Below are 54,737 nucleotides of genomic sequence, written 5' to 3'. Positions count from 1 at the left end.
CGACCTGTTCGACGGCCAGTATGCCGCCGGGCAGGCGATGGATCCTGTCGTCATCCGGGTGGTCGTCTAGAAGAACCGCGGGTCTGGTGCCCCAGCCCCGTCAGTGTCTGGCCCAGGGTCTCGCCTGCACCTACGGCTTCAGGACAACCTTGATGCAGCCGTCTTCCTTTTTCTGGAACATTTCGTAGGCGGCCGCGGCGCCGTCGAGGGAGACCTCGTGCGTCTTCAGGTCCATGACGCCAAGCGGGTCGCTCGGGTCTTCCACCATTGGCAGCAACTCGTCGGTCCAGCGGCGGACGTTGCACTGCCCCATCCGGAACTGCAGCTGCTTGTCGAACATGGTGAGCAGCGGCATCGGACTGGCCGTGCCCCCGTAGACTCCGCTGAGCGACACGGTGCCGCCGCGGCGGACCGAATCGATGGCGGCGTACAGCACCGACATGCGGTCCACGCCGGCCGTCTCCATCACCTTCTTGGCCAGGGCGTCCGGAAGCAGGCCGACCGCGTTCTGGGCGAAAGCACCGACCGGGGAGCCGTGCGCTTCCATCCCCACCGCGTCAAGAACGGCGTCGGGACCCCGGCCTTCGGTCAGCTCCCGCAGCTGGTCACCGACGTCCTTGGTGAAGTCAATGGTCTCGATGCCGTGGCGCTGGGCCATCTTACGGCGTTCCGGCACGGGTTCGACAGCAATAACCCGGTGCCCCAGGTGGCGTCCGATCCGGCTGGCGAACTGGCCCACGGGGCCAAGACCGAAGACGGCGAGGGTGCCCCCGGCGGGGACGTCCGCGTAATTCACGCCCTGCCAAGCGGTGGGGAGGATGTCCGAGAGGTAGAGATAGCGCTCGTCAGGCAGTTCGTGGCCCACCTTGATCGGACCATAGTCGGCATGCGGAACCCGCAGGAATTCAGCCTGGCCGCCGGGCACTGAGCCGTAGAGCTCGGAGAAACCGAGCAGGCTGGCCCCGCTGTTGTGCGAATGCACCTGCGTCGTCTCGCACTGGGACTGGAGCCCCCGCTTGCACATCCAGCAGTGCCCGCAGGAGATGTTGAAGGGAATCACGACGCGGTCTCCGGGCTTGAGGTTCGTGACGTCGGCGCCAACCTCCTGCACAATGCCCATGGGCTCGTGGCCCAGGATGTCGCCCGCCTTCAAGTACGGCCCCAGCACCTCGTAAAGGTGGAGGTCCGAACCGCAGATCGCAGAGGAAGTGATCTTAACGATGGCGTCCGTCGACTCGCGGATGACCGGGTCCGGCACGTTCTCGACGCTGACTTTGCGTTTGCCCTGCCAGGTAAGTGCTCTCATCATGACTCCTTCGCGTTAAGCTGAATACTAAGCATGCTGAGTATTTAGCCTAACGCGGCAGGTCAGACGTAACAAGTACCGGGGAAAGCTGAAGCCCGACGCCGGCCCCGGTGGGGCGGCCGCCGGATTCCTAAACGTCGCCGCGGGCTTGCGGCACCGGGGCAGCGGAACCAAAAAGCCACCCGGAGACGTCGCTGCGCAAAACAAAGTGGGGTCCACCCGTGGCACTGACGCTGCCGGTGGAAACGTAGTACCCGCGGCCCGCTCCCGGACCGCCCGCCGCACGGTCGAGGGCATCGGTGAGCAGCCTCGGCAGGTGCCCTGCCGGGCCAAGGGCCCGGAGTCCGTCAAATTCCTCTGGCGTGAGCCTTCCGAGTACTGCGGCGATATCGGCCATCACGGCTCCCTTCTGGCGGACGGTGCTTGAAGAATCAGCCTAGGACCGCGGCATGAACGGCACGTGAAATCCGGACGACGATCATCGAACACCTGCAAGGCCCCGGCGGCGGCCACGCACCGGCGGGGTGATTGCCGGTGTTGTGAGTGTCACTGCACACAGTGCCCCTACACCAGGCAAATTAACGGATGGATGCTGTACCGTTCAATCCCGGGAAACCCAGAACAACGGAATCGAGAATTAACCAGGTGGCAACCGACTATGACGAAGTCCGATCCGACGTTGCGGAATCACGCAACGCCTCGCTGGAGGCCCTGCGCTCCGCGAACGCTCCGGACGCCCGCAGCGTAACCCGCGAGCTCGATGAGGCTGACACCTCCGAAGGTGTGGAACTGCCGGGCGCCGACCTGTCCGGCGAGGAACTGACGGTCACCGTCATTCCGCAGAAGGAAGACGAGTTCACGTGCTACTCCTGCTTCCTCGTCCGGCACCGCTCGCAACTCGCCCGCCAGAAGGCTGGGCATTCGTACTGCGCTGACTGCATGAGCTAACCGGCGACCCGCATAATCCAACGCCGCCGGGCGTGGCTGACTCCGCTGCGGATGGCCAGTTGGCCTCGACAGCTCCGGCACCGGCAAGACCGGTGCCGGAGCTCGTTCGTAGCGCGGCCAGTGCGGGTTGGGTCGGCTGCACAGGGGACAGCCTCAGCGGTCTCAGTCACGCGGGCGGAGCCGGGCGTTCGGGAGTGCAGGAGCCGGCAGCGGAGCGGGTTCACCCGCGGGGAAAGTGCCGAACCGCGGGTCCGCCGTTGCCATCCCGACGGCAGCGGGTGCGTCCTCGGCGCCGATTTCTGCTTGCCACTGCGCCCGGTACCCGATGATTTCTTCGTGGCTGCGTCCCACGAAGTTCCACCACATCACGATCTGCTCGCCCAGGGGCACGCCTCCGATCAGGAGAACGCGCAGCGGTTCGACGCCGGCCGCCAGGGTCAGGGAGGTGCGCCCGGCCGGCAGGTAGGCGAGGTGGTCCTTGGTGACGCGGTGGCCATCCACCGTGAGGGCTCCGGTGTCAACCAGCAGACCGTGTTCAAAGGACGGGTCCGTGTCCACGCTCAGGGTGGCCCCCGCATCCAGCAGGATCTCGGCGCCGAGCAGCGGCGTGTGGGTGGTGACCGGCGAGGTGGAACCGGCTATGGATCCCAGGAAGACCCGCAGAATCCAGCCGGTTCCGGACAGTGGTTCGGGGCGGTAGTGCTCAAAGGTGGGCTCCATCTGGCGGGCGCTGTCTGGCAGTGCCACCCACAGCTGCGCACCGTGCAGCACGTCGGTCCCGGCGGTGGAAAATTCGGAGTGGCTGATGCCTCCTCCGGCAGTCATCAGGTTGACCTCGCCGGGCCGCACCGCTGCATGGAAACCGGCCGAGTCGCGGTGCTCAATCTCACCGGTAAAGAGCCAGCTGACCGTCTGCAGGCCCGTGTGCGGGTGGCGCGGCACGTGCATGCCCCCGGACTCCCCGACCCGGTCCGGGCCGTAGTGGTCCAGGAAGCACCAGGCGCCGATGAGGCTCCGCCGGCGCTGCGGCAGCGTGCGTCTGACATCCATGGCCCGAGGCCCGCCCAGCGGGACCTGCCGGGGCAGGAGAATTTCCACGCCCACGCAGCTGTCGTCCGTTTCGCAAAGGATCTCCTGGGGTGCCACCTCGGTGTTGCTCATAACGACAGCCTAGCCATCGCAGGACGGTATCCGCGGCCTGCGCAGGCGTCATGATGGAGTTATGACCACCCCCGAGTTGCCCGTCACGATCAACGTGGGCGAATCCGCTGTTTCAGGCGTCTACGCCCGCCCCGGGACGCCGTCCGCCACCCTGGTCGTCGCCCACGGAGCGGGGGCCGGCATGGAGCACCCGTTCCTGGCCGGATTCACCCGCGCCCTGAACGGGCTGGGGATCGCCACGCTCCGCTTCAACTTCCCCTACCGGGAGGTGGGACGGAAATTCCCCGACAGGCCTCCGGCAGCGATTGCGGCCTGGCGCGCGGCCATGGCTGACGCCGCTGCCCGGTCAGCGGGCGAGCCGCTCTGGGCCGGGGGCAAGTCCTTCGGCGGACGGATGGCCTCGATGGCGGTTGCCGAGGGGATGCCATCGGCCGGACTCGTCTTCCTCGGCTACCCGCTCCATCCCCCGGGAAAGCCGGAAAAAATCCGTGATGAGCACCTTTACGGCCTGACCCTGCCGATGCTGTTCCTGCAGGGCACGCTCGACCCGTTTGCCACGCCCGAACTGCTGGAGGCTGTGGTGGCCCGGATCGGTCCGACAGCAACGCTGAAGTGGCGCGACGGCGGCGGCCACACTTTCGATGTCAAAGGGACCAAACGCAGCACGGAGGAGGTCGGGGCATCGCTGGCGGGATCCGCGGCGGACTTCATCGCTGCGCACCGCCACAGCTGAGGCATAGGCAGGGGCCGGATGGCCCTGCCGCGCTGGGGTTCCGGGGCCAACGCCTCTGGCGCTCCCCCGCGCAGGGCACCTACGGTCGTGGCATGACTGAAGCTCTTTCGTCTCTCGCGGAGACGTTCAAAAACGTGGGTGTGTCCATGGCCTATGGCCCGGTGGTGACCGTGGACGGTGCGGAACTGATCCCGGTGGCCCTGGTGTCCTTCGGCTTCGGCGGCGGAGGGAACTCCGGGTCCGTTGCCGAAGGCGAAGCTGCCGGTGGGGACGGCGGCGGCGCGGCTGCCGGAGGCGGCGGAGGCGGCTTTGCGCTCCCGCTGGGCGTGTACTGCCGGGGACGTGACGGGCAGGTGGCGTTCCGGCCCAACAGCATTGCCCTCCTTGCCGCGCTGGTTCCGCTCGTGTGCGCCCTCGGATTCGCGGTCCGCGGAGTGCTCCGCACCCTCCGCCGCCGCTGACTCCAGCGGGGTGCCCGCGCACTCCGGTGCGCCCCTGCGGCGACCCAGCGGCGCCTGCGCACGCTAGCGTGCGAGAGAGTTCTTCTGCCGCCGCGTGAGGCTGTTGACCGTTCCGCAGTGCGAGCATGTGATGCGGTAGGACCGCGAGGTGGTGAACACCGGGATGAAGAAGAGCGTGAACCGGGTGGAACGCTCTTCCAGCCTGTGGTGAACGAACTGCCCACAGCGCTGGCAACTGGCCGGACGGCCGGGCAGGGGGTGCTGGACAGTCTTGAGTCCGAAGAGAAGGAACATCGTGTCCTCAGTCTTTCTTGATCGGTGGCGCGGAATGGTGGGCCGCGAGCCCTGACAGCAGGATGGTTATTCCCTCATCCAGCTCCGCGGCACCGTCATAGGCGGCGAGCTGGGGAGCCAGGGCACGCAGCCGCGGGAACTCCTTCGGCGGGAGGCGGTGCAGGCCAAGACGCAGCAGGGCCTCATTCTCATCGGGGTCCACGACGAATTCCTGGAGTTCGTTGAGGATGTGGCCGTAGAGAAATCCGTAGTAGGCGCGATAGACGTGCAGGGCATCGGAAGCGCTAAAGCCGGCGCCGATCAGCAGACCCAGAATTTGCTCCAGCGGCCGGAGGGTGCCCAGCGGGCGGAGACCCAGCGGTGTCGAGAGCGGGCGGGTCACCAGGAGCGGAACCACATTGGGGTGGCGGAGCGCGAGCAGCCGGAGGTCGTGGGCGATGCGCCGCAACTGTCCCTGCCAGTCCGGGTCGTCCCCGAAGATGGCCAGCTCGTCCAGGACGAGCTCGGTGACGCCGTCCAGGAGGGCGGCCCGGTTGGCTGCGTAACGGTACAGACCCATCGGATCCCGGTGCAGGGCCTGACCCAGCCGGCGCATGGTCAACGCCTCCAGCCCCTCGTCGTCGACAAGTTTCAGGGCGGCGGCCAGAACGACCTCACGGCTGAGGCGGTTCTTCCGGGCGCCACTGCCGGCGTCATCGCCTGCTGGTTGCTGCGGGGATGTCATGGTGTGTGCAACTTCCTCAACGTTGGCCAAGGCGCCGCGACCGCTGCACCTCTTGCCTAATGCGTAGTCTACGCGTAAAATCTACAATGTAGACATTCCGCGATGGCGAGTTCCGGGATAGAGCTCCCCCGGCCCGCCCCACGGCCTGTCGGGACCGCCTGCTGACTGGCCCCCGGGAACTTCGGGCCAGCCCGGCCTGGTTTTCGGTCCCACCGCTTCGGCGCCTTGTGCGCGCCGCCGAAGGACACGCTGCTGTAGCCGAACGGCAGCATTCACTGCACAGTACGGAAGAGAGCCGACCATGGCCGCTTCACTGACTGCCTCTGCCCACATCGACCGCTTCCTCGCCGAGGCAACCATCGAAGGCGCCGACGACGGCAACGCGCTGAGGAAAGACCAGCTCTACGGTCTCTACATCAGCTGGTGCCTGTTGCACAACGCCGCACCGCACCCGGTCTCCGGCTTCTGGGCCGCCCTGAAGGCCCACCGCATCAAGCCCGGCCGCAGCGGGCTCCGCATGGCGGGACCAGCAGCCACCGATTACATCCTGGCGACGTATCCGGCACTGAACTGACCGGAGCCCGGGCCACACCCCTCCTTCGGCGCGTCAGCCCGGTGTACGGCACGGCGCGACACGCGGCGTGACAAGCTGTTGACGTGAACAACGCGATGAAAGAGCCCGTGGAGACGATGCGGGATGCTGACGTACCGCAGTGGTGGGATCGGCTCGGGCTTCCGGGCCTGATCGATATCCATACGCACTTCCTTCCGGAACGGATGCTGCGTCGGGTGTGGGCGCACTTCGATGAGGCCGGTCCCCTCATCGGCCGCCCCTGGCCCATCACCTACCGCACGGACGAGGCGAGCAGGCTGGCCCGGCTGCGCCAGCTGGGGCTGCGCCATTTCACCGCGCTGACCTATGCGCACCGCCCCGGCATGGCGGCGGACCTCACCGATTTTGCCCTCGAACTGGCCGCGGCGGAGCCCGACTGTGTCCCGAGCGCCACGTTTTTCCCCGAGGACGGCGTCCTGGACCAGGTGCGGTCGGCCCTGGAACGCGGCGCGCGGGTCTTCAAGATCCACGCACAGGTGGGCGGATTCGATCTGCGCGAGCCGGTCCTCGACCCGGTCTGGGGCCTGCTGGCCGAGACCGGTGTTCCGGTCGTTGTGCATGTGGGCAGCGGTCCGGTTCCGCGGCCCGGATTCACGGGCCCGGACAAGCTGGAAGGTGTTCTGCGCCGCCATCCCCAACTGACCGCCGTCGTCGCCCACCTGGGAGCCCCTGAGTACGGCGAGTTCCTGGACCTGGCGGAGGGCTACCCCCGCGTTCACCTGGACACCACCATGGTCTTTACGGACTTCTTCGAAGCCGCCGCACCCTTCCCGCCCCAGCTCCTGCCGCGGCTGGCCGCGATGCCGGAGCGGATTGTGCTCGGCAGCGACTTCCCGAACATCCCGTACCCCTATGCCCATCAGCTGGAAGCGCTGGAACGGCTCCGGGACAAGGAGCCCCGGCTCGACGACGACTGGCTGCGCGAGGTCTGCTGGTTCAACGGCCAGCGGCTGCTGGGCGTCTGAGCCCGCCCTACTCCTTGTTCCTGGCCCGGCTGGGCTGCACCCGCATCGGCTCGCCCGGCATTTTCGGGAAGTCCGGCGGGAACGGCAGCTCACCGAGCCCGGCCGCGAGGTCACGCTCCCACCACTGCAGCAGAACGTCGATGGTGCCCTGCTTCGCCTGCATCTGCGCCCAGGGGTCGCCGGTGGCCTTGAGCCGTTGCGGCACCGTAAGAATGGTGAAGTCCTTCGTGGTGATGTGCTCCAGCTCCTCCCAGCCGATCGGGCAGGAAACGGTGGCGGCGGGCAGGGCACGCGGACTGTAGGCCCCGGCCATCGTGCGGTCCCGGTTCGCCTGGTTAAAGTCGACGAAGATCCTCGCGCCCCGTTCTTCCTTCCACCAGGCAGTGGTGACCTTGTCGGGCATCCGCCGCTCAAGTTCGCGGGCGGCTGCGATGACGGCGTGCCGCACCTCAAGGAACTCATGACTGGGTTCGATCGGGGCGAACACATGCAGTCCCCGGTTGCCGGAGGTCTTGAGAAAGGACTCCAGCCCGGCCTCGGACAGAATGGAGCGCAGTTCCTGTGCGGCGGGCACGGCCTCCTCGAATCCGGTGCCCGGCTGCGGGTCGAGGTCAACCCGAAGCTGGTCCGGGTTGTCCGGATTGCCGGCCCGTGAGGCCCAGGGATGAAACACCACCGTGTTCATCTGCACCGCCCAGACAGCGGCGGCAATCTCGTCGATCACAAGCTGCGGATGCGAGCGTCCGCTGGGATACACCACCATCACCGAGCGCACAAAGCCAGGGGCGCCCCGTGGCGGATTCTTCGAGAAGAACTGCTCGCCGTCGATGGTGTCGCCGAACCGCTGGAGCGTCACGGGCCGGTTGCCGTTCGCCGCCAGGAAGGCGTCGCCGACGTCGACAATGTACCGGGCGAGGTCCAGCTTCGTCAGCCCGAGCTCCGGCCACAGGACCCTGCCGGGACTGGAAATCCGCAGGTCCCGCTGCCCGCTGGGGCTGTCGACCGCGATGGTTGCTTCTTCCTTGGCCATGGGGACAAAGTACTCCCAGACCAGGGACAACTGAATAGCCCGGCCACAATGGCAGCGAATCTATCGACAAGGCTCGATATACTGGACACGCATTCACCTGCACCTAGGCCAAGGAGAACCACATGCCTGCTATCCACATCTACGAATCCGCACTGTGCTGCGACACCGGCGTCTGCGGCCCCGACGTCGACCAGTCCCTCCTTGAGGTCACTGCCGACGTGCGCCACCTCCAGAGCCTCGGTGCTGACATCGCCCGCCACAACCTTGCGAGCGATCCCACCGCCTTTGCCGCCGACGAGTCCGTCCGCGGATTCCTGCACACCGTCGGCTCCAAGGGACTTCCCCTGACCATGGTCGACGGCGTCACGGTCGCCATCGGCAGCTACCCGAGCCGGGAGCAGCTGCTCAGCTTCGCGGGCCTCGCCGGCGGGGCTCCGGCAGAGGACCGGATCCGCCCCGACCTGGGCCTCAGCGAGAAGTCCGGCTGCTGCGGCGGCTCAACGAGCTGCTGCTAGACCGGCATGAAGTTCCTCCAGAACACGCCCCGTTTCCTGTTCTTCACCGGCAAGGGCGGCGTCGGCAAGACCTCCGTCGCCTGCGCCACCGCCCTGGGCCTGGCCCGGGCCGGCAAGCAGGTCCTCCTGGTCAGCACCGATCCCGCGTCCAACGTGGGGCAGGTGTTCGGCGTCACTGTCGGGAACACCATCACGCCCATTCCCGCGGCGCCCGGCCTTCTCGCGCTGGAAATTGATCCGGAACAGGCCGCCGCAGCGTACCGGGAACGGATCATCGCCCCCGTCCGGGGACTCCTGCCGGAGAGTGAACTGGCAAGCATCGCCGAGGGGCTCTCGGGCTCCTGCACGACGGAAGTTGCCTCGTTCGACGAGTTCACCAACCTGCTCGCCGACGACACGGCTTATAAGGCGTACGACCACATCGTTTTTGACACCGCACCCACCGGCCACACCATCCGGCTGCTGCAACTGCCCGGGTCGTGGACGGACTTCCTCGATGCGGGCAAGGGCGATCCGTCCTGCCTTGGCCCCCTGTCCGGGCTAGAGAAGCACAAACAGGTTTACGCCAGGGCCGTCCAGACCCTCACCGACCCCGCCCGAACGCGCCTCGTGCTGGTCGCACGGGCCCAGACCTCCTCACTGACGGAGATCGAGCGGACCTTCCTGGAACTCAACCAGATCGGTATTGCCGGCGGATTTGTTGTCATCAACGGTGTCCTGCCGCACAGCGTCGGGGACGAACCGCTGGCACAGGCCGTGCGGAGCCGCGAAACAGCGGCCATCGCCGCCATGTCCGGCAGTATTGCCGCACTCCCCCGCGACGTCCTGGAACTGAAAGCCGGCAACATGGTCGGCACTCCGGCGCTGGAAACCCTGTTCTCACCGGACAGATTCGCGGCCACCGCCACGGCTGCCCCGCCCGCGGCGGAACTCAAGGAGGCCGCCCTGGCGGACCTTGTCGATGAGATGGAACGCGACGGGCACGGACTCGTAATGTGCATGGGCAAGGGCGGTGTCGGCAAGACCACCGTCGCCGCGGCGCTCGCGGTTGCCCTGGCCAACCGCGGCCACGCCGTGCATCTCACCACCACCGATCCCGCCGCCCACCTCACCGAAACGCTGCACGGTTCCATCCCGGGCCTGACGGTCTCACGCATCGATCCCGTGACTGCGATCCAGGAGTACCGCGACCATGTGATGACCACCAAGGGGCACACCCTTGACGCCGACGGGCGTGCCGCCCTCGCCGAGGACCTGCTCTCCCCGTGCACCGAAGAGGTCGCCGTCTTCCGGCAGTTCTCCCAAGTGGTCCGGGAATCCCGCCGCAATTTCGTAGTGATGGACACCGCACCGACCGGACACACGCTCCTGCTCCTGGACGCCACCGGTTCGTACCACCGCGAGATCGCCCGGCAGGTCGGCAGCACCATGGGGTTCGTGACCCCGCTGATGCGGCTCCAGGATCCGGCCCAGACCAAGGTACTGCTCATCACTCTGGCGGAGACCACTCCGGTGCTGGAGGCCCAGGGACTGCAGGAGGACCTGGAACGGGCAGGTATCCATCCGTGGGCCTGGGTGATCAACAACTCCCTTGCCGCCTCCCGCCCGCAGACCCCCTTCCTGCAGGCCCGGGCCGCCGCCGAGATCCCGGAAATCACCAGGGTCCGCGCATTGGCCGACAGGATCGCGCTCGTGCCCCTGCTGGCCACCGAACCGATCGGCGAAGAAAAGCTCACGGCACTGACGTCCATTCCGCAGCCGGCCTGAGGATCCGGAGGTGTTTCCACAGTGTTCATCCTGCCCACCGCCGCACAGATTGACATTCATCGATGTGATTTGGAAGAGTTCATATCGACATTCATCAATTTAGCGTAATGCTGAGCAGCACAGGAGCCCCGTGAGCATCCAGACCAACCCGCCACCCACCCTTGATGGCGGGGCTGCCGTCGTCGGCAAGCTCTCCACGCTGGACCGTTTCCTGCCGGTGTGGATCGTTGCCGCCATGGTCCTGGGACTGCTCCTGGGCAGTTTCATCCCGGGGCTCAATACCGCGCTGGAGACCGTCAAGGTCGGCCAGGTGTCCCTGCCGATCGCGGTCGGGCTGCTGGTGATGATGTACCCGGTGCTGGCCAAGGTCCGCTACGACCAGGCCCACCGCGTGATCGGGGACCGCAAGCTCATGATCACCTCCCTGGTGCTGAACTGGGTGCTGGCGCCGGCGTTCATGTTTGCCCTGGCCTGGATCTTCATCCCGGACCTGCCTGAATACCGGACCGGCCTGATCATCGTGGGCCTGGCCCGCTGCATCGCCATGGTGATGATCTGGAACGACCTCGCGTGCGGGGACCGCGAAGCCGCTGCCGTCCTCGTGGCCATCAACTCCGTCTTCCAGGTCTTCGCGTTCGGCGCCCTGGGCTGGTTCTACCTCCAGGCGCTGCCCACCATGCTGGGCCTGCCGACCACCAGCGCTGACTTCTCGTTCTGGGCGATCACCGCATCGGTGCTCGTGTTCCTGGGGATCCCGCTGCTGGCCGGCTTCCTCACCCGCACGATCGGCGAAAAGGCCAAGGGCCGCGACTGGTACGAAACCACGTTCCTGCCCAGGCTCGGCCCGTGGGCGCTGTACGGCCTCCTCTTCACGATCACCCTGCTCTTCGCCCTGCAGGGCGGCACCATCACCTCCCGGCCGCTGGACGTCGTCCGGATCGCCCTGCCGCTGCTGGTCTACTTCCTCGTGGTCTTCGGCGCCGGCATGCTGATCGGCAAGTGGCTGGATCTGGGCTACGCCAAAACCACCACCCTGGCATTCACCGCCGCCGGCAACAACTTCGAACTCGCCATCGCCGTGGCCATCGGAACCTTCGGCGTCACCTCCGGCCAGGCCCTCGCCGGCGTCGTCGGGCCCTTGATCGAAGTCCCGGTTCTTGTTGCACTGGTCTATGTGGCCCTCTGGGCCCGCACCCGCTTCTTCACGCCCGCCGCCGTCGTGCGCTGAACTCCCACCCCGTCGAACCCCAGGAGACCCGAATGAGCCCCGAAACCGCCAAGAAGCCTTCCGTCCTGTTTGTCTGTGTCCACAACGCGGGCCGCTCCCAGATGGCCGCCGCGTTCCTCACCACCCTGGGCCGGGGCGCCATCGAGGTCCGTTCCGCCGGCTCCCAGCCCGCCGAGGCGGTCAACCCGGCCGCCGTCGAGGCCATGGCCGAACTCGGCATCGACATGTCCGCCGAGATCCCCAAGGTCCTCACCACCGAAGCCGTGAAGGAATCCGACGTCGTCATCACCATGGGCTGCGGCGACACCTGCCCGATCTTCCCGGGCAAGCGCTACGAGGACTGGGAACTCGAGGACCCGGCCGGCCAGGGCGTCGAGTCCGTCCGCCCGATCCGCGACGACATCAAGACCCGCATCGAGGACCTCATCGCCTCCCTCGTCCCCGCCGCCAAGTAACCGGCACCAAGACCAACCGATACCAAGACCACCCGGTACCAAGACCAACCGCCAAGGAGCACGACCATGAGCGCTGACACCGTAAACCCTGACACCGGTCCCGCTGAACAGCTGATCATCATCGGGTCCGGCCCTGCCGGCTACACCGCGGCGATCTACGCCGCCCGGGCCGGCCTGAAACCGCTGGTCATCGCCGGAGCGGTCACCGCGGGAGGCGCCCTGATGAACACCACCGAGGTGGAAAACTTCCCCGGCTTCCCCGGCGGCATCCAGGGCCCCGAGCTCATGGACGGGCTCCAGGCCCAGGCCGAGAAATTCGGCGCACAGGTGGTGTTCGACGACGTCACCGAAGTCCGGCTCACCGGCCACCTCAAGCGCGTGGTCACGGCAGCCGGGGAGGCGCACGAGGCGCCGGCCGTCATCCTCGCCACCGGCTCCGCTTACAAGGAACTCGGCCTGCCGGAGGAGAAGAAGTTCAGCGGGCACGGGCTCTCCTGGTGCGCGACCTGCGACGGGTTCTTCTTCCGGGACCAGGACATCATCGTCGTCGGCGGCGGGGACTCGGCCATGGAGGAAGCGACGTTCCTGACCCGCTTCGGGCGGTCCGTCACGGTCGTGGTCCGCAAGGGCGAGCTCCGGGCCTCCCGGATCATGGCCCAGCGCGCCAAGGACAACCCCAAGATCAGCTTCGCGTGGAACTCCGCCATCACCGCCATCCACGGCGACACCAAGGTCACCGGCGTCACCCTGACCGACACCCGCACCGGCGACACCCGGGAACAGGCCGCCACCGGCATCTTCGTCGCGATCGGGCATGTCCCGCGCACCGAACTGCTGCACGGCCAGGTGGAGCTCGACGCCGAGGGCTACATCACGGTCGACTCGCCCACCACGGTCACCAACCTCTCCGGCGTCTTCGCGTGCGGGGACGCCGTGGACCACCGCTACCGCCAGGCCATCACCGCTGCCGGCACCGGCTGCGCTGCGGCCCTGGACGCCGAACGGTACCTCGCCGCACTGGACGACGCCGACAGCATCGCCACCGCCCTCGTCGAGGAACCCACCCATTCCTGAGAACGGTACGAAGCCGGCCGTCCTGTCCGTCTGCAGCCGGAACGGCGGCGGTCCGTCGGCACCGGCGGCAGACGCTCCGGGCTGACCCCCGCCCGGGGAGGGCTAGGGTGAATCATGGACACCTCGCCGGCGTGGGACCGCCACAGTTCGTCCCTCTACACCGACCACTACGAACTGACCATGCTGCAGGCGGCAATGCACTCCGGGGCCGCGGAGCGCGGGACCGTGTTCGAGGCGTTCGCCCGCGGACTGCCGGAGGGGCGCCGGTACGGGATCGTGGCCGGAACCGGGCGCCTGCTTGAGGGCCTCGCCGGTTTCCGCTTCGGTCCCGCGGAGCTGGAGTTCCTGGACCGGACCGGCGTTGTCAATGCCGACACCCTGGCCCGCCTCGCGGACTTCCGGTTCTCCGGCGACATCTGGGGATACCCCGAGGGAGAGGCCTACTTCCCCTACTCCCCCGTCCTGATCGTGGAATCCACCTTCGCCGAGGCCTGCATCCTGGAGACGTTCGTACTGTCCGTTCTCAACCATGACAGTGCCATAGCCTCGGCGGCGTCCCGGATGGTGAGCGCGGCAGGCGGACGGCCCTGCATTGAAATGGGTTCGCGCAGGGCCCAGGAGGAAGCCGCCGCCGCGGCTGCCCGGGCCGCCGTCATTGCGGGCTTCGCCGGAACGTCGAACCTGGAAGCCGGCCGGCGCTTCGGCCTCCGGACCGTCGGCACAGCAGCGCATTCCTTCATCCTTTTGCACGACACCGAACGCGACGCGTTCCGGGCGCAGCTGGAATCGCTCGGACCCGGGACCACGCTGCTGGTGGACACCTTCGACGTCGAAGCGGCCGTCCGGACAGCCGTCGAACTCGCCGGCGACACGCTGGGGGCGGTGCGGCTCGATTCCGGCGACCTGATGGCGCAGGCCCGGTGGGTCCGTGAGCTGCTGGACAGCCTGGGCAACGTGCACACGAAAATCGTCGTCACGTCCGATCTCGACGAATATTCCGTTGCGGCGCTCCAGGCCGCACCGGCTGACTCGTACGGCATTGGTACGGCGCTGGTCACGGGTTCCGGCGCCCCCACCGCCGGCATGGTCTACAAGCTGGTCGGCCGCACCAACGACGCCGGGGAGTACATCGCGGTCGCTAAGAGTTCCAAGAACAAGATCAACGTTGGCGGACGGAAACATGCGGTGCGCCGGCTCGACGGCGAGGGCACGGCCACTCACGAAGTCCTCGGGGTTGGCCACCCGCCGGCGGAGGAACCGAACGGCAGGCCGCTGCTGCAGCAGTTCATCCGGGATGGAGAGCTCCTTCCCGGATGGACCGGACCGGAGGCCGTGGTGCGGGCCCGGCGCCGGCACGCCGAGACGATGGCAGAACTGCCCGCCGTCGTGAACCGGCTCCAGCGCGGCGAACCCGCGATTCCGACCATCTACGCGTGAGGGCGGCGCCGTGCGCGCCGGAATCCTTCCGGCAGTTCCGCGGGACCCGCGGAGTGGCCGTTGCGGCGGTCCAGCTCATCGGTGACCAGCCGCAACAGCGTTCCGGCGGACTCCGAGAGATCCCTGCCGTTCTCCGGCGCGGCCACCTCGACGCACTGAAGCAGCGCCGAGCGGAGGCGCACCAGCTGCGGGGACGGTACCCGGGGCCAGCGGCGGAAAGAATCGAACATCAGTTCCGCACCGTGGGCATGGGCGGTCGATCGGTGGCTGCCGGCCAGTTCCGGCCTCATGCTGCACGCTTCCGGCCGGCGGGGCCGGCTCCGAGCAGGCGGCGCCCCTGCCATCCCGAATCGCGGATCATCGCGACAGCTTCCGGGTCGGCGGCGGTGAGATTCCGCAGGTCCACGACAGAGTCGAGACCGGAACCAAACGAACCTGCCCGGCGGGCAACTGCAATAAGGCTTGCGACGTTCTGAACGGTGAGCTGGCCCACCGGTGATACGAGTGCGGATTCCGAACTGAGGTCAACAGCGACAGTGATGCCGAGTTTGCTGGTCATGATAAAAGATCCCCTGTGAAGCATGTACGGCCGACTGCATGACCACTCCTAGGATACCCAACCCACCGTGAGTCGCGTCACAATGACGTAACAGCCGCCCGTGCTTCAGTTCCGGTTCTTGGCCCGGGCGGTCGCCGGCGCCGTCCACGGATCCTCCGGCCACGGGTGCCGGGGGTATCGGCCACGCATCTCGGCACGGACCTGCGCGTAGGGTCCGGACCAGAACGAGGCCAGGTCGTCCGTCACGGCCAGGGGCCGCCGGGCCGGCGACAGCAGATGGAACAGAACCGGCACCCGGCCGCTTACGAGGCGCGGCGTCCGGTCCCAGCCGAAGCACTCCTGGAGCTTGACGGCAACCACCGGGCGGGCGCCGTCGTCGCCGACGTCGGGGTAGTCGATTTTGACCCAGGAACCGCTCGGCACCTCCAGCCGTTCCGGGACCAGCTCCCCGAGCCGGGCGGCGTCGGGCCAGGGCAGCAGTCGCCGCAGGGGATCGGCCAGGTCGATCCCGCTCGTGGCAGCCCCGCCGGCCAGCGCCTCAAGTTCCGGTGCGAGCCACTCACTCAGGCGGGCCAGCAACGCCGGCTCGGACACATCCGGCCATGGGTCCCCGAGTTCCCGGCGCAGCAGGGCAAGCCGGCGGCGCAAGGCGTCGGCCGCCGTCGACCATCCAATCGTTCCCAGCCCTTCCTTTTCCAGCGCCCGGGCTACTGCCGCCCGGCCGTCTGCGGCGGAGGGACGTACCGGCGTGGAGGAAAGGACGATCGCGCCCAGCCGGCGCACCTTCCGGGCAGTGACCCGGCCCTGGCTGAACATGGCCTCTACGGTCTCGCTCAGGAGGTGCCGGGCGGCGGCTTCGGCTGTGTCGGCCGTCAGCGGCGCTGCCGAACGGATGACAGCTCCCGTGCCGGCCGCATCGCGCCCCTGGGCCCGGGAGACTTCGGCGACGGCGAGCCATTCGTGTCCGGACAGGGAGCTTCCGGCCGGGAGCCCGGCCCGGGTCCCGGAGGTGAGCAGGTAGCGCTCCGGGCCGTCTCCGGGAACCCGGCGCGCCACACGGTCCGGGAAGGCGAGGGCAACGACGACCCCGACAGCCTCCCGGGGGGTGACTGCGGCCGCGATGGGCGGGGCTGCGACGCCGGCGCGCTCCTGCCGTGCGATGGTCTCCATCCGCCGGACGTCATCCGACCAGCGCCGGGACCCCGGATCCCTGCCCGTGCGCAGGGCCGCCAAAAGGCGGGAGAGATCGGCGCCGGGGGCGCGCTGGTCCCCCGCGACCAGCGCGACGGCTTCCGCGGCGGCGCGGTTCCCCACGGCGGCCGCCCCGTCCAGCAGGGCCCGGGCCAGCCGGGGATCGGCGGGTACCCTGGCCAGGGCCTTGCCGAGATCCGTGGCCAGGCCGTCCGGTGCCACCGCGCCGAGTTCCCGCAGCACCTCAACGGCTTCGTCCATCGCGGACGGCGGCGGGGCGTCCGGCAGTGACAGCCCGCGGCCGCCGGGCGATCCCCAGCACGCCAGGACCAGGGCGGCGCCGGTGAGGTCAGCGACGGCGATCTCCGGCGTCGGGTGGGCCGGCGCGGCGCCGTAGGTTTTTTGGTCGTAGCAGCGGACCACCCGTCCCGGTCCCTGGCGGGCTGCCCGCCCGGCGCGCTGCTCGGCGGAAGCGCGGGAGCAGGATACGGTCACCAGCCCGGACATTCCTCGGCCTGCGTCCCGCCGCGGCTCCCGGGACAGCCCGGAGTCGATGACCAGCCGGACTCCCGGGACTGTCAGCGAGGACTCGGCGAGCGACGTCGACACGATGATCCGTGCGCTGCCGCCGGGTTCCCGGCCGGACACGGCGCGGTCCTGCTCTGCCGGGCCGATCTGCCCATGCAGTTCCATAACCTCAGCGCGAGTGCGGCCGCGCAGCCGGGCCGCGACGTACGACGCTTCCCGCGCCCCCGGGACGAACACCAGTGCGTCAATGTCCGGGCCGGACGCGAGTACTTCAGCATGCGACGAGGCGGCGGTGTCGGCCACATGGTCCAGGAAGGCCCGGGTCACTCCGCGCTCATCCAGCCGGGGAACCGCGGCCGGTACCCAGTCCACCGCCAACGGGTGCAGCGCGGACGGACAGTTGACGACGGGCGCCGGGCGGCCGGCGTCGTGGTCCGCCGCCTCGTGATCCTCCGCGTCGCCGCCCGCTCCGATGAGGGCGGCGAAGCGCGGCGCGTCCAGCGTCGCGGACATGGCGACAAGAGCGAGGTCGCCCCGCAACTGGCGGACTTCGGTGAGCATGCCGAGGAGCAGGTCGGTTTCGAGGCCGCGTTCATGCACTTCATCGAGGATCACGGCGCTGGCGGTCTCCAGTCCCGGATCCGCGAGCAGGCGGTTCAACAGGATGCCCGGGGTGACAAATTCGATCAGGGCGCCCGGGCCGGTCTGGCGTTCGCCGCGGACCGTGTACCCGACCCGGTCCCCCAGCCGGCTGCCGTCCAGCGCAGCGAGCCGCCGGGCCGCAGAGCGCGCGGCGACCCGGCGCGGCTGGGTGACAATGATGCGTGCGTTGACCCTGTTTCCCCGCTGTCCTGCTGCACTTAAAGCGATGTTGGCCAGCAGCGGAGGGACCAGCGTTGTCTTGCCGGTGCCCGGCGGCGCCTGCACCACCGCGGTCGCACCCGGGCCGCCGGTCCGCAGTGCCTCGGTCAGTTCGCCGAGCGAGTGCCCGAAGGCCAGGCCGGACCCAATGACCTCCAGCTTGAACGGTGCGGGAGCAAGGGTCAGCGGAACAGCCGGAGTAGTCACACCTCCATTGTCCCCACAAAGCCGGGACACCGTTTTCCGCCCGGACCTGCTGTCCGGTCCACGGTCGTTCCTGCACCGAACGCGGCTTCGCGTCGATACCGGGACTTTCGACTCATGCGGCTCGATCTGCGGCGGGCCTAGTCTGGTCTATGACCGACACTGACATGCTCGAGGTAGAGCGAAAATACGACGTCGGCGAGGATGACGAACTGCCGTTTCTGGAGTCGCTGCCCGGGGTGGACCGGGTGGGGCCACCTGAGGACGAAGCCCTCGACGCCGTCTACTTCGATACAGCCGGCCTGGCGCTGGCGTCCCGCGGGATCACCCTGCGGCGGCGGACCGGTGGACATGACGACGGATGGCACTTGAAACTCCCTGTCGCGGTCGGGGAACGTCAGGAATTCACGGTGCAGTTCGGCAAGAATCCGGAGTCGGTGCCCCGGCGGCTGCGGCGGCTCGTTCAGGTCCATACGAGGGACCAGGACGTGATTCCGGTAGCACGGCTGAACACCCGGCGCACCACGCAGCGGCTCTTTGCGTCCGATGGTACCGCTCTGGCTGATTTCAGCGATGACCGGGTGGATGCACAGACCCTGCAGGAGCCGCAGGCACACTCCACCTGGCGGGAATGGGAAATCGAACTCATCGACGGCCCCAGGCGGCTGCTCAAAGGCGCCGACGCGTTGCTCGCTGAAACGGGCCGCCACAAGGCGGCGCTGCCATCCAAACTCGCCCGCGGCTTGGGCGAACGCTATCCCGCGGGCGACAAACCCGCACCCGCGCCGGAACCCAAGGGACCAGCTTCGGCAGTGCTCCTTTCCTATCTGGGCCAGCAGGTCGAGGCACTCAAAAAGCACGACCCCGGGATCCGGGAAAACAAGCCGGACGCCGTCCACCAGCTCCGGGTGGCCGCCCGCCGGATCCGGTCCGCGCTCGCAACCTTCCGGACACTTGCCGACCGCGACGTCACCGGATCGCTGCGCTCAGAGCTTCAATGGCTTGCCGGCAGCGTGGGTGAGGCCCGGGACAATGAGGTGATGCGGGCCCGGCTGCTGGACTTGATCGGCGCCGAGCCGCCGGACCTCCTGCTGGGTCCTGTTGCGCGGCAGATCGAAAAGCATTTCGATGCTGCGGCCCACAATGCCCGCGCGAAGGGCCTGGCCGCGTTGAAGAGTGCCCGCTACTTCCGGCTGCTCGATGCGCTGGATGCCTTCCTGGCGGAACCGCCGCTGACCGAAACCGCAGGAACGGAAGCTTTGCAGACGGTGGGCCGGCTCGTTGAGAAGCAGCGCAAGCGCCTAAAGAAAGAGGTCCGCGCCCTCGACCCCGATTCCGACAGTCCGGCCGCGGACGCTGCACTCCATGAAGTCCGGAAAAGCGCCAAGCGGCTGCGCTATGCGGCGGAAGCGGCCGCCCCGGTTTTCGGAAAACGGGCCACCACGGTTGCACGGGCTGCCGAAGAGATCCAGGAGATCCTGGGCGACCACCATGACAGTGCCGTCACCCGGGAGCTGCTGCAGGAGTTGGCCGCCAGCCACCGCGGAAAAAGTGCATTCACTTACGGGCGGCTGCACGCCCTGGAACAAGTGGCCGGTGAGGAATCCCGCGAGCGTTTCTTCCGCACGTGGACCTCGTCTCCGCCCGGGCCGCTCCGCTGGAAATAGGCGGCTGCTGGTCCCCCGGTGGCAACCGGACCTCCCGATCAGCGACCCGGCTGTGGAATGACCAGCACGGGCCCGGTTCAGACCGGCCACGTCCGCCCCGACCGATCCCGCCGGCATCCGCTCTGCATCACGCCGCCGTCGGCTGATCCATGGTTCATGGGGGAAGTGATCCGAAGCTCTGGGCTGTCAGTGCAGCGGGCATAGGATCCGCGGCGCTGGACGCCTATTCCATCGCCGGCGCCCTCCAGACTCTCGTGTGGAATCCGCTGGCCGCTGTCCCCGGCGCAACTCTTGGCGAAATCTACACAGCCATCGACGACGCCGGTGAATCCCTGGGCGCTCCACGCATGACCGACGTGACCGCCGGTTACCTGTCTTTGATCGTCCTCGCGGCACCGTCCCATTGGTTCGTTGCGTTTACCACCGCACTGTCCGGCCTCAGCAGCCCCCAATCGCCGTCGGGCGCGTTCTCGTTACGCTTCCGGCTCTGCGCGGCGCAAGCGGTCCGGCGCTGCGCGGATTCCCGCAGCGCCGGAGCGCATCCGTGTCATAGGACGATGTACGCAACGGAAACGGGGCGGCTCAGCTGCTCTGCAGGTCCGCGTGGTGCTCGGCGACGACGTTCGGGTGGGCCCGCAGCCGGTAGCGCAAGGCATTGTCCCCGTAGGTTTCAAGGATGGGGCTGTTCGTCGGATCAACGGACAGGCCGCGGGCCCTGGCCTGGAACTCCGGGCTGACCGCGAGCTGCGGCATCGTCGCGTCCAGTGCCGGATTGAAGAAGAACGGAAGCGATATGCGGTCGGTACCGCGCAGTGGCGAGATCACCCGGTGCAGGGTCGCCTTGAGGTACCCGTTGGTTGCCAGTTCGAGCATCTCACCGATATTGACGACGAACGTTCCCGGCACCTGGGGGGCGTCGATCCATTGCCCCTGGTACTCGACCTGCAACCCTCCCTTTTCTGGCTCCACGAGGAGCAGCGTCAGGACGCCGCCGTCGCGGTGGGAGCCCACGCCCTGCCTGGGCTCCGGGTTGGACTCCCCCGGATACCGCACAATTTTCAGCAGGGGAAAGGCCCGTGCGGCGAACGCTTCGTCGAACGTGTCTTCGGGCGCCCCGAGGGACAACGCCAGGGCACGCAGAAGGGTCAGCGAGATCTCACTCAGCCGCTCGGTCCACTCCAGGACAATGCCGCGCATTTCGGGGAGGGCATCGGGCCACAGGTTGGGGCCCTCGAGACGCCAGTAGTCCGCGACGCCCGGCTTCGGTTCCACCACAGCACGCTCGACGCCGATATCGATCTGCTCCCGCCAGTCGACGGCACCGTCCGTGAGCTCGCCGCCAACCCTGGTGTAACCACGGAACTGCGGGCTGTTGACGTTCTCGACCGCGAGTTTCTGCTCGTCGGGCAGCTCGAAAAAGCGTCGGGAGACCTCAAGTATGGAATCCGTCAGCTCCGGCGGGATCCCGTGCCCGGCCAGGTAGAGGAAGCCGACCTCGTGCATGGCGTCGCGCAGATCAGCACGGAACCGCGAGGCCTCCTCCGGGCCAGCACTCAAACGGGAAAGGTCCAGGACGGGCAATGATTCGAGGGTCACCTTGATAGTCCTTATCGATGAATTTGGCAAGCCGGAGGCACTACTTTCTTCAATGTTACGGAACTGTGGGCGGCGTGGGGCATTGGCATGTCGGATTAAGACATTCTCACTGTTCCGCTGGCTGGCATCCGCAGGACGACGTTGCCCCTTTTGCGCCCCGCGTCGACGAAGCGGTGCGCTTCGACGACGTCGGCAAGGTCGTAGGTGCGGTCCCTGACCGCCTGGTACTGCCCGCGTTCGGCAAGGCGGACGAGGAACGCGAGATCCTCGGCCGTGTACTTGACGCTGCCCGCGGTGACCAGCTTTCCGCTCGCCCGGCTGCGCCAGGGGGCCAGCACTATTCCTCGAAGGTCGGCCACGACGAGCAGAAGCGCCCCGCCGGGCTTGATCGATGCCGCAGCCCGCTCGAACGGTAGATTGCCGACACAGTCCATGACGACGTCGTACCTTTCGTCCCCCGTCGTGAAGTCGCCGGCCGAGTAGTCGAGCACCCGGTCCGCGCCCAGTGACGCCACCAAATGCGCGTTGACGGCGCTGCTCACGCCCGTGACCTGCGCACCCAGCTGCTTTGCGAGCTGCACGGCTGCGGTGCCCACTGCTCCGGAGGCTCCGTTGACCAGGACCCTGTCGCCCGGTGTGATTGTTGCGCGGCTGAAGAAGACCAGTGCGGTGAGACCACCGAAGACAAGTGTCACGGCCTCTTCGAACGTCATGTTCCGGGGTTTGGCTGTGATGGCGCCGCCCTCGGGCACACAGGCATATTCGGCGTGCCCGCCAAAGCTGGCGCCGAGCATCGCGATCACCGCGTCGCCGGGCCGGAACTTGGTGACGTTCGCACCGACAGCCTCGACGACGCCGGCGATGTCCATGCCCAGCACGGAATGCCGCGGCTTGAAGATGCCCAACGACAGCGCGGCCAGCATCCCCAGCCCGCGGGGAACATCGCGGCCCCGTGCGCGGTGGTCGGCGGCGCTCACCGTGCCCGCATGCACCTTGACCAGTACCTCGCCGCTGCCGGGCAGGGGCTTGGCCATCTCCTCGACCCGCACGGCCTCCGGCGGCCCGAACTGCCGGTAAACGGCGGCCTTCACCGCGCCACCCCCGCAGCGGTCCGGACGGAGCGGCCGGCGGGACGGTGCGTGCGTGCGGGACGGTGCGTGCGGACGAAGAATCGGGCGCGTCGCTGGATGACATACTCGGCCACGGCCAGGTTGATCACCCAGGCCGCCGTCATCAGCAGCGCCCGGGTCAGCTCGCCGGGCGTACCCACGAGCAGCAGCCAGGACAGAATCACCAGGGCCTGGGTTCCAGCCGCGACGCCAATTGCATAGCCGCGCGTCATCCACGCGCTGTGCCGGACAAAATCCCGGCGCCTGACCGCGATCACCCCAAGGACGAGGCTTAGCAGCATTGCCGAACCGAAGAGCAGCCGAACCGGGACATCGGTGTCGCCGTCCGGGAGAGGGTGGAAAGCCGACATCCACAGTCCGGAGAGGGCGGCGGACAGACCGGCCGGAATGAGGATGCCTCCGGCGATGCGGTGCCAGCCGCGCCTGCCCCGCAGCGCGGGAACGAACTGGAACGCACCGAGCAGGCTGTAGATGGTGACACTGACGATATGGACCACGACGGGGACCGGGGAGGCAAAGAACCTGGCGTTCTGTGGCGTGACGGTGGCGCCCCCGGCCAGCTCCGTCAGCCGCGCCACCCCGGCGATCACGGGGATGAGGCTCAACAGGATCAGGGCGGCAGGTACGGCCCACGAGGGTACGCGACGCCGCCCGGGGCGCTTGGTGGGCCCGGGGGCACTGCTGGGTTTTGGTGTCATGGCCTGGTCCTCAGTTCAGGTGGTGTACGGCGTACACCCGGTAGTCCAACGGTAAGTGTACGCTGTACACTTGTCAAGAGGGTGCCGCTAGGGAAAGGTTGTCGGGATGACCCAGCAGCTGGAGGCCACACGCCGCACGCCCCTGAACCGGGAGCGGGTACTGCAGGCCGCCGTCTCACTCGCTGATGCCGTGGGCCTCGAGTCGCTCAGCATGCGCCGGCTCGCCGAGGAGCTCGGGGTGGTGCCGATGGCGATCTACAAGCACGTCGCCAACAAGGACGAACTGCTCGACGGGATGGTCGCGAGCCTCATCGGCGAGATCGATCCCCCAGCGCCGGATCGGGACTGGAAGAGCGCCGTCCGCGTGCGGGTGCTTTCGGCGCGGCAGGCGCTGCAGCGGCACCCGTGGGCCCGCCAGGCCATCGAATCCCGGACCAACAAGACGCCCGCCGTCCTTGGCTACATGGACTCGTTCACCGGCATGTTCCTGGCCGGCGGCTTCTCCATTGACCTCACGCACCACGTGATGCATGCCATCGGGGGCCGCATGTGGGGCTTCACCCAGGAACTGTTCGACGCCCCGGCAGGCCCGACGGCGCCGTCCCCGGCAGGGAGTCCACCGGAAGCCCAGGCCGCCGTGCTCGAGCAGATGGCGGCCCGCTATCCGAACATCGCCGCGATCGCCACCTCGATGAACCACGATGAAGGGTCGGTGGTCGGGCACGGCTGCGACGACCAGTTCGAGTTCGAATTCGCCCTCGACCTCCTCCTCGATGGCTTCGAGCGGCTGCATGAGCAAGGCTGGTCATCGAGACAGGCGAAGCTGGACCGCACGTAGGCGGGCGCCCCCTCCACGTTTGCCCTTGCCGGATGAGGGACTTCGGAGGAGGATATCCGAACATTCCGGGAGGCCTTTGATGACCAAGCTTGGCAAGTTTGAGAAATACCTGATCGAGGAATTCTTCGACGATTACCGCGCGGGCGCCCTGAGTCAACGGACGTTCACGCGCCGGGTGGCGTTTATTACCGGAAGCATGGCCGCAGCCTCTGCGGCGATGCTGCTGGTGGGTTGCACGCCGGAGGAAGTCCCGCGCAACACCGACCCCATGCCGACGCCCAGCCCCTCGCCGTCGGGTACGGGGACCGGCACCGCGTCCCTCGGCCCCGTGCCGGGGGCCCAGAGCCCGCTCTCCGTTCCCGAGGGAGCGCCCGGCCCCGTGACGGAGACCGTACTGTTCCCTGCCGGGGGAACAGAGATCAGTGCCTACCTTGCCCGGCCGGAGGCGGGGGCAGCCGGGCCTGCCGTCCTGATCTGCCACGAAAACCGCGGGCTGACCCCGCACATTCAGGACGTGGCACGCCGTTTCGCCACGGCCGGGTACGCTGCCCTCGCATTGGACCTGCTAAGCAGGGAAGGTGGCACCGCGGTTATCGACCGCGATGCCGTCCCGGGAGCGCTCACGGCGGCCGGCGCCCAACGCCATGTCGCCGATTTCGCAGCGGCTTTTGATTACCTGCAGACAAAGGACTTCGTCGAAGAGGGGCGGATCGCCATGACCGGATACTGCTTCGGCGGGGGCATCACCTGGCAGGCGGCGACGGAACTTCCCGGGCTGAAAGCGACTGCGGCGTTTTATGGGCCGTCCCCCGATCTGGAGAAAGTCCAGGCCATCAAGCCGGCCGTCTTCGGCGTCTACGCCGAACTCGATCAGCGGATCACCGGCGCACTGCCGGCGCTGAGGGATGCCCTGGCCGCCACGGACGTCCGCCACCAACTCACCGTCTATCCCGGCGTCGACCACGCCTTCCACAATGACACCGGGCAGCGCTACGTCGAAGCGCAGGCCACCGCCGCCTGGAATGACACACTGGCCTGGTTCACCAAATACGTCTGAGCCGTTGCTGGATGGCTCTTACCCAGGGTTTGCGTGCCTTGTCCTGTGGGTCCCGGGAGGATGGCGATGGCCGGCAAATTTGAACTGTCAGTTGACCCGAGCCGAAGTTCCGATTCCGGTTCAAGGCACCGGACGAACCGTGATGGAAGTGTCTGCTGCGTTCCGCCGCAAAGCGGGCCGACGCTTTCGCACCCGCGCCCGGACCATTCGACGGGCAGCAACATTGCCCAGATTGACGGGCACAGCGTAGGCGCCGTTGACGTCCTGGCCCAAGCAGGCGCTGAAGCCACCGGCCATGGCGTTAATGCGGGGTTCGACGTCGCCGTCGGACCCCTCGTGCCCGCCGGAATTCCCCCTGGCCGTCCCCGCTGAGCAGAGCCAGCAACCGTGCGCCCGCCGCCGCTGCAGCGGATGTGCCAGCTGCTCTAGCCCTCGCAGTCCACGCAGTAGGCGTGGCCGTTCTTTTCACGCGCAATTTGGGACCGGTGCCGGACCAGGAAACAGGAATAACAGGTGAATTCGTCCTCCGCCTGAGGGATGACCTGGACAATGAGCTCCTCGGCGACAAATTCTCCGCCGGGGACGATCGAGTCGTCCAGCGAATCCGCCTCGTCCAGATCGCGAGCCACGCTGCGCGCGTCCGGGGCATTCGCAGATTGCAGTGCCTCCAGGGACCTGTCCTGCGATTCCTTGACGTCGGAACGTACTTCATCGTAATCGGTTGCCACTGATGTGATTCTCTCTTCTTCGGATTGGTTGTCGGATAGATGGTCAACAGACGGAACCGCTCCGGTATTCCCGCTCACGAGAAACTCCATACTTCACCACCCGGAAACGGTCCGCCTGGAACGGCTTTCCGATGCCAGAAGGCCATATTCCGGTGTGTTTCTGCGGGGGAATTATGAACGAGCGCAGAGGCGTTCCCACGTGGAGAGGCCTTGTCGCGGGTGCGGTTCGAGGGTCCCTGCCATGATGGTGGCGTGACTATCGCAAAATCGGTTGTGCTGTTCGTTCTCGCCGCCGCAGCGGAAATCGGCGGCGCCTGGCTGGTCTGGCAGTCGGTCCGCGAAGGCAAGGACTGGTGGTGGGCCGGGCTGGGCGTCCTCGCACTGGGCGTATACGGCTTCGTGGCGACCCTCCAGCCCGACGCACACTTCGGACGCATCCTCGCAGCCTATGGGGGCGTTTTTGTGGCCGGCTCGCTCGCGTGGGGCATGATTTTCGATGGATTCCGGCCCGACCGATGGGACATGATCGGTTCCGCGCTCTGCCTGTTCGGCGTGGCCGTGATCATGTTCGCGCCACGAAGCGCCGGCTAGACCGGAACGCGGACGCACTTTTCCACACCGCTTACTCGATCGGACCCGCCGCCTCCCGCGACCACGAAAGCTGTCCGTAGTGATGGCACAGACCACGACAAGACAACCCCAGTCCCCGGGCAACACTGCGGCTAATGCGCAACTGGTCCGCGAGGACAGCCACCGCCTCACCTCCCCAGCTGTCGAAAAGGCCCAATCGGCGAGGACGGCACGGCTCTGGGGGTCACCGGCACTCCCACCTTCTTCCTCAATGGCAAGAAACTGGTTCTGAACACGGAAGCGGAATTCCGGCGACTGCTCACCGACGCCGCCCGATAGAAGCGGTGCCGGCACGCCCCGGCCCCTCCGGCGCTATTGGAGGGACGCGGTCAGGCGGGCGAGGTTGTCGAACACTTTTTGGGCTACGGGCCGCCGGACCCAGTCATCGAGCTGGAGTTCACGGCTGTTCACCCGGTACCCGTCTTCAATCCCGCGGATTCCGTCCACAAACCCGCGCCCATGCGCCAGGACCGAAACCTCCATGTTGAGGCTGAACGAGCGGACATCCATGTTGCTGGACCCAATCACCGCAACCTCCTCGTCGATGGTGAAGTGCTTGGAATGCAATACCCTGGGGGCCCGGTAGAGGTAGATCCTGACGCCGGCGCGGAGCAGCGCCTCGTAGTACGAACGCTGAGCGTGGTAGACCATGGCCTGGTCTCCAACCTCGGACACGAAGAGTTCGACACTCAGTCCCCGGGCAGCCGCCGTGACGATGGCCATCATGATGGATTCGTCCGGCACGAAGTACGGGCTGGTGATACTGACGCGGCGCTCCGCTTTATGGATGAGGGCGGTATAGAGCTTCAAATTGTTGTCGTTGTCGAAGCTGGGGCCGCTGGGCAACACCTGTGCGTCGATGAGCCGGGATCCTGGCTCAAGGACCTGGGGCTGCGAATCCAGCGGCAGCAGCACCCCCGTTTCGCTGTACCAGTCTGTCGCGAAGACCGCATCCAGCTCGCGGACGACGGGCCCTTCGAGGCGCATCATCAACTCGTGCCATTTAAGCCCGCGTTTGAGGTTGCCTTTCCTGTTGTAACTGGCGTCGATGACATTTTGCGATCCGGTGAATCCGACGCGCCCATCGACGACGAGGATCTTGCGGTGATTGCGCAGATCCGGCCGCTGCCACTGGCCATGGAACGGGCGCAACGGCAGCATGGGGTGATATTCCGCCCCGGCGTCCCGTAGGTACTTTATGGTGTCCTTGCGGCCCGGGAACATCAGGCCCGCCAGATGATCGGAGAGCACCCTTACCGCGACGCCCCGCTCCCGTGCCCGGGCGAGCGCCTGAAAGAACGGTTCCGTGGTCGCGTCGAGGGCAAGGATGTAGAACTCCACGTGCACGTAGCTGACCGCCGACTCGATCTCAGCGATCAGGGCATCGAAGGTGCCGTTGTAGTCAGGCAGGAGCTCCGCGCTGTTGCCTTTGACCATGGGCAGCGCGCCCAGGTTACTGTTCAATGCCACCACCGAATGCAGCCACCGAATGCAGCCACCCGGGCCAGTCAGCACCACGGCTGACGAGCGGACTCCCCTCCGTCCGGGCCAGGACCAGGTCATTTACCTCCTGCTGTTTGTCGCGGCGGGGCTTGGGCAGCTTCGCGTATCCAACAAAGAGATACGCGATTGCTCCGAGCAGCGGTATGAAGATAATGGCAAGCACCCACGCAATCGCCGACGACGGGCGACGGTTCATCGATACAAGGACAGCCGCCACGGCCACCAGAAAAATGTGGGCCGCCAGCGCGAGCAATGCGATGGTTTCGGGGTCGCTCAGAAATTCGCGCACTGGCACTTACGGCCCTTCTGCCGGGGAAATGACGGCTGCCTTTCGGATAGGGAGGACCACAGACGATCTCAGACCAGGACCCTGCTCTGGAGCCTCGCGCACTCTTCCGGGCTGATGGTTCCAGCGTCCAGAAGAGCCTTGGCTTTGGCAATCTCGTCGGGGTTCGCGTCAGAGGCCCTGCGGATAAACGAATCAGCTTCTTCCTGGTCCCGCCGGGCGCGTTCGACCGACCGATCAGCCATGCGTCGCCGCGGGCGGGACAGGTAGGCAAAGAACACGAATGCGGTGAAGAACCACCAGAAAATATCCCAAAGGTTCTCCCAGAAACTCATTTGGCTTCCTGCTTTCAAGTATTGCGGCGTCAAAGGTGAACGCAGCGGTGGCTTCAATGTGAGGCTGGTGACCGATCCCGCCGAAACGGCCGGCCCTCAGCGCTGGGCGGCAGTCGCGAGGTCGCTGAGCGCCGCATTGACGGCGTCCACCCGGTCTTTCGCGACGGCTGCCGCAAGAGCGACCGGTCCCGCAAGGATTGGGTGGGGTGGTGACCAATGGAAGCTCCTCTCCGAGATGGGCTGTCCCTCGTCAGCCAGACCAATGCGCGGTATAACAAGTGTTGGCCCCTTGCCGGTGCGGGCCATCACCCCCGGGGGGTGACATTCTGTACCGGCCATCGGTACCGGACGGCTCAGATAATCCCGCGTTCGGCTGCGGTCTTCAGCGCATCGCGCCGCCCCGTTGCCCCTAGTTTGCGGTAGATGGACCGTTCGTGTGTCTTGACGGTGTTTACCGAGATGAAAAGCGCTTCGCCGATCTCGGCCGCAGTCATGACCGAGCGCATATAGGTCAGGACCTCGCGTTCCCGGTCGGTGAGGGTCCAGTATGACCGTGTCCGCAGGTGCGGGTGACCTTGCGCGTGGTGTGCCATCCGGGCCGCGATAAACGACTCATGAGTTGTGCCCCACACGGCGTGCCGTATCAATAACTCCGCGATATCGTCCCGTCGCTCGGTGAAAGGGCGAAGGACGGACTGGGGCTCGGCGCGATAGACCGCATGTTCTATCCGTTCGTGAGTCTTGGCTTCATCCTTGTTCCCGTTGGCCAGGAGCGCCTCGGTCAGGCTCATGCTGGTGTCGAGGTAGCGGTTGCGGTGTTGATGTGTCAGTTCCCCGGCGCAGCGCCGGGCGGCGCTGACCTCCCCGCTGCGACGCAGGAGTTCTGCGAGCAGCGTGTCCACCAAGGGCGCGTGCCCGCCGGCACCCATCGGCTCGACGATGGCCAACGCGCTGTCCAGGTCACCGTTGGCTTCAGCGAGCTTCGCCCTGGCAATAGTGTGAAAGTCATTCCACGAAACACCGTAAAGCCCCCGATCGTGGAGGGACTCCAGCAGGGCGCTGGAGTCAGCAAGATGCGATTCGTCGCCGGTGGCACAGTCAACCAGAACCTGGTAGACAGCGCCGAGCGCACCGAGCGCGGGCAGCCTGTTCCCGAGCCGCAGGGCCTTTACGAGATGGGCCCGCGCCCCTTTCAAGTCGTCCCGCCAGTAGTACGCGATGCCGCGTGCCAGCCAAGCGGCCGCCATCCGGTCCTGCGAACTCCAGCCCCGGGCATCCGCCCTCTCCAACGCTTGCGTCGCAAGTTCGTCAGCAGTCACGAGATCACCGGCGGCGGCGTACGCCAAAGCCATTTCCGCCGCGGCGAATATTTCCGCCTGCTCCATTGGCTGACCACTGCGGTCGGCGACGACCGATTCGAGCAAGACGGCTGCCTGGTGTCCGCCGCGGTGCAGCCTGAACTCTGCCTGGGCAAGCAGGAACATCCCTGTCGAAAAGGTGGCGTGCTGTCCTTCGGGCTGGAATTCGGGAAATGCCCGTCCACCGTCGGCCGGGAGGCGCACGTCCAACCGGCCGGTACCCGGCAACGGCTCAAAGAGGCCGCGGCAGCTGTCGAGCCTTCCGCGCCGGGCAGCATCCAATTCAGCCGTACGCGCCATCGCACGTTGACTGAGTTCGGAGGCCCCGCCCCTGTCACCCTCAAGGTCCCTGCAGACGGATCTGACCATCAACATCTCGGCGTCCTCGCTCCACGGCACCGGGAGGTCAAGACACAGCTGCTCAAGGGCGGGTGCGCCGTTCCGCAGCAGGAACTCCAGCCAGTGCCCTCCGATTGACACGACAGCCTGGCGGGGCGCTTGCCCCTGCAGCGCTTGGTGCACGCACTCGGAGACGTCCGTGTCCTGGTAGTACCGCGCCGCGATGCGGTGACGTCGTTCGGCAAGCAGCGGGTCCCTCCGTGCCAGTATTCGCCGGCACTGTGCGGCGAACAGGGCGTGCCACCGGTACATGGATTCACCGTCGCGGTATTCGTACTCCTCGATGAACAGGCCGTTGCGGAGGCAGGACTCAAGGAGCAGGCCGCCGTCGGGCTGGCCATGGAGCTCGACGGCGAGCCGGCGGCCCAGCCATTCGCAGGTCGTGGCGCACAGGATAAAGTCCGCCAGAGGCTGGTCCAGCTGGTCGAGTACTTCTTCGGCGATGTAATCGGAAAGTGGCAGGTTCTCGGGCGGAGCGTTGATGGTCCTGCCCGGCACATGACGGCCCTGCGCAAGTGCGGTGAGGCTGGCGTGGACGGCGACCGGCCATCCGGCAGTCAGCCTCCAGAGCGGTTCGGCATCAAAGGGTGCGTCCTGTCCCAGGGAGTAGGCAATCTGGGCGACTTCATTCTGGGTTAGGGCGAGCTCAGTAGCGCCCAGCTGCCCGAGCCCTTCTCCAAACCTGTGCCGTTCCAAATGGATGGAAGGATGACCCCGCCCGGAAAGCACCAGCCGCAGGGTTGGCGGGGCTGAGGCGGCGAGTACCCCGACGATCCCGCCGGCCAGTTCCGGCCCGGCCAGGTGGATATCGTCGATGACCAGCGCCATCGGCTCTGTGAGTTGTTCAAGGGCGCCGAGCAGGAGGTCATAGGACGCGGCCCGGTCGTCGGCAAGGCGCTCTTCCAAGGCCAGCAGCGCATTGTTGCCGGGCAAAGGGAGCTGCCCGGCGGCAGCTTGGATAGCCCCGACGACGCCGTGGAACAGCCGTGCTGGCTGGGCATCGAACCGGTCGAGCGACAACCAGGCGCAGGGCAGGTCGCAGTTGCGGGCCCAGTCACCCAGAAAGGTGGTCTTGCCGTAGCCGGCAGGGGCCGCGACGATGGTCAGTCGGTGCGCATCAGCGGCCGCGGTCAAAGCGGCTTCCAGCCGCGGGCGCTCCAAGGCTGCGAGGCCGCGCAGAGGTGGCCGGGTTTTGGACTGCGGACCCGGGACATATGCGGACGTTCGAGTCTCTCCCACGTCTTTATCGTAGGAGCGTCCAATCGGGTTAGACAGGGGCATAAGGTCCTTGCGTGCGCCTCCGGAGGCAAACATTCCGGCCAGGCTGACGGCCCCGCAGCGTCCACGGAAGATTCTTCTGCCGGGCGGGTACCATCAGTCATGGCCGCTAAGCAGGGGAGCCGAAAAGATCCGGTCTTCATCCGTGAACTGGACAAGGCCTCCAGGCGCCATGTTGTGTTCGTCGCCGTCCTGCGTCTGGCGGTTTCCCTGGCAGCAATCCTCTTTTTCTACTTCGCTATTCCAATCGGCGGGTTCAATGACAACAACCCGGCCGCGGCATGGATCCGGCTCGGCCTTGTCATGCTCGCGTTTCTGACTGCCTTGGCCGTGCAGTTACGATTGATCATCGCGGCCGAAGTACCCCAAATCCGCGCGGCCGAGGCAGTCGTTGAGACCGTCATCCTGTTCCTGTGTCTCTTCGCTTTGCTGTACACGTCGATGTCGACCACGGACCGTTCGGCGTTTACCGAACCACTGAGCCGGGTGGATGCCCTGTACTTCACGACGGTCACGTTCGCCACGGTGGGGTTCGGCGACATTACGCCGGTGAGTCAACTCGCGCGGGCAGTTGTGACGGTCCAGATGATCGCTGGCCTGGGCGCCCTCGTGCTGGTTGCAAAGGTCGCCTTTTTCGCGGCGGGCCGGACTCTGCGCGGATAATCCCCGAACGTTCGTGCTGCTCCCTCCACGCGGAACCGGGCCATACCTCTCTCCGCCGGAGCAAGACGGAGGCGCGGTCACCCGGAACGGATGAGTGCAGCCCCCGTGCGAGCGCAGCTGCCGCTGGAATGGCCCCACCGCGAAATGGCGGGCCGGCGTCGGCGGCCGCCACCCGGACAAGCTCCCGGGAGTAAGGGCGCTGCCCTGGGCGCCCGCTCCCGCCGCAAGCGGAATTTTGCGACGGCGGGACGACAGATCACCCTGGGCGGGTGGGGTAGGGCCGGCGCGACGCGTGGACAATGAAAATTGTCACGACTGCCCGCCAGGGAACAGGAGCCGCACATGAAGATCGGCCCATTGGAAGTCATTATCTGTGCCTTCACGAAACCGGCCATTGACATCACCGTCATCAAGGCACTCAGCGAGACGGTCAAGTCTGGTGCGGTGGCCCTGGCGGATTTGGCCTTGGTGAGCCGGGATGGGCAGGGGGTTGTGCACGTCCGTGACTTGCAGGATGACCTGCCGGCCCCGTGGTCCGGCATGATCCGTGATTCCCGGCCGCTGACTCTTCTCAATGACGCCGACCTTGAGCTGGCGGCGGAAACAATCGGAAACAACGAGATAGCGCTGGTTGCCGTCGTCGAACACCGCTGGTCACAGCGGCTCTCAGAGGAGGTACGGCGCTCAGGTGGTGTGACAGCACTTCAGGCGAGAATTCCGCAAGAAGATGCAGTTATCGCCATCGAAGCGGATGGCGTCACCACAACCTGAACGGGATACACCGACAAAAAGGAACCTTCTCATGCCATTTGCCAGAAGCGGCCGCCCCGGGCTGCTCGGAACGGTTTCTCGAACAACTGCTATTTCGGGCACTCCACAGGTGAGCGCCAATGCAGCCAATCGCCGCGCAGCGCGACGGGAACAGGAAGCAGCGGCCCCGAGTGCCCGGACCCCGCCCGTTGCGCCCGCGCCAGCACCTCCCCCGCCGGGAGGCGGCGGAGAACTGGCGGACCAGCTCTCCCGGCTCGCCGATCTGCGCAGCTCCGGCCTCCTTACTGATGACGAATTCGCTGCAGCGAAGGCCCGGATCCTGATGTGATATCAGTCTGGGAAGCCAGGCATTTCCCGACCCAAACCAGACATTGGAGGTGGTTCCCGTGTTGCGATCCAGTAGTCCCGCAACTGTGCCGGCACTCAAGGCGATGCCGGCTCATCCGGTCCGTGCGTGCTCGAAAGTCCAGCCCGCGCGACGAGCCGCTACCCCGACGGAGCGCGCCCATGTCGCTCCATGATGACTCCAGGGACCCCGGCAGCCCGCCACAGGAAGAAATCCTGCGGTTGCGCGCCGAAGTTGCGCGGCTCAAGCTCGAACGGGACGATGCCAGAGAGACACGCCTGGGACCTCCCGGACGGGGGGCAGATCTGGCGCGACGGATAGTTGCCATCGTCCTCGTGGTTCTGACTGCCGTCTTGGCCTGCGCCTCTGTGCCCGCCCTGTACCTGCGCAGCGAATTACTCGACACTGATCGCTACGTGGCCACTGTCGCACCGTTGGCCTCGGACCCTGCCATCCAGGCGGAGATCTCCAACAAGGTCACCACACAGATCACCGAGGCGGTGGACGTCGAAGGCATCACCCGGGATGCCATGACCGAACTCGCTAACGCCGCACCGCGGGCCGCCGCAGTGATCACGGGGCTGGCGCCCGCGATCGCTGAGCAGACCAAGTCGCTAATCCATTCCGCGGTCTCCAAATTCGTCGCCGGCCCACAATTCCAGGATCTGTGGATTCAGGTCAACCGGGCCGCGCACCAGGGACTCGTCAACCTTGCGACAGGAAACACCGGCGGTACAGTCAGCATCGACGAGACCGGCACCGTGACGATCTCGACCAAAGACATTATTGCCAGGGTTAAGACCCAACTTGTTGAGCAAGGGGTGGACATAGCGACGAGAATTCCGGAAGTTGACGCGCAGATCACCCTCCTGCAGTCGCCGGAGCTGGCCAGGGCCTCAGAGGTCATCAGAACGCTGGACAGCACGGCCCCAATACTGGCCTGGATGACCGTGCTGAGCGCCGTCGGCGCGATTGCTGTGGCCCCGCGGGGCTGGAGACGGCGTACGACGAGCCGCCTTGGGTTGGCACTGGCCGTGGCCATGGCGGTGCTGGCCCTCGGACTTGCCATCGGGCTGGACATTTTCCTCAGGACGATCCCGTCGGCCACAGTCTCCCCCGCGGCGGCTCAAAGCCTCGTTGAGACCCTGCTGACGCCGCTCCGAACCGGCGTGCGGTTTGTCTTTGTCGTGGGTTTGCTGATTGCTGTGGCCGCTTTCCTGAGCGGTCATTCGCGTCCGGCTGAGTCTGTCCGGCAGAGCCTTGCGCGGGCCGGTGACTACCTGACCGGAAAGGTCGGCGCCGGGCAGGCCAAACCGTGGCAACACTGGCTGGCCCGCTACCGGCGGATCCTTGAATCCGTCATCATCGGCGTCGCCGTGCTGGTCCTCATCCTCTGGCAGTACCCGACGGCGGCCGTGGCCATCTGGACGGCAGTCCTTGCCGGGCTCGCGATTCTCCTGATCGAACTCCTGTGCCGCCCTGCCGTTGTTGCTGGCCCTGCAACCGGCGCCGGGCAGGACGCCGAACAGGTGGCGGGCGGGGCGTCAGACTCAAATCCAACGCACCCTCTTCCCTGACGATTCCGCAAGCGCTCGCGGTTCACCGTGGTTCCCGTGTGCTTCGGGGGGGGTGACGAGGTGCTGGCGCTGGGTGTAATTCCCACGGACGTTGCGAAAGCGGCTGATGGGGGTTTTGCCTCCGACGCCGGTATGGTGCTAGGCACGGGAACGGTAGCGGGATCCGTTGTAGGCGGTCCGAATCGATAACGGAGGCCCGTCGCCCTTTGCATCACGCCACGCTGTTCACCGTCCGGGTGAACTACAGCTAGGCACCTGAAGGCGACAACGCGAACAAGTCTTGATCGCCCCCGTGCACAACGACGCACGTGGACTCCGGCACTTCCTGCCACGCCCCGCGAAGATTCCCGAGCGGTTCGGACACGACCAACCGCGTATCGTCAGAGAGTTCGTGGATGAGCGGGTTGTCCGGGTACTGGGCGCGAAGTGTTGCGATGTCGGCACTGTTAAAGAGTGACCGGGACTTGCCCTCGCTGGAGTAGCGGAACGCCCACGCGGTGTCGCCGTCGGTAGTTGCCACTGTCATCTGAATCGCGTGTTCGATGCCGTGGCGCCGTCCGACGTCTTCGATGAGGCCAACCGCTGCAGCGACGGCCGCGCGCGGCTCCTGTTCCAGGCCAAAGGTGAGCGCGAGGTAGAAGAACATTTCCGAGTCTGTCGATCCCTCGATTTCGGGATAGAGGCTGGGATCGACGGCCATGGCCAGGTCACGCTTCACCGTTGGAAAGTCGGTGAGGACACCGTTGTGCATCCGCAGCCACCGGCCATGGCGGAACGGGTGGCAGTTCGTTGTTGGACCGCCGTGCCGGTAGTAGCCCGGATGTGCGCGAAGACGCGGCCGGCCGAGGCCCGCCCTGCGAGCTCACGCAGGTTGCGGTCGTGCCAGGCCGGCTCCGTGCTGTGGAACACGCCGGGCAACGGTGGGGTACCGTACCAGCCGACGCCGAAGCCGTCCCCATTGGTGGTTTCAACTCCCATTCGCGCGTGTTTGCTCTGCATCACGAGCGAGTTGGCGGGTTTGTACAGAAGCTCATCCAATCGCACGGGAGAACCCGAATGCGCGAGCCAGCGGCACATGTCATTCTCCTTCTACGCAGGCGGCAATCCCTGACGATTCCATCACCGGCAAGACGGCCGCGCATCACTCCCCGCGGGTGACTCGTCCGCGGCTACCGTCGTTTCCGTTTACCGGCCAAGCACGCGTTGCTTGAGCGCGCTGAATTCCTCGGCCGTCAGTGCGCCGTCGTCCATCAAGGTTTTGGCCTGGGCGATTTGCTCGGCGGGGTTGGCCCCGGCCGTTCGGCGGACGTAATCGTCGAAATCATCTCTTGCCACATCGCCCCGGGCCTCCTGCCGCAGGGCCATGGACTGCCCATGGGCGATCAGATACGCCAGACCGCCGAAGACCGGCAGGAAAAGCAGAACCAGCACCCAGACAGCCTTGCTCCAGCCGGTACGCGTGGCATCAGCGAAAATGTCCTTTACGATCAGGAAAAGGACCACCAAATACGACACGTAGAGAACAAAAGAAATCATGAGCCAAAAGAAGTCCCAGAAAGTCATTGGCTGTTCCCTTCAGTCGAATTGCCGGGATCACACACCGCGTTCAGCGGGCAGCCGCCCGGATTGGACTGCTCGTTCCAGCGCCGCATGATCGGCTTCCGTCTGGTCCGCATAGCTTCTGGCCCAATCCGCCAGCGCATCGTCAAAGACATCGCTGCCCCCCAGGTACCCGGGGATGAAGGCGCTGCCGGTGCTTTGGGAGTGGGCCCTCGCGAGCAGCCCTCCGCACAGCCTGCCGTAGCCCGTGGTCTCCTGGGCGTTCATTTCCGCCAGGGTAAAGGAACCCTTCATGTCACGGAATTGGCGAATGTAGAAGTCCCGCTGCCGTCCATCATCCCCCGTCACGTCCTTGATCCAGCCCAGGAACGGGTCGGACTGCGCCTGAAGGATTCGCTGGGCACCCACCACGCGGTACCCCTGCCCCCGGGTGATGAGGGCTTTTTCTACAAGCTCCGGCGGAAGGAGCACACGGCCGTGGGTCGCCAGCACAGACTTCCCGGCTTCCTTGGCCTGCAGAAACAGCGGCTCCCCCGCGGGGCCTTCAAACAGAAGCACCCAGCTGCGCGTCCCGACGCTGCCGACCCCCACGATGCGGCGTGCGAAATCCACCAGACGGTACTGGCTTAGCAACAGCGAAGTATCTGGCCTCAGGGTGCTTCGATACTCTTCAACAAGGCGCTCCATCGCCGCGTGGTCCATGACCTCCGGGTGACGCACTATCGGGGGCTGGTCCACGATCCTGGGTTCACCTGACGCCGTGGTCGACGTCAGCTTGGTGAGTACCTGTTCAGATGTGCGACGACGGGCTTTTTTCTGTTCAGTCTTGATGCGTTTGTGTGCGGCCGACTGCCTGGCCGCGAGAGCTTCCACATCCACCTCGAAGTAGTAGCGTTCAGTCGCCGTATGAGTGTAGAGGGCTTTGAGCGCCTCGCGGTAGCTTCGTACGCACGCCGTCACTGCCGTGCGGCATTGTTCCTCCGTGTGGGAACTGTTCCGCCCGTTCAACCAGATGCTGGCGGCGAGGCGTTTGATGTCCCACTCCCACGGCGCCGGGTAGGCTTCGTCAAAGTCGTTGAGGTCGAAGATCAGCCGTCTTTCGGGGCTCGCGAAGAGACCGAAATTCGCCAGGTGCGCGTCGCCGCTTGCTATGAGTGTGTGGCCGGTGACCGGTAAATCGGCCAAATCATGTGCCATGACGGCTGCGGCGCCGCGGTAGAAGGAAAACGGTGTTTGCAGCATCCGCCCCACTCGCACCGGAATGAGGTCAGCAAGACGGGTAGCATGCTGACCTTCCAGGATTCCGATGGGGTCCCGCTCCGGCAACGTGAGGGCAGCGAAGTCGCGGCGGGGCAACGACGTCCGCGCGTCCCGCCCAGCTGCCTGGGCGCGGGCGATTGACTCCTTGTGCGCCTGGCCCGGTGCGGTTTTCACGGCCGGCCCGTGCCGTGGGCGAGCGGACGCAAACACACTCGAAGCTTCCAGAATGCCGGTGATTTCAACAGTTCTTTGAAGCGCATGACCGCATCATGACACAACTTTCCCCTCGCAGGAACAGTCCTCGGCCCCGATTCCGCCCGCTTCCCGGGCGCGGGAAGCGCATCAGATGGCACCTGTTGGATACGTGACTCACAGGCGCCCGATATCACCCACGGCGGGTGATCCGTGCGCCCGGCACTGGGCTAACGATGGTCTTACCTGCCAGTGATTGGGCTGCCAGGCGAAGCCCACCTGAGAGGGGGCTCCAATGTCAAGACCACAAACAGACCTCGCACGATGGTTAGCACTCGGTGCCGCGGGCGCTCAGGGGCGCCCTACGGGGCGCCACGACGGAGCAGGTCCGCGTGTCACGGGATCGAGTGTTCACGACCTACGGCGACGCCACGCTCGCCGAGTCGGACGACTCTCCTGCCGCTTGCGCCATTTCCAACTATGACTTAGCACACGCAGCGCCGCATCAATCGAAAGTAGGGAAGCCAAATGAATCTCTGGGAAAACTTCTGGGATATCTTCTGGTGGTTCTTTATTGTGTATGCAATCTTCCTGGCCTTCGTGCCGTTCCTGACGCTGCTGGTGTACATGATTGCCCGCGGCAAGGGAATGACCGAGCGGTCCATGGAACGGGCCCGCAGTGACCAGGAGTACGCCGATTCGTACATCCGCCAGGTGGCCGCCGCGAGCCCAACCGAAGAGATTTCCAAAGCGAAGGCCCTGCTGGACTCCGGAACCATCAGCCCTGACGAGTTCCAAAGGATCAAGACCAGGGTCATGCGCTGACACGTCCGTCGACGTGGCCGCCGCCGAGGTTGGCTTGCGCTCATGAACGGCGGTTCGGTGTCCGAGAAAGAATTCCCGCGAACCCACCCAGCCGCCCGGCCGGGTTCCGAGCGTACGCAGTCACCGCTAAGAGGCTGCCGCGACTTCTGACAGTGTCCGATCCGAACAAAGGAGAGCCCCATGGAGCCGGTACCAGCGGATTCATTTCCACGCCCCGCCCTCCCCCGTTCCGCCGTTATCCTGCTCACCCTGGCCTGCGCAGCGGTCGTAGCATTCGGCCTTGCCGCGATGCGAGGGATTGTCATCCCCGTGTTCTTTGCTTTTGTGTTGACGCTCTGCGTTCATCCACTGCGGCGCTGGATGCAAGGGCACGGAGTGCCCCGGGGACTCGCCACTGGATCGACCATCGCGGCGGTCTTCGCCCTGCTGACGGGCTTCGCCGCTGTGCTGGTTGCCTCTCTGGCCCAGTTCTCCGCACTATTGCCGCAATATGCTCCCCAACTCGCCCAACTGGGTGCCTCTATCACCCAGCTCCTCGAATCAGTGGGCTTCGGCCCCGAGCAAACGCAGGCAGTCCTGGAGGGGTTCACTCCCGGCCGCCTCATCGGATTCCTCGGCGGAGTCCTGGGCAACATCACGAGCATTGCGGGCAGCCTCGTAGTGATTCTGACGATGCTGATCCTCATGGCGGTCGACGGCTCGCGCGTGCCGGCTTTGCTGACCCATCTGAACTACCGCCGGCCGGACCTGGTAACCGCCTTCAACGGCTTTGGCGGCGGCGTCCGCCGGTACATGATCGCCACCACCGTCCTCGGAATAGCCCAGGGCCTCTTCAACTGGCTCATCCTCGTCATACTTCAGATCCCGGGGGCCCTGCTGTGGGGGCTGCTCTCCTTCATTTGCAGCTACATTCCGAACATCGGCTACTTCATCGCGATCATTCCGCCTTTATTCTTCGGATTCCTCACCGGCGGATGGCCGACCGTCGTCGCTGTCATCGTTATCTATGGCGGGATCAACACTGTCATCCAGTCCATCATCCAGCCCAAGTACGTCGGTAATGCGGTGGCTCTCAGCGAAACAATAACATTCAGTTCCGTGCTGTTCTGGGCCTTCATCCTGGGACCTGTCGGCGCCATCCTCGCAGTGCCCCTCACCCTCCTTGCCCGCACGATCCTCCTCGACTCCGACCCCGCCATCGCCTGGTGGCGGCCCATGACCGGAGACAAAAAGGACCTTGAGGCGCTCATCAAGCAAGAAGACGACGCGATCCGCGCCCGCCGGGCACGGCGGCGACCCGACAACCCGGGCCCCGGCCGCACACCGAAGGCATGAACATGCCGTCGGTCAATTCCCCGGGCCAAGTGACTGCATGCTGAGCGTCGTCCCCAGCCTGGTGCTGCTCGCCCTGGCAGGGGCGATCAGCACCGTGCCCGTGAGCATCACCATCATGATCCTGCTCTCCCCCGATCCACGCCGCGGCGCACTGCCCTTCCTGGTTGGCAGCGTTGCCGGATCATTCGTTGTGGTCAGCTTCTCGGCTGTCGGGCTGCAGTTCCTGCCGGTCAAGCGAGTGAACCAGGACGAAGTCCTGGCATGGCTCGGACTGTTGACCGGCTTCTTCCTGATTGCCTACGCGCTGTACCTTTTCAGTCATAAAAGCCAGGGTGACGGCGCTGTACTGGGCAAAATGAAGACGAGGTTCCATTCCGCGCGCCCGTGGGAATTCGTGGTCCTGGGCCTGGGGCTGAATTTGCGCCCCAAGGCCCTCCTGCTCGCTGTCACAGCCGGGGCACTCATCAGCGTCCGGGAGCCGCCGTTGCTCCAGGGAACCCTGCTCGTCCTCGCCTATGCGGCGGTCATCCAGACAGCAGTCGTCGTGCCGATCGCCGTCTGGATGCACTCCCCGGAGCGGGCCGAAGTGCCGCTGACCGCCCTCTCCACCTGGATGCAGCGAAACGGCCAGAGGATCGCGGCAATCGCAACATTGACGATCGGCGTGGTCATTCTCGGCTACACCGTCGTCTAGCTCCGAACGGGACCTTTCGGTACCGTTCAGAGCTGGACGCCAGACCGCCTGTCGTCAGACCAGGACGCTGCGCTTAGTCTTCTCGAACTCGTCAGGGCTGATGGTTCCGGCATCCAGAAGGGCCTTGGCTTTGGCAATCTCCTCGGTCGGGCTGGCCGTGGCCGCCTGGCGGATGTACGCCTCGGAGGCTTCCTGGTTCTGGCGGGCCGGTTCCCTCGCCCTCTCGGTCATGCCCTTACCGCGGGCAATCAGGTACACCAGCACGCCCGGGATGGGCAGGAAGGCCAGGAAAACGATCCAGACGGCCTTCAACCAGCCGTTCAGCTCCCGGTCGCTAAAAATGTCCCCAATGATGACGAATAACGCGAACAGGAATGCGAAGAACGCGTACACATAAATGAACCATCAGAAAACTTCCCAGAAATTATCCCAGAAACTCATTTGGCCTCCTTACTTTCAATAAATGTGGCTTCGTACTTTGACGCAGCCTGGGGCGGGAATGGATCTAACGACAGGTCTGGATCCTCACCTGGCAGCCTGACCACGAGCAGGTATAAACATTCTCTTCCCTTGCCCGCAGAGAATTCCTCATCCGTTGAGGGTGAATTCCCGGGCAAGAAAGGCGACCTGCAAAACTCAACCAAGGATCGCGCCGTCCCCGGCACCAGAGGGCTGAGGATCTGGAAGCCGCATCATGCGGAAGGACGTGAACAGCCCGGCGAGACCGTCCAGTATCGGAACCACCAGCGCGACCTGAAGCGGCAGGGGCCGTGCCTCCGTGTTGATGCGGATGATCTCGCTCGAGACTTCCTCCGATTGGCCGGCGAGGAGGCCCACCAGCTGCTCATCGCTCATCACCTGCGCGTCCTGTTTCAGGCTCTGCGAGACCTGCTGCTGCTGCTCGGGCGCGAGCACCGTGCTGGACGTGGCCATACCGATGAAGATTGATGAGAGCGATGCCAGCATGATGCCTCCGCGGTCGACATGCTCGTCAGCACATTCGTGACGAGGAAGACCGCGAGATGTAGGAGTCATGGCGCGCCGCCGTCACCGGCAGCCCGTCCTGCTCAGGCGAAACGCCGCGGGGCCTGGTCCGTTCCCCGGGGTACCCCCAACGCTACGGCGGCCTCGGCAGGGTGCCGTCACCCGGAAAGGATGAATCCCTCCGGCCCAAACTTTCTGGTGGATATCAAAGATCCCTCCCCCCAGCCGTCGTCGGCCCCTTGGCCTTCTGACCTTGAGACGACTGGCCCCTCTTTTGGCCTGGGCGGCGGGGCGGCGGACGCGCCCGGCGGGTGGCCGGAGTGGCTGGTGTGCCTGGTGCCGGTTCGCGGCGGGTCATGTCGCACACCGAACGGCGCCCTTTTCCTGAATCGAGGCGCCGACTGCTGCCCGGGAGGATAATGGCACCGAGAGCCAGCAGCCACGGCGGACGGGAGGGCTTCGAATGCAAACGCCGCCGCGCATCACGGTTGAGGTGCCGGTACTCACCATCGGCTCCGGGCCCTCTGAGTACGAGGAACTGGGCAGCCAGGTCGATGCACTGCGCAGGCAACGGGGACTGCACCTGACCCTGCTGCACATCGGCGTCCTGGCGGAATTCGCCCGGGACATCGCGGATTGGACCAGGGGCATCACGACCGACGGGGAGGCAGCCAGCACGGCGGTCGCCTGGTTGGAGGGGCTGCCCGTTCTGGGAGGCTTCTCCGGGACGTCCGATCGGCTGGTCCTGCTGGGCGGCGGGCGCGTGAGCGGGCTGGAAGTGGAGGTGCCCCAGCATGTGAGGGACTACCAGGTCTCCCTCGTGAAGGCGCTGCATGAGCTGTTGGATGAGTTGCTGGTGGACAATGTCGATGACTTCATCCTCGGCTCACGCGCCCTCGGTTTCCGGTACCCCCGCTGGACACCCCACATTGCTGTCGGCCGCCCCAAGTCGAGGGGCCGGGGGCCGTGGGACATTGAGCCGCTGGCCATCGAATTCGGCGAATCACGGATCCGGAACCGCCAGTTCCTCCCGGCCGGCGGCGCCGACGGACGACGGGACCAGGATCCCGGGCCACCCCGGACAGGAGGCGGGCAATGACAGTTCGGAGCGCAGGCATTCTGCTGTACCGCCGGGGCGTTGGATCAGGAGCGGAGGTGTGGATAGCCCATATGGGCGGACCGTTCTGGGCGCGCAAGGATGCCCGCGCCTGGTCGATTCCCAAGGGCGAATACCTTCACGACGAGGACCCGCTGGCCGCCGCAGAACGCGAGTTCGCCGAAGAAATGGGGACTCCTGCACCCTCCGCCGACTACTACGAACTCGGTGCCTTCCGGCAACCCTCGGGAAAGGTCATCACGGTCTTCACAGCCGAATCCGATTTCGCTCCCGAACGGATAGTGAGCAACACCTTCGCCCTGGAATGGCCGAAGGGATCCGGCACCGTCCGCAATTACCCCGAGATCGACGACGCCAGGTGGACCGGGGTGGAGGACGCCCGCACCAGGCTGGTCGGCGGCCAACTGCCGATCCTCAACGCGCTGATTCAACACCTGGAGAGCCCCGGCACCTGATGGGCACGGCGCACGCCACCTCCCTGACCGCCGCCTGCCATTGCTGGCCCGGCAGCGGACTGCCATTCTTGGGTAATCCGCACTCCCGCAAGCCAGCGAAAGGGAAAGACAATGCCGCTCTATCTGTCGAAGTTCAGTTATACCCCTGAGACCTGGGCCAGGATGATCAGGAACCCCGAAGACCGTGGCAAGGCCGCCCAGGCCTATATCGAATCGGTCGGGGGAAAACTCCACGGCTTCTGGTACGCCTTCGGTACCCACGACGGTTACAACCTGTGGGAAGCACCGGACAACGTATCCATGGCCGCCGTGGCGCTGGCAATCACGGGAGGCGGAGCACTGAGTTCACTGGAAACAACGGTGCTGCTGACAGTCGACGAAACGCTGGACGCCCTGCGGATGGCCGCGGAGGTCGGGTACCGGGCTCCCGGCACCTGACGATCCCGTCCCGCGCGCAGAGAGAACCCCCTGATGAATGCACCCGAACCGGATGGGCGGCGTGAACTGTCCGCCGCCCATCGCGCGGCGAGCCTCAAGGAGCGCGTCTACATCAGCTTCACCTGCCTGGCTGTAGTGCTGGCCCTGCGGAGCCACGCAGACGAGACGACGCCCGCTGCCGCGGCCGTGACCCTCAGCATCGTGGTCATCGGTTCCCTGCTCGGGATCTTCGTCGCCGATCTGCTGAGCCACCTGACAGTCCACGCGCAGCTCCCCAGCGGTCACGAACTGCACCACATGATCGCCGTCAGCACCGGGTCCCTCAGCGTCCTGGTGACTCCGCTCCTGCTCCTCACGGCGGCCGGCCTCGGCCTCTGGTCGACAGCGGTGGCGCTGCAATGGGCAACCGTCATACTCGTGGTCACGCTCCTCGTCATCGGCTACCTCGCGATCCGGCGGCTCGACCTGCCGTTCCGCCACAAAGCCCTCATCATGTTCGCCGAAGTAGTGTTGAGCCTGGTGGTCATCGGGCTCGAACTGCTGGCCCACAATCTCTGACCGCGGCACCGCGGACCCGCCCCAGCCCGGGGACCCAGCCGCGCTTCCATTCGTTGGAGTGGGTAGGGGCCCAACACCCTTCGACCGCCAAAGGAGACTGCTTGCTGATCGTGCTCACCGGAATTGACGGTTCCGGAAAAACGACGGCGGCACGCGCCCTGCTTGATGCCGCCCGCAGCGCGGGGGACGGCGCCCTGTTTCTCGGCAACTATGCCGGTCGCCGACAGTTGTCCCTGATCAGTGCCAGACTCGGGCTCCACCTGCCCCCGCGGCTGGCGGACATTCTTGAAACTGCAGTCCGGACGTTCAACGTTCTGAATTCACACCGCCGCGCGAGGCGATTTCACGGCCTGGTGGTCATGGACCGGGACCTGCATTGCCAGCTCGCGCTGCGGCGGATACACGGACTGCCCCGGGGCCGCGTCCTTCCGTTCCTCATCCGCGCGCTCCCCCGGCCCGATCTCCTCATCTACCTCGACATTGACCCGCACGTGGCGCACGCACGGGTCCTCGCGCGAGGCACCGACTCCGAGCGGCTCGAGGACCTGGAGTCGTTAGACGAGGCCTATCACTCACTCCCGGAATTCCCCGGGTTTGCCGTCATTCCTGCCGACGGGCAGCCTGCCGAGGTGCTGGCCCGGCTGCAGGCCGCCATCACCAGCGCCGGCGGAGGGCCGGCCGGGGAACAGTTCCCCGGCGCCCCCGACTGACTTCGCACGGACCGCAACCCCGCCGGACCGGCACCTAACGCGCGAGATATTCCTCGTGCTGCCGGTGCGCTTCCGCGACCAGCGCCCGGATCTTGTCAATGTCCTTGGCCTTGTTGCGGTACTTCGGATCCATGGCCAGAATCTGGGACTCTTCATCGGTCAGCAACCGGTACATCCGCTCACGTTCGGACGAGTCAGCGGTGTATTCCAGGTCGAGGTAATTAACTGCGTGGCGGCGCGCATTGTTGATGGAGGTCTGGGCTTTGCCGGCCTTGCTCAGCAGCGACGCGACGACCGTCAGGATAAGCACCCCGACGATGACGGTCAGGGAGGTGGCCGTACTGATCTCTATGACGGGAACCGGCTGGCCGTCGTTGATGAACGGCAGGTTGTTCTCATGCAGGGCGTGGAGCACCAGCTTAACGCCGATGAAGGCAAGGATGACCGCCAGACCGTACGCGAGGTAGATGAGGCGGTCCAGGAGCCCGTCGATCAGGAAGTACAGCTGGCGCAGGCCCATCAGGGAAAACGCCGTGGCCGTGAAGACGATGTACACGTTCTGGGTCAGGCCGAAGATTGCCGGGATTGAGTCCAGGGCAAACAGAATGTCGGTTCCCCCGATCGCCACCATGACCAGCAGCATCGGCGTCAGTGCCCGCTTGCCATTCTGGACGGTGAAGAGCTTGTCCCCGTCATAGTGTTCCGTGGTGTGGAAGAGCTTCCTGGCGATGCGGATGATGAAATTATCGGCCTCGTCCTCGCCGTGGGCGTCCGGCCGGAGCAGGTTGCCCGCGGTGATCAGCAAAATCAGTCCGAAAATGTAGAACACCCACGCGAACGAATTGATGAGCGCGGCCCCGAGCAGGATGAACCCGGTGCGGGCAATCAGCGAGAAGACGATGCCGAAGAGCAGCACCTTTTGCTGGTCCTCGCGGGGCACCCGGAAACTCGCGATGATGATCAGGAAGACAAACAGGTTGTCGACGGAGAGGGCCTTCTCCGTGATGTAGCCGGCGAAGTATTCCGACCCCATCGCGGTGCCGCCGAAAATCCACACCAGGACACCGAAAACGACCGCCAGGCCCACGTAGAGGGACGACCACGCGGCCGCTTCCTTGAGCGTGGGCACATGGGCCTTGCGGATGTGGAAGAAGTAGTCGAAGGCCAGCAAGGCCAGGATGGTGGCAATGGTGATTGCCCAGATAAGGGGAGAAACGCTCATGTTGCTCAACTTCCGTGAGGGATGCGGCCCTGGCGGCCGGTTCGGTCCGGTGATTCAAATGGTCTGAGGAGTTTATGCACTGGTGGCATCCTGCACCTCGCCCACAAGTTCCTCAATGATGTCCTCGAGGAACAGCACACCTGTTGTTGTGCCGTGGGTGTCAAATACCCGGGCAACGTGGGCTCCCGTGCGGCGCATCACGGCCAGGGCGTCCTCAAGCTCGCTGCCGCTGAACGCCGACGCCAGCTTCCGGATCCGTTTGGCGGGGACCGCCTCGCGGAACGCGGCCGGCGTCGTGAGGTCCATAACATCCTTGAGGTGCAGGTAGCCGGCGGGGGCGCCGTCGCCGTCCGTAAGGATGTAACGGGAGTAGCCGTGCGCCGCGACCGCCCGCTGGATGTCCGCCGGGGTGGCGGACGAGGGCAGCAGCACCATCTCAGCGATCGGCACTTCCACGTCGGCGACCGTCTTGGCCGTGAACTCGAAGGCCGCGGTCAGGGTCCCGCTGGTGTCCGTCAGCACCCCGTCCCGGGTGGACTGCTCCACGATGTTCGCCACCTCGTCCAGCGTGAAGGCACTGGTGGCCTCGTCCTTGGGCTCGACTTTGAAGAGCCGCAGAATCGAGTTGGCGATGCCGTTCAGGGTCCAGATGACCGGTTTGAAGATCCGGGCCACCAGCACCAGCGGCGGGGCCAGGAGGAGCGCCGCGCGGGTCGGAACGGAGAAGGAAATGTTCTTTGGCACCATTTCGCCGAACACCACGTGCAGGAAGGTCACCAGCAGCAGGGCGACGACGAACGCGACGATGCCGATGGTCTCGGCCGACAGCGAGGTCAGGCCAAGGGGGATTTCCAGCAGGTGGTGAATCGCCGGTTCCGAGACGTTCAGGATGACCAGGGAACACACTGTGATGCCAAGCTGGCTGGTCGCCAGCATCAGGGTGGCGTGCTCCATCGCCCAAAGGGTGGTCTTCGCGGCCTTGCTTCCGGCCTCGGCCTTCGGTTCGATCTGCGAACGCCGGGCGGAGATAACGGCGAATTCAGCACCGACAAAGAAGGCATTAACGGCGAGCAGGACGACGAGCCAGATGATGCCTGGCAGATATTCACTCATGGGCCAGCTCCTTCGTAAGATTGTCGATGATCCGGTCATGGGCGCTCTGCGGGAGTTCCGCGGATTCATCGGGGGTGAACCGGAGCCGCTCGACGTAGGTCCCCACCACGCGTTCCACCCGCAGCGTCCCGCCGTCGATGGCCACCTCGTCACCCAGCTCGGGGATCCGGTCCAGCCGGTCCGTCACGAACCCGGCCATCGTGTCGTACTCCTCGCCGTCCGGGACGGTGATGCCGGTCCGGTCCAGGAGTTCATCCGGCCGCAGTGCAGCATCAAAAGTCAGCGAAAGGCCCGTCCGCACGACGCCGGTGCGGGCACGGTCGTGCTCGTCTTCGAGTTCCCCGACAATTTCCTCCACCAGGTCCTCGAGCGTGACGATTCCGGCCGTGCCGCCATGTTCGTCCGAGACGATCGCCACCTGCAGGCCCTGCCGGCGCAGGAGACCCAGGAGGGTGTCGACGCCCATGGATTCAGGCACGCGCAGCGGCTCGAGCATAAGGCCGGACGCCGAGACTCCCGATCGGTCGTCGAGGGCCACCGCGAAGGCTTGTTTGACGTGCAGCACACCGATGACGTCGTCCCGGTCCCGCCCGATCACGGGGAACCGCGAGTAGCCGGTCGCGGTGGCCCGGCTGACGATCTGCTCGGCCGTGTCGTCGGTTCCGATCGTCGCCATCCGCACCCGCGGGGTCATCACGTCGGCGGCGCTGTGGTCGGAGAACCGCAGCGTCCTGTGGAGCAGCGCCGCATGGTCCAGATCGAGGACGCCTTCCAGCGCGGAGCGGCGGACCAGGGAGCTCAATTCCTCGGCACTGCGTGCGCCGGAGAGCTCTTCCTTGGGTTCTATGCCGACCGATCTGATGATGGAATTGGCCGTGTTGTTGAACAGCACAATCACGGGCTTGAAGACCGTGGTGAACAGCGTCTGGAACGGAACCACCACTTTTGCCGTGGCCAGCGGCAGCGCCAGGGCGAAGTTCTTGGGGACGAGTTCGCCAATCACCATGGAGAAAATCGTGGCCAGGAAGATGCCGACGACGGCGCCCACCCCGGGGACAACTGCCTCGGGGAGACCGGCGCTTGTCAACGGTCCGCTGAGCAGTTTGCTGATGGCCGGCTCAAACGTGTACCCGGTGAGCAGGGTGGTCAAGGTGATGCCGAGTTGCGCGCCGGAGAGGTGCGTCGACGTGATCTTGAGGGCCTTGATAGTCGGCGTCAGCCGCTTCTCACCGCGCGCCTGCCGGGCTTCGAGGTCGTTGCGGTCCAGGTTGACGAGGGCGAACTCGGAGGCAACGAACATCCCCGTGCCGACCGTCAGGACGAGGCCGACGCCGATCATGATCCATTCATACATTCGGGCGCCCCTCTCCAGCATTGGCCGGCAATCCGGTCAGGAAGTTGAGGGGCGAGGGCATATGTGAGGGAGGGTCATCCATGATGCATGCCAGTCTAGCCGCCCTGCCCGTGACGCCGCGGAACAATCCGCTGGGGGCGAACCCATCGTTCGTCCATTGCGCCGGGCAGCGATGTTCAGCGATTCGCACAGCATTTTCACAGGCAGCCGCCATTGAAGATACAGCCGGATCCACAAGAATAGGTGAAACTGATAGTCGGCATTCGCGGATGCAATGGTGGCCGCGGCTTACCGGACGTCAGTGGCGGGCGTTTTGATACTCCGGGCTGCGACCGACTAATGACGGGTTTCCAAGCATGTTGACTCTGCGAAAGCACATACTTCCTTCCATCGTGGCTGTGTTGCTCCTGTCGGCGACCGCCTGTACTTCCGAATCCGCGGCCGGATCTCCGCCAGGTTTCCCGCCCAACAACGTGGCCAACGACCCCACGAGCACCACAAAGTCCCCCGACCCCGGGGTTGCTGCTCCGCGGTCGGGGCCCGCGGGTGCGGTTGACGCCCGCGCGGTGCTGGAGGATTTCAAAGGCAGGGGCATGGTGGAGCACATGGAGGCGCTGCAGCGCGTCGCTGATGACAATGACGGCAACCGCGCTTCGGGCACCTCCGGCTACGAGGAATCCGCCCGCTACGTCGAGGACCAGCTGCGCGCTGCCGGGTACACCCCGGTACGTCAGGAGTTTACCCACCGGATCGGTGACAAGCGGGTGAAGACCTTCAACATTCTCGCTGACACGGAGGGCAGTGCCGAGAATACCGTCGTTGTGGGTGGCCACTTGGACTCCGTGGAGGATGGTCCGGGAATCAACGACAATGCCAGCGGCGTCGCGGCTCTGCTGGAGACCGCCCGGTGGATGAAGGAGACCGGGATCGAGCCGGCGAACCGGGTCCGGTTCGCGTTCTGGGGAGCAGAGGAGGATGATCTCGACGGTTCGCGGCATTACGTTGACGAGCTGAGCGCGGCCGAAGTCCGCCGGACGGCGCTTTACCTGAATGTGGACATGGCAGCCTCGCCGAACGGAGTGCGGTCCATTCACGATGGCGACGGATCGGATTTCAAGGAGGCCGGGCCGAAGGGCTCCCGGGAGGTCGAGGACGTCCTTTTCCGGTTCTTCGAGGAGAACACGCTGCCGGCGGAAACCACGCCCTTTGACGGCGGTTCCGATTACGAACCGTTCCTGCGGGCCGGCATTCCCGGCGGCGGGCTGTTCACCGGGGACGTGGAGTCCAAGACCAAAGCCCAGATGCAAGCCTACGGCGGGGCGGCTGGCAAGGACCTCGATTCCTGCTACCACAAAGCCTGCGACACCATCAGCAACACCAACGCGGACCTGCTCAAGGAAATGTCCGCGGCCCTGGCCTACGCCACCGCCAGCTACGCCATGGCCCCACGGGACTGACATCAGGCTCCGGGACAACAGGTGCGGCCGGCCCTGCACCAGAGCGCCACGCAGGCCGCTCTGCCGGATCATTTGCCGCCAAGATTGGCCGCACCCGCGCGGAGCAGGTAGAACTGAGTCATGACTACCCCAGACCTCGTGCTTGGCCCGATGATGCGGTACGTGGATGAGACCTCGGCGAGCGTCTGGGTGGAGACCGGGTCTGCTGCCCGGGTCTCCGTCCGCGCGGGTGGACGCCAGTGGGTGGCCCGTACCTTCGCGGTTCATGGCCACCACTACGCGCTGGTGGAACTGGACGGACTGGAGCCTGGAACGGTCACGCCCTACGCCCTCGACATCAACGGGAGCCAGGTCTGGCCCGATCCGTCATCGGAGTTCCCGCCGTCCATGGTCGCGACCCTGCGGACCGGCAAGCCGCTGCGGATGGCCTTCGGCTCCTGCCGGACCAGTGTGCCGCACGATGAGTCCGGCAACCGGAGCCACGGCGTCGACTCACTGCGCGCCTACGCACTAAAGATGGCCTCCGGGGGTGACCTGCCGTGGCCGGATCTGGTGGCTTTCCTCGGCGACCAGGTGTACGCCGACGTGACCAGCGAGCAGATGCAGGAGTTCATCCGCGCCCGGCGGGACATCGATGCCCCGCCCGGCCAGGAGCTCAAGGACTACGAGGAATACGCCCACCTCTACAATCTGGCCTGGTCAGACCCCGCGAACAGGTGGCTGTTGTCCACCCTGCCCAGCGCCATGATTTTCGATGATCATGACATCCGCGACGACTGGAACACCTCCCTCAGCTGGAAAAGAAATATGGAGGCCACGCCCTGGTGGCACGGGCGGATTGTCGCGGGGCTGGCCTCGTACTGGGTCTATCAGCATCTGGGGAACCTGTCGCCGCAGGAACGGGCCGGGGACGCCATCTGGCAGCTGATCGCCGGGCACGCGGACGAGGACGAGATCGATGTGAGCGCCGAGCTGGACAGGTTCGCGGACCAGGCCGATCAGGACCCGGGATCGTACCGGTGGAGCTACTGCCGGGACTTCGGGGACACGCGGCTGATTGTGGTGGATTCCCGGGCGGCCCGGAACCTGGCGCCGGACAGCCGCGCCCTGCTGGACACGGTGGAAATGGCCTGGCTCGACGGACGGATGCGCGGCGGTTTCCGCCACCTGCTGGTGGCGACGTCGCTGCCTTTCCTGCTGCCGATGGGACTGCACTACGTCGAGTCCTGGAATGAGGCAATTTCCCGGGGTGCGTGGGGGAAACCTGCCGCCCGTGCCGGCGAAAAGCTGCGCCAGGCGGTGGACCTTGAACACTGGGGCGCCTTCCAGAACAGCTTCCAGGAAATGGCGGCCATGGTGACTGAGGTCGCCGACGGCAGGCGGGGCCCGGCACCGGAAACCATCGCTTTTCTCTCCGGAGACGTCCACTACTCCTACGTTTCAGAGGTCGACCGCTCCTCCGGCAGCCGGATCGTTCAGGCCGTCTGCTCCCCCATCCGCAACCCGCTCCCCCGGCTGTTGAGGTCCTTCGCGGCCATCATGTCCTACGGCCTGGCCACCCCGGTAGGCGCCCTGGTGGCGCGCTCGGCAAAGGTCCCGGACCCGCCGTTTCGCTGGTCCGGCGTCAAGGGCCCCTGGTTCGACAACAACCTGGCCTGCCTGGAAGTGGCACCGGAGGGGTTGAAACTGTGGTGGCAGACCGGCGTCGTGAACGGCGGTGACCACCTGCATCCCGGACTCAAGCGCGTCTCCTCCGTCACGGTTGCCCCGCGGGGCCCGGGGACGACGCCAAACGCTTGTGAGAAGCCGGCGCCGGGGCAGGCTTCCGGGTAAGACGGATAACACGGCTACCGTCCTGGACACGGGTTTGTTTGTCTTCAGTGGCGTGGCCGCCATCTGGCTGGCCACGCTGCTTCTTGAGGAGGGCCTGCGGTGGGACAGAGCCTGGTTCTCGATAGTGTTCTGGGCCGCCCTGGCGTACCTGGTACTGCCCCGGGTTCATCGGATTCTGACCAGAATCTATCTTCCGGATTACTTCATTGGCCGGGCCCGGACCAGCGACGGCCTGCTGGGCGACCCGGTCAACATGGCCCTTCTCGCCAGCGAGGATCAGGTCCAGGCCGCCATGCGGCGGGCGGGCTGAACCCAGGCCGACGAGGTCGACCTGGCGGGCAGCCGACGGATCATCGTCTCGACCCTGACGCGGCGAAGCTACGACGAGGCGCCGGTCAGCCCGCTGTTCATCTTTGCCCGCCAGCAGGACTTTGCGTATCAGCAGGAGGTCGACGGGAGCCCGGGCAAACGGCATCACATCCGTTTCCGGCGCTGCCCGCCGGGGTGGGCGCTGCCCGGCCGCGCCGTGTGCGGACGGATGGCCGGAACAAGCGCCCTGCCCCGACCCTGTTCGGCGGCGTTCTCGTGTTTTTTCGCGGCATCGCTGCCCTCATCCTGGCCGCCTCACTGCAGGTGGGCGGCAATGCCGCCGAGGCCGCAGAACCGGCCGGTCAGTTGTTGCCGGCCGCTGCGACGTTCATCGCGGCGTTCGGCGTCGGGGAGGTCCTTCTGGCCTGGGCGTTCTTCGGGGCGGAAACCGCACCAGGGTTCTGGCCATGCTTCTCAGCGCGGACGCCATCCTTATTCAGGCCGCCAGCGCACTCAGTGGCGGCCCAGGAATTGACTTCGAGACAAACCTTCTGGGCCTCTCGCTGGACATCCTCCTCATCATCGCCCTCTCCAGCGAACGTTCCCGCACCTATGCACGGAATCGCAGCCGGGGCAGAGTCCCACGCAACCGCGTCGCCGCCGGACCGGTGTGAACCCGGTTTCAATTCCGGTGGATCGGATGGGCGACAGCAGCGCCCCGTTTTTCGGTGCGGCCTCAGGCGCCGGCGGAGTGGTGGTCGGTTCCGCGCATGCGGACGGCCACAAGGAGACCTGACAGGGCTGTGAGTCCGGCGACAACGCTGACGGCAGCCGGAATGCCGTACGCGTCGGCGATGAGACCGGAGAGCAGCGCGCCGACAGCGAAGCCGCCGTCGCGCCACAGCCGGTAGATGCCCACCGAGCGCGCACGCCATTCCGGGTGCGCGACGTCGCCGATGGCGGCAAGCAGGGTCGGGTACACCATGGCCGTGCCGAGGCCAAGGAGGACGGCGGCGGCCAGCCAGATCCCGAAGTCCTGGCCGACGGCGATCATCGCCAGGGCGGCGGCCTGGAGGAGCATGCCGCCGACGATCAGCCATTTCCGTCCGTATTTGTCGGACAGTGCTCCGGTGACGAGCTGCGCGGCACCCCAGACGGCGGGATAGACGGCGGCCAGGATGCCGATCTTTTCGATGGTCAGTCCGGCGGCGGCAAACAGGACGGGGAAGAGTCCCCAGGCAAGGCCGTCGTTGAGGTTGTTGACCATCCCGGCCTGGCTGACGGACGACAGTGACTTGTCCCGGAAGCTGGTGAGGGTAAAGATTTCCCGGTTGCTCAGTTGCCCGTGGGCGTTGGCGTGGGCGGACGTGTGGTTGGCTGCTTCAAGTTTCGCGTGGCCCCGGGTTTCCTTCACGGCGAAGACCGAGAGGCCGAGTCCCAGTGCGATGTAGGCGGCGCCAAGCAGGAACGGGCCGGGCCGCAGGCCGTAGGTGGCGGCGATGTAGCCGGTGGCCAGGGCGGTGCCGGCGACGCCGAGGTAGCCGGCCGCTTCATTCAGGCCCATGGCGAAGCCGCGGCGCTCCGGGCCGACGAGGTCCATTTTCATCATGACGGTGGTGGACCATGTGAGGCCCTGGCTGATGCCCAGGATCACGTTGGCCGCGACGATCCAGCCCCAGCTCGGACCGAAGATCAGCATCAGCGGGACGGGCAGGGCGATGACCCAACCGGCCACCAGGACGGGTTTCCGGCCGTAGCGGTCCGAGAGGGTGCCGGCGAAGTAGTTGGTAACGGCCTTGGCGAGGCCAAAGGCAAGGATGTAGGTCAGCGCGGACGTGTAGAGGTCGAGGTGAAAGACCTGCCCGGCCAGCAGCGGGAGGACGGTGCGTTCCTGGCCCAGGGTGCCGCCGACGAGTGCGTTGACGGCAACGAGGAGCATGAACTGGGCCAGGTTCTGCCGCAGGCCCAGCGTGATTCCGGTGCGACGATGCGGCTGCTGCAGCGAGTTGGTGTTGCCGGAGTTCATGGTGCTCCACGTGGTTGGGACGAAGTGTGGCGGCGGCCCTGGTGTTCAGGGCCGCCGCCACAGGGTGTCGGTCGGTTAGGTGCCGGTGGTGCGGGTCAGTTCGCGGGGATGCTTTCGCGTGCCTGCTGGTAGGCGGTCCAGGCGTTGTAGCTGCCGTCGAGTTCGACGACGTCGTAGCCGGCGCGGCGCAGCGCGCTGGCCGCGACGGAGTTCCGGACCCCGCTCTGGCAGTAGCTCACGATGGTGCCCTCGGCCGGGAGCTCGTCCAGGTTCCACATCACACGGCCGCCGCTGAGCTGGTGGGAGCCCGGGATGTTCCCGGCAGTGTGCTCGGTGCGGTTGCGCACATCCAGGATCATCGCGGCCTCGAAACCCTCGAGC

At 66.0% G+C, this 54,737-nt stretch carries 58 protein-coding genes and 2 pseudogenes (1 of these 60 running past the window's edge); 33 read left to right on the top strand and 27 right to left on the bottom strand.

Features of this window, described 5'->3' with window-relative positions:
* Positions 1-70, top strand: partial view of an HtaA domain-containing protein gene (locus tag ACZYX4_RS15865; protein ID WP_463877623.1) — the 3' portion only. Its footprint begins 434 nt before the window's first position; 70 of the gene's 504 nt are visible here — the last part of the coding sequence; the start codon falls outside the window, past its left edge; it ends in the stop codon at positions 68-70.
* Positions 71-130: 60 nt separating this feature from the next.
* Here ACZYX4_RS15865 and ACZYX4_RS15860 read toward each other — a convergent pair whose 3' ends face one another.
* Both ACZYX4_RS15860 and ACZYX4_RS15855 read right to left on the bottom strand, forming a co-directional pair.
* Positions 131-1,306 carry a zinc-dependent alcohol dehydrogenase gene (locus tag ACZYX4_RS15860; RefSeq protein WP_463877627.1) on the bottom strand — a complete coding sequence of 392 codons (1,176 nt, stop codon included), beginning with the start codon at positions 1,304-1,306 and terminating at the stop codon, positions 131-133.
* Between the two features lie 130 nt (positions 1,307-1,436).
* The gene (locus ACZYX4_RS15855) at positions 1,437-1,703 is read right to left on the bottom strand and encodes a hypothetical protein (RefSeq protein ID WP_463877620.1); all 267 of its coding nucleotides are present in this window, start codon (positions 1,701-1,703) and stop codon (positions 1,437-1,439) included.
* Positions 1,704-1,951: 248 nt separating this feature from the next.
* Between ACZYX4_RS15855 and ACZYX4_RS15850 the strand changes: the two genes are divergently transcribed.
* Positions 1,952-2,254 (top strand): DUF4193 domain-containing protein, encoded by a 303-nt coding sequence (locus ACZYX4_RS15850; RefSeq protein WP_463877618.1) that lies wholly within the window; start codon positions 1,952-1,954, stop codon positions 2,252-2,254.
* Between the two features lie 162 nt (positions 2,255-2,416).
* On the opposite strand, the gene ACZYX4_RS15845 is transcribed toward ACZYX4_RS15850, so the two are convergent.
* On the bottom strand, positions 2,417-3,415 hold the full coding sequence (locus tag ACZYX4_RS15845; RefSeq protein ID WP_463877616.1) for a pirin family protein: 999 nt from the start codon (positions 3,413-3,415) through the stop codon (positions 2,417-2,419).
* A gap of 61 nt (positions 3,416-3,476) precedes the next feature.
* Here ACZYX4_RS15845 and ACZYX4_RS15840 point away from each other — a divergent pair, with 61 nt between their 5' ends.
* Together ACZYX4_RS15840 and ACZYX4_RS15835 are read left to right on the top strand one after the other, a co-directional pair.
* Positions 3,477-4,148 carry an alpha/beta hydrolase family protein gene (locus ACZYX4_RS15840; RefSeq protein WP_463877613.1) on the top strand — a complete coding sequence of 224 codons (672 nt, stop codon included), beginning with the start codon at positions 3,477-3,479 and terminating at the stop codon, positions 4,146-4,148.
* A 92-nt stretch (positions 4,149-4,240) separates the two neighbouring features.
* On the top strand, positions 4,241-4,609 hold the full coding sequence (locus ACZYX4_RS15835; protein WP_463877611.1) for a hypothetical protein: 369 nt from the start codon (positions 4,241-4,243) through the stop codon (positions 4,607-4,609).
* A gap of 63 nt (positions 4,610-4,672) precedes the next feature.
* Here ACZYX4_RS15835 and ACZYX4_RS15830 read toward each other — a convergent pair whose 3' ends face one another.
* Both ACZYX4_RS15830 and ACZYX4_RS15825 read right to left on the bottom strand, forming a co-directional pair.
* Entirely contained in the window at positions 4,673-4,903 is a 231-nt protein-coding gene (locus ACZYX4_RS15830; protein ID WP_463877609.1) for a zinc-ribbon domain-containing protein, read from the bottom strand.
* Between the two features lie 7 nt (positions 4,904-4,910).
* Positions 4,911-5,627, bottom strand: a complete 717-nt coding sequence (locus ACZYX4_RS15825; protein ID WP_463877607.1) for a TetR/AcrR family transcriptional regulator C-terminal domain-containing protein — start codon at positions 5,625-5,627, stop codon at positions 4,911-4,913.
* A 301-nt stretch (positions 5,628-5,928) separates the two neighbouring features.
* Here ACZYX4_RS15825 and ACZYX4_RS15820 point away from each other — a divergent pair, with 301 nt between their 5' ends.
* Positions 5,929-6,201, top strand: coding sequence for a hypothetical protein (locus ACZYX4_RS15820; RefSeq protein ID WP_463877605.1), 273 nt, complete (start codon positions 5,929-5,931; stop codon positions 6,199-6,201).
* Positions 6,202-6,284: 83 nt separating this feature from the next.
* Positions 6,285-7,205, top strand: coding sequence for an amidohydrolase family protein (locus ACZYX4_RS15815; protein ID WP_463877602.1), 921 nt, complete (start codon positions 6,285-6,287; stop codon positions 7,203-7,205).
* A 7-nt stretch (positions 7,206-7,212) separates the two neighbouring features.
* On the opposite strand, the gene ligD is transcribed toward ACZYX4_RS15815, so the two are convergent.
* A complete protein-coding gene (ligD, locus tag ACZYX4_RS15810) occupies positions 7,213-8,235 on the bottom strand; it encodes a non-homologous end-joining DNA ligase (RefSeq protein WP_463877600.1) in 1,023 nt (340 codons plus the stop codon).
* 122 nt (positions 8,236-8,357) lie between these two features.
* Here ligD and arsD point away from each other — a divergent pair, with 122 nt between their 5' ends.
* From arsD to ACZYX4_RS15780, 6 genes are all read left to right on the top strand, one after another.
* On the top strand, positions 8,358-8,750 hold the full coding sequence (gene arsD, locus ACZYX4_RS15805; RefSeq protein WP_463877598.1) for an arsenite efflux transporter metallochaperone ArsD: 393 nt from the start codon (positions 8,358-8,360) through the stop codon (positions 8,748-8,750).
* Positions 8,751-8,756: 6 nt separating this feature from the next.
* On the top strand, positions 8,757-10,517 hold the full coding sequence (gene arsA, locus ACZYX4_RS15800; RefSeq protein ID WP_463877596.1) for an arsenical pump-driving ATPase: 1,761 nt from the start codon (positions 8,757-8,759) through the stop codon (positions 10,515-10,517).
* Between the two features lie 136 nt (positions 10,518-10,653).
* Complete coding sequence (gene arsB, locus ACZYX4_RS15795) at positions 10,654-11,745, top strand: ACR3 family arsenite efflux transporter (protein WP_463877625.1); 1,092 nt, start codon at positions 10,654-10,656, stop codon at positions 11,743-11,745.
* 32 nt (positions 11,746-11,777) lie between these two features.
* A complete protein-coding gene (locus ACZYX4_RS15790) occupies positions 11,778-12,200 on the top strand; it encodes an arsenate reductase ArsC (protein ID WP_463877594.1) in 423 nt (140 codons plus the stop codon).
* A 66-nt stretch (positions 12,201-12,266) separates the two neighbouring features.
* Complete coding sequence (trxB, locus tag ACZYX4_RS15785; protein ID WP_463877591.1) at positions 12,267-13,274, top strand: thioredoxin-disulfide reductase; 1,008 nt, start codon at positions 12,267-12,269, stop codon at positions 13,272-13,274.
* A gap of 114 nt (positions 13,275-13,388) precedes the next feature.
* Positions 13,389-14,711, top strand: coding sequence for a nicotinate phosphoribosyltransferase (locus ACZYX4_RS15780; protein WP_463877589.1), 1,323 nt, complete (start codon positions 13,389-13,391; stop codon positions 14,709-14,711).
* On the opposite strand, the gene ACZYX4_RS15775 is transcribed toward ACZYX4_RS15780, so the two are convergent.
* The 3 genes from ACZYX4_RS15775 to hrpB all read right to left on the bottom strand — a co-directional run bounded on the left by ACZYX4_RS15775 (position 14,702) and on the right by hrpB (position 18,057).
* On the bottom strand, positions 14,702-15,001 hold the full coding sequence (locus ACZYX4_RS15775; RefSeq protein ID WP_463877586.1) for a hypothetical protein: 300 nt from the start codon (positions 14,999-15,001) through the stop codon (positions 14,702-14,704). The genes ACZYX4_RS15780 and ACZYX4_RS15775 overlap by 10 nt on opposite strands.
* Positions 14,998-15,270 (bottom strand): hypothetical protein, encoded by a 273-nt coding sequence (locus ACZYX4_RS15770; protein ID WP_463877584.1) that lies wholly within the window; start codon positions 15,268-15,270, stop codon positions 14,998-15,000. The genes ACZYX4_RS15775 and ACZYX4_RS15770 overlap by 4 nt, the downstream gene beginning before the upstream one ends.
* A gap of 105 nt (positions 15,271-15,375) precedes the next feature.
* Positions 15,376-18,057, bottom strand: coding sequence for an ATP-dependent helicase HrpB (gene hrpB, locus ACZYX4_RS15765; protein ID WP_463877582.1), 2,682 nt, complete (start codon positions 18,055-18,057; stop codon positions 15,376-15,378).
* A 149-nt stretch (positions 18,058-18,206) separates the two neighbouring features.
* Here hrpB and ACZYX4_RS15760 point away from each other — a divergent pair, with 149 nt between their 5' ends.
* Positions 18,207-19,721, top strand: a complete 1,515-nt coding sequence (locus ACZYX4_RS15760; RefSeq protein WP_463877581.1) for a CYTH and CHAD domain-containing protein — start codon at positions 18,207-18,209, stop codon at positions 19,719-19,721.
* Positions 19,722-20,303: 582 nt separating this feature from the next.
* Here the strand turns inward: ACZYX4_RS15760 and ACZYX4_RS15755 are convergent.
* The 3 genes from ACZYX4_RS15755 to ACZYX4_RS15745 all read right to left on the bottom strand — a co-directional run bounded on the left by ACZYX4_RS15755 (position 20,304) and on the right by ACZYX4_RS15745 (position 23,145).
* Positions 20,304-21,317, bottom strand: coding sequence for an isopenicillin N synthase family dioxygenase (locus tag ACZYX4_RS15755; RefSeq protein WP_463877578.1), 1,014 nt, complete (start codon positions 21,315-21,317; stop codon positions 20,304-20,306).
* A gap of 95 nt (positions 21,318-21,412) precedes the next feature.
* Complete coding sequence (locus tag ACZYX4_RS15750) at positions 21,413-22,408, bottom strand: NAD(P)-dependent alcohol dehydrogenase (protein ID WP_463877577.1); 996 nt, start codon at positions 22,406-22,408, stop codon at positions 21,413-21,415.
* Positions 22,405-23,145 carry a DUF2306 domain-containing protein gene (locus ACZYX4_RS15745; protein ID WP_463877575.1) on the bottom strand — a complete coding sequence of 247 codons (741 nt, stop codon included), beginning with the start codon at positions 23,143-23,145 and terminating at the stop codon, positions 22,405-22,407. Before ACZYX4_RS15745 ends, ACZYX4_RS15750 begins: the two co-directional genes overlap by 4 nt.
* Before the next feature lie 106 nt (positions 23,146-23,251).
* Here ACZYX4_RS15745 and ACZYX4_RS15740 point away from each other — a divergent pair, with 106 nt between their 5' ends.
* Together ACZYX4_RS15740 and ACZYX4_RS15735 are read left to right on the top strand one after the other, a co-directional pair.
* Positions 23,252-23,983, top strand: coding sequence for a TetR/AcrR family transcriptional regulator (locus tag ACZYX4_RS15740; protein ID WP_463877572.1), 732 nt, complete (start codon positions 23,252-23,254; stop codon positions 23,981-23,983).
* Positions 23,984-24,062: 79 nt separating this feature from the next.
* Positions 24,063-25,040 (top strand): dienelactone hydrolase family protein, encoded by a 978-nt coding sequence (locus ACZYX4_RS15735; RefSeq protein WP_463877570.1) that lies wholly within the window; start codon positions 24,063-24,065, stop codon positions 25,038-25,040.
* A gap of 425 nt (positions 25,041-25,465) precedes the next feature.
* Here ACZYX4_RS15735 and ACZYX4_RS15730 read toward each other — a convergent pair whose 3' ends face one another.
* Positions 25,466-25,768, bottom strand: coding sequence for a DUF4193 domain-containing protein (locus ACZYX4_RS15730; protein WP_463877568.1), 303 nt, complete (start codon positions 25,766-25,768; stop codon positions 25,466-25,468).
* A 252-nt stretch (positions 25,769-26,020) separates the two neighbouring features.
* Here ACZYX4_RS15730 and ACZYX4_RS15725 point away from each other — a divergent pair, with 252 nt between their 5' ends.
* Both ACZYX4_RS15725 and ACZYX4_RS15720 read left to right on the top strand, forming a co-directional pair.
* Positions 26,021-26,359, top strand: a complete 339-nt coding sequence (locus ACZYX4_RS15725) for a YnfA family protein (protein WP_463877565.1) — start codon at positions 26,021-26,023, stop codon at positions 26,357-26,359.
* 204 nt (positions 26,360-26,563) lie between these two features.
* A pseudogene (locus ACZYX4_RS15720) lies at positions 26,564-26,677 on the top strand (DsbA family protein); the annotation flags it as partial.
* 33 nt (positions 26,678-26,710) lie between these two features.
* Here the strand turns inward: ACZYX4_RS15720 and ACZYX4_RS15715 are convergent.
* From ACZYX4_RS15715 to ACZYX4_RS15700, 4 genes are all read right to left on the bottom strand, one after another.
* Positions 26,711-27,868: a phospholipase D-like domain-containing protein gene (locus ACZYX4_RS15715; protein WP_463877563.1), complete on the bottom strand. Its 1,158-nt coding sequence runs from the start codon at positions 27,866-27,868 to the stop codon at positions 26,711-26,713.
* Entirely contained in the window at positions 27,852-28,190 is a 339-nt protein-coding gene (locus ACZYX4_RS15710; RefSeq protein ID WP_463877561.1) for a PLDc N-terminal domain-containing protein, read from the bottom strand. The genes ACZYX4_RS15715 and ACZYX4_RS15710 overlap by 17 nt, the downstream gene beginning before the upstream one ends.
* Positions 28,191-28,258: 68 nt before the next feature.
* The gene (locus ACZYX4_RS15705) at positions 28,259-28,522 is read right to left on the bottom strand and encodes a hypothetical protein (protein WP_463877559.1); all 264 of its coding nucleotides are present in this window, start codon (positions 28,520-28,522) and stop codon (positions 28,259-28,261) included.
* A 353-nt stretch (positions 28,523-28,875) separates the two neighbouring features.
* Positions 28,876-31,518: a helix-turn-helix transcriptional regulator gene (locus tag ACZYX4_RS15700; protein ID WP_463877556.1), complete on the bottom strand. Its 2,643-nt coding sequence runs from the start codon at positions 31,516-31,518 to the stop codon at positions 28,876-28,878.
* A 216-nt stretch (positions 31,519-31,734) separates the two neighbouring features.
* On the opposite strand from ACZYX4_RS15700, the gene ACZYX4_RS15695 reads away from it, so the two are divergent.
* From ACZYX4_RS15695 to ACZYX4_RS15680, 4 genes are all read left to right on the top strand, one after another.
* Positions 31,735-32,220: a potassium channel family protein gene (locus tag ACZYX4_RS15695; RefSeq protein WP_463877554.1), complete on the top strand. Its 486-nt coding sequence runs from the start codon at positions 31,735-31,737 to the stop codon at positions 32,218-32,220.
* Positions 32,221-32,562: 342 nt separating this feature from the next.
* On the top strand, positions 32,563-32,991 hold the full coding sequence (locus ACZYX4_RS15690; RefSeq protein ID WP_463877551.1) for a hypothetical protein: 429 nt from the start codon (positions 32,563-32,565) through the stop codon (positions 32,989-32,991).
* A 109-nt stretch (positions 32,992-33,100) separates the two neighbouring features.
* On the top strand, positions 33,101-33,319 hold the full coding sequence (locus ACZYX4_RS15685) for an SHOCT domain-containing protein (protein ID WP_463877548.1): 219 nt from the start codon (positions 33,101-33,103) through the stop codon (positions 33,317-33,319).
* Positions 33,320-33,498: 179 nt separating this feature from the next.
* Positions 33,499-34,914, top strand: coding sequence for a hypothetical protein (locus ACZYX4_RS15680; protein ID WP_463877545.1), 1,416 nt, complete (start codon positions 33,499-33,501; stop codon positions 34,912-34,914).
* A gap of 247 nt (positions 34,915-35,161) precedes the next feature.
* On the opposite strand, the gene ACZYX4_RS15675 is transcribed toward ACZYX4_RS15680, so the two are convergent.
* The 3 genes from ACZYX4_RS15675 to ACZYX4_RS15665 form a co-directional block, all read right to left on the bottom strand.
* Complete coding sequence (locus tag ACZYX4_RS15675; RefSeq protein ID WP_463877544.1) at positions 35,162-35,665, bottom strand: class II glutamine amidotransferase; 504 nt, start codon at positions 35,663-35,665, stop codon at positions 35,162-35,164.
* 434 nt (positions 35,666-36,099) lie between these two features.
* On the bottom strand, positions 36,100-36,477 hold the full coding sequence (locus tag ACZYX4_RS15670) for a PLDc N-terminal domain-containing protein (protein ID WP_463877542.1): 378 nt from the start codon (positions 36,475-36,477) through the stop codon (positions 36,100-36,102).
* 30 nt (positions 36,478-36,507) lie between these two features.
* Positions 36,508-37,908 carry a DUF2252 domain-containing protein gene (locus tag ACZYX4_RS15665; protein ID WP_463877539.1) on the bottom strand — a complete coding sequence of 467 codons (1,401 nt, stop codon included), beginning with the start codon at positions 37,906-37,908 and terminating at the stop codon, positions 36,508-36,510.
* A 546-nt stretch (positions 37,909-38,454) separates the two neighbouring features.
* Here ACZYX4_RS15665 and ACZYX4_RS15660 point away from each other — a divergent pair.
* The 3 genes from ACZYX4_RS15660 (at position 38,455) to ACZYX4_RS15650 (ending at position 40,780) form a co-directional block, all read left to right on the top strand.
* Positions 38,455-38,751: an SHOCT domain-containing protein gene (locus ACZYX4_RS15660; protein ID WP_463877538.1), complete on the top strand. Its 297-nt coding sequence runs from the start codon at positions 38,455-38,457 to the stop codon at positions 38,749-38,751.
* A gap of 180 nt (positions 38,752-38,931) precedes the next feature.
* Entirely contained in the window at positions 38,932-40,086 is a 1,155-nt protein-coding gene (locus tag ACZYX4_RS15655; protein WP_463877536.1) for an AI-2E family transporter, read from the top strand.
* 37 nt (positions 40,087-40,123) lie between these two features.
* On the top strand, positions 40,124-40,780 hold the full coding sequence (locus ACZYX4_RS15650) for a GAP family protein (RefSeq protein ID WP_463877533.1): 657 nt from the start codon (positions 40,124-40,126) through the stop codon (positions 40,778-40,780).
* 54 nt (positions 40,781-40,834) lie between these two features.
* Here the strand turns inward: ACZYX4_RS15650 and ACZYX4_RS15645 are convergent, their stop codons facing one another.
* Positions 40,835-41,173 (bottom strand): SHOCT domain-containing protein, encoded by a 339-nt coding sequence (locus ACZYX4_RS15645; protein ID WP_463877531.1) that lies wholly within the window; start codon positions 41,171-41,173, stop codon positions 40,835-40,837.
* Positions 41,174-41,416: 243 nt separating this feature from the next.
* Positions 41,417-41,746, bottom strand: coding sequence for a hypothetical protein (locus tag ACZYX4_RS15640; protein ID WP_463877529.1), 330 nt, complete (start codon positions 41,744-41,746; stop codon positions 41,417-41,419).
* A gap of 481 nt (positions 41,747-42,227) precedes the next feature.
* Between ACZYX4_RS15640 and ACZYX4_RS15635 the strand changes: the two genes are divergently transcribed.
* The 5 genes from ACZYX4_RS15635 (at position 42,228) to ACZYX4_RS15615 (ending at position 45,042) form a co-directional block, all read left to right on the top strand.
* A complete protein-coding gene (locus ACZYX4_RS15635) occupies positions 42,228-42,863 on the top strand; it encodes a hypothetical protein (protein ID WP_463877527.1) in 636 nt (211 codons plus the stop codon).
* The gene (locus ACZYX4_RS15630) at positions 42,860-43,336 is read left to right on the top strand and encodes an NUDIX hydrolase (RefSeq protein WP_463877524.1); all 477 of its coding nucleotides are present in this window, start codon (positions 42,860-42,862) and stop codon (positions 43,334-43,336) included. The genes ACZYX4_RS15635 and ACZYX4_RS15630 overlap by 4 nt, the downstream gene beginning before the upstream one ends.
* Positions 43,337-43,447: 111 nt before the next feature.
* Positions 43,448-43,774: a GYD domain-containing protein gene (locus tag ACZYX4_RS15625; protein WP_463877522.1), complete on the top strand. Its 327-nt coding sequence runs from the start codon at positions 43,448-43,450 to the stop codon at positions 43,772-43,774.
* 33 nt (positions 43,775-43,807) lie between these two features.
* Positions 43,808-44,332 carry a hypothetical protein gene (locus tag ACZYX4_RS15620; RefSeq protein WP_463877519.1) on the top strand — a complete coding sequence of 175 codons (525 nt, stop codon included), beginning with the start codon at positions 43,808-43,810 and terminating at the stop codon, positions 44,330-44,332.
* 101 nt (positions 44,333-44,433) lie between these two features.
* The gene (locus ACZYX4_RS15615; RefSeq protein WP_463877518.1) at positions 44,434-45,042 is read left to right on the top strand and encodes a nucleoside/nucleotide kinase family protein; all 609 of its coding nucleotides are present in this window, start codon (positions 44,434-44,436) and stop codon (positions 45,040-45,042) included.
* Between the two features lie 34 nt (positions 45,043-45,076).
* Here the strand turns inward: ACZYX4_RS15615 and ACZYX4_RS15610 are convergent, their stop codons facing one another.
* The 3 genes from ACZYX4_RS15610 to ACZYX4_RS15600 form a co-directional block, all read right to left on the bottom strand.
* On the bottom strand, positions 45,077-46,264 hold the full coding sequence (locus ACZYX4_RS15610; RefSeq protein WP_463877516.1) for a TerC family protein: 1,188 nt from the start codon (positions 46,262-46,264) through the stop codon (positions 45,077-45,079).
* A 72-nt stretch (positions 46,265-46,336) separates the two neighbouring features.
* The gene (locus ACZYX4_RS15605; protein WP_463877514.1) at positions 46,337-47,377 is read right to left on the bottom strand and encodes a hemolysin family protein; all 1,041 of its coding nucleotides are present in this window, start codon (positions 47,375-47,377) and stop codon (positions 46,337-46,339) included.
* Positions 47,370-48,731 (bottom strand): hemolysin family protein, encoded by a 1,362-nt coding sequence (locus tag ACZYX4_RS15600; RefSeq protein WP_463877512.1) that lies wholly within the window; start codon positions 48,729-48,731, stop codon positions 47,370-47,372. The genes ACZYX4_RS15605 and ACZYX4_RS15600 overlap by 8 nt, the downstream gene beginning before the upstream one ends.
* 473 nt (positions 48,732-49,204) lie before the next feature.
* On the opposite strand from ACZYX4_RS15600, the gene ACZYX4_RS15595 reads away from it, so the two are divergent.
* The 4 genes and pseudogenes from ACZYX4_RS15595 to ACZYX4_RS15580 all read left to right on the top strand — a co-directional run bounded on the left by ACZYX4_RS15595 (position 49,205) and on the right by ACZYX4_RS15580 (position 53,004).
* Positions 49,205-50,188, top strand: coding sequence for a M20/M25/M40 family metallo-hydrolase (locus ACZYX4_RS15595; RefSeq protein WP_463877510.1), 984 nt, complete (start codon positions 49,205-49,207; stop codon positions 50,186-50,188).
* 120 nt (positions 50,189-50,308) lie between these two features.
* A complete protein-coding gene (locus ACZYX4_RS15590) occupies positions 50,309-52,021 on the top strand; it encodes an alkaline phosphatase D family protein (RefSeq protein ID WP_463877507.1) in 1,713 nt (570 codons plus the stop codon).
* Positions 51,906-52,865 (top strand): annotated as a pseudogene (locus ACZYX4_RS15585) (LssY C-terminal domain-containing protein). Before ACZYX4_RS15590 ends, ACZYX4_RS15585 begins: the two are co-directional and overlap by 116 nt.
* Entirely contained in the window at positions 52,798-53,004 is a 207-nt protein-coding gene (locus ACZYX4_RS15580; protein ID WP_463877629.1) for a hypothetical protein, read from the top strand. The pseudogene ACZYX4_RS15585 and the gene ACZYX4_RS15580 overlap by 68 nt, the downstream one beginning before the upstream one ends.
* A gap of 62 nt (positions 53,005-53,066) precedes the next feature.
* On the opposite strand, the gene ACZYX4_RS15575 is transcribed toward ACZYX4_RS15580, so the two are convergent.
* Positions 53,067-54,356, bottom strand: a complete 1,290-nt coding sequence (locus tag ACZYX4_RS15575; protein WP_463877504.1) for an MFS transporter — start codon at positions 54,354-54,356, stop codon at positions 53,067-53,069.
* A gap of 95 nt (positions 54,357-54,451) precedes the next feature.
* The coding region (locus tag ACZYX4_RS15570) for a rhodanese-like domain-containing protein (RefSeq protein ID WP_463877502.1) at positions 54,452-54,737 on the bottom strand (286 nt) is incomplete at its 5' end.

The organism is Pseudarthrobacter leeuwenhoeki (genome assembly GCF_055412885.1).
The sequence above is the reverse complement of the archived record's forward strand: the minus strand, read 5'-3'. Positions and strand labels throughout refer to the sequence as shown.

Excerpts from the sequence above, each read along its gene's own strand:
- ACZYX4_RS15740 (WP_463877572.1), top strand. The coding sequence starts at position 23,252 with ATGACCCAGCAGCTGGAGGCCACACGCCGCACGCCCCTGAACCGGGAG.
- ACZYX4_RS15600 (WP_463877512.1), bottom strand. The coding sequence starts at position 48,731 with ATGTATGAATGGATCATGATCGGCGTCGGCCTCGTCCTGACGGTCGGC.
- ACZYX4_RS15825 (WP_463877607.1), bottom strand. The coding sequence starts at position 5,627 with ATGACATCCCCGCAGCAACCAGCAGGCGATGACGCCGGCAGTGGCGCC.
- ACZYX4_RS15705 (WP_463877559.1), bottom strand. The coding sequence starts at position 28,522 with ATGAGTTTCTGGGAGAACCTTTGGGATATTTTCTGGTGGTTCTTCACC.
- ACZYX4_RS15770 (WP_463877584.1), bottom strand. The coding sequence starts at position 15,270 with ATGACCAGCAAACTCGGCATCACTGTCGCTGTTGACCTCAGTTCGGAA.
- ACZYX4_RS15575 (WP_463877504.1), bottom strand. The coding sequence starts at position 54,356 with ATGAACTCCGGCAACACCAACTCGCTGCAGCAGCCGCATCGTCGCACC.
- ACZYX4_RS15835 (WP_463877611.1), top strand. The coding sequence starts at position 4,241 with ATGACTGAAGCTCTTTCGTCTCTCGCGGAGACGTTCAAAAACGTGGGT.
- ACZYX4_RS15650 (WP_463877533.1), top strand. The coding sequence starts at position 40,124 with ATGCTGAGCGTCGTCCCCAGCCTGGTGCTGCTCGCCCTGGCAGGGGCG.
- ACZYX4_RS15680 (WP_463877545.1), top strand. The coding sequence starts at position 33,499 with ATGTCGCTCCATGATGACTCCAGGGACCCCGGCAGCCCGCCACAGGAA.
- ACZYX4_RS15855 (WP_463877620.1), bottom strand. The coding sequence starts at position 1,703 with ATGGCCGATATCGCCGCAGTACTCGGAAGGCTCACGCCAGAGGAATTT.
- ACZYX4_RS15845 (WP_463877616.1), bottom strand. The coding sequence starts at position 3,415 with ATGAGCAACACCGAGGTGGCACCCCAGGAGATCCTTTGCGAAACGGAC.
- ACZYX4_RS15840 (WP_463877613.1), top strand. The coding sequence starts at position 3,477 with ATGACCACCCCCGAGTTGCCCGTCACGATCAACGTGGGCGAATCCGCT.
- ACZYX4_RS15590 (WP_463877507.1), top strand. The coding sequence starts at position 50,309 with ATGACTACCCCAGACCTCGTGCTTGGCCCGATGATGCGGTACGTGGAT.
- ACZYX4_RS15690 (WP_463877551.1), top strand. The coding sequence starts at position 32,563 with ATGAAGATCGGCCCATTGGAAGTCATTATCTGTGCCTTCACGAAACCG.
- ACZYX4_RS15640 (WP_463877529.1), bottom strand. The coding sequence starts at position 41,746 with ATGCTGGCATCGCTCTCATCAATCTTCATCGGTATGGCCACGTCCAGC.
- ACZYX4_RS15860 (WP_463877627.1), bottom strand. The coding sequence starts at position 1,306 with ATGAGAGCACTTACCTGGCAGGGCAAACGCAAAGTCAGCGTCGAGAAC.
- ACZYX4_RS15745 (WP_463877575.1), bottom strand. The coding sequence starts at position 23,145 with ATGACACCAAAACCCAGCAGTGCCCCCGGGCCCACCAAGCGCCCCGGG.
- ACZYX4_RS15620 (WP_463877519.1), top strand. The coding sequence starts at position 43,808 with ATGAATGCACCCGAACCGGATGGGCGGCGTGAACTGTCCGCCGCCCAT.
- ACZYX4_RS15610 (WP_463877516.1), bottom strand. The coding sequence starts at position 46,264 with ATGAGCGTTTCTCCCCTTATCTGGGCAATCACCATTGCCACCATCCTG.
- ACZYX4_RS15790 (WP_463877594.1), top strand. The coding sequence starts at position 11,778 with ATGAGCCCCGAAACCGCCAAGAAGCCTTCCGTCCTGTTTGTCTGTGTC.
- ACZYX4_RS15775 (WP_463877586.1), bottom strand. The coding sequence starts at position 15,001 with ATGAGGCCGGAACTGGCCGGCAGCCACCGATCGACCGCCCATGCCCAC.
- ACZYX4_RS15820 (WP_463877605.1), top strand. The coding sequence starts at position 5,929 with ATGGCCGCTTCACTGACTGCCTCTGCCCACATCGACCGCTTCCTCGCC.
- arsD (WP_463877598.1), top strand. The coding sequence starts at position 8,358 with ATGCCTGCTATCCACATCTACGAATCCGCACTGTGCTGCGACACCGGC.
- ACZYX4_RS15830 (WP_463877609.1), bottom strand. The coding sequence starts at position 4,903 with ATGTTCCTTCTCTTCGGACTCAAGACTGTCCAGCACCCCCTGCCCGGC.
- arsA (WP_463877596.1), top strand. The coding sequence starts at position 8,757 with ATGAAGTTCCTCCAGAACACGCCCCGTTTCCTGTTCTTCACCGGCAAG.
- trxB (WP_463877591.1), top strand. The coding sequence starts at position 12,267 with ATGAGCGCTGACACCGTAAACCCTGACACCGGTCCCGCTGAACAGCTG.
- ACZYX4_RS15675 (WP_463877544.1), bottom strand. The coding sequence starts at position 35,665 with ATGCACAACGGTGTCCTCACCGACTTTCCAACGGTGAAGCGTGACCTG.
- ACZYX4_RS15625 (WP_463877522.1), top strand. The coding sequence starts at position 43,448 with ATGCCGCTCTATCTGTCGAAGTTCAGTTATACCCCTGAGACCTGGGCC.
- ACZYX4_RS15630 (WP_463877524.1), top strand. The coding sequence starts at position 42,860 with ATGACAGTTCGGAGCGCAGGCATTCTGCTGTACCGCCGGGGCGTTGGA.
- ACZYX4_RS15660 (WP_463877538.1), top strand. The coding sequence starts at position 38,455 with ATGAATCTCTGGGAAAACTTCTGGGATATCTTCTGGTGGTTCTTTATT.
- ACZYX4_RS15605 (WP_463877514.1), bottom strand. The coding sequence starts at position 47,377 with ATGAGTGAATATCTGCCAGGCATCATCTGGCTCGTCGTCCTGCTCGCC.
- ACZYX4_RS15655 (WP_463877536.1), top strand. The coding sequence starts at position 38,932 with ATGGAGCCGGTACCAGCGGATTCATTTCCACGCCCCGCCCTCCCCCGT.
- ACZYX4_RS15635 (WP_463877527.1), top strand. The coding sequence starts at position 42,228 with ATGCAAACGCCGCCGCGCATCACGGTTGAGGTGCCGGTACTCACCATC.
- ACZYX4_RS15760 (WP_463877581.1), top strand. The coding sequence starts at position 18,207 with ATGACCGACACTGACATGCTCGAGGTAGAGCGAAAATACGACGTCGGC.
- ACZYX4_RS15670 (WP_463877542.1), bottom strand. The coding sequence starts at position 36,477 with ATGACTTTCTGGGACTTCTTTTGGCTCATGATTTCTTTTGTTCTCTAC.
- ACZYX4_RS15735 (WP_463877570.1), top strand. The coding sequence starts at position 24,063 with ATGACCAAGCTTGGCAAGTTTGAGAAATACCTGATCGAGGAATTCTTC.
- ligD (WP_463877600.1), bottom strand. The coding sequence starts at position 8,235 with ATGGCCAAGGAAGAAGCAACCATCGCGGTCGACAGCCCCAGCGGGCAG.
- ACZYX4_RS15780 (WP_463877589.1), top strand. The coding sequence starts at position 13,389 with ATGGACACCTCGCCGGCGTGGGACCGCCACAGTTCGTCCCTCTACACC.
- ACZYX4_RS15580 (WP_463877629.1), top strand. The coding sequence starts at position 52,798 with ATGCTTCTCAGCGCGGACGCCATCCTTATTCAGGCCGCCAGCGCACTC.